The sequence below is a fragment of the Flavobacterium sp. 9AF genome (genome assembly GCF_902506265.1).
Lineage (GTDB): Bacteria > Bacteroidota > Bacteroidia > Flavobacteriales > Flavobacteriaceae > Flavobacterium.
Window position 1 is genome coordinate 2212515 of record NZ_LR733556.1, and the last position, 57671, is coordinate 2270185.

Consider the following 57671-nt stretch of genomic DNA (forward strand, 5'->3'; position numbering starts at 1 on the left):
CCCTTGGGGTTGTCAAGTAAATTGAGATTTTTAAAAAATAAATCTCAATTTACTTGACAACCCCTATTTCACAATCGTATATTTGCAACCGTTTTGATTTCAGAAAAAATCTGATTTCTACTATTTTAAATTATAAATGTAACTATGAAGTTATCCAATTTCAATTTTAATTTACCTGAAGAATTATTAGCTGAATTTCCAGCTGAAAATAGAGACGAATCTCGTTTAATGGTTGTGAATCGCAAAACAGGTACAATAGAGCATAAATTATTTAAAGATATTATTGATTATTTCGATGATGGAGATGTTATGGTATTAAATAACACTAAAGTATTTCCTGCTCGTTTGTATGGTAATAAAGAAAAAACAGGAGCTCGTATTGAAGTTTTCTTACTTAGAGAATTAAATGCAGAACAACGTTTATGGGATGTTTTGGTTGATCCTGCTCGTAAAATACGTATTGGAAATAAATTGTATTTTGGTGATGACGATTCATTAGTGGCTGAAGTTATTGACAACACTACTTCTAGAGGAAGAACCTTACGCTTTTTATATGATGGTTCTTATGAAGAATTCAGAGAAAAATTAGTTGAACTTGGAGAAACTCCAATTCCTAAATATATTAACAGAGAAGTTACTCCTGAAGATGCAGAGCGTTATCAAACCATTTATGCAAAAGAAGAAGGAGCAGTTGCAGCGCCAACAGCAGGTTTGCACTTTTCTAAACATTTATTAAAACGTTTAGAAATTAAAGGAATTAATTTTGCTGAAGTTACGCTACATGTTGGTCTTGGAACATTTAATCCCGTTGAAGTAGAAGATTTATCTAAACATAAAATGGATTCTGAAGAAATGGTGATTACTCAAGAAGCTTGTGATATTGTTAATAAAGCAAAATTATCAAAGAAAAAAGTTTGTTGTGTAGGAACTACTTCTATGCGCGCCATGGAAAGTTCTGTTTCTTCTGCTAAAACATTAAACCCTTATGTGGGTTGGACAAATAAATTCATTTATCCTCCTTATGATTTTAGCATTGCAGATTGTATGATTACTAATTTTCATACACCAAAATCAACTTTATTAATGATGATTTCAGCTTTCTGCGGCCATGACTTAATGAAAAAAGCCTACGCTGAAGCAATTGCAGAAAAATATAGATTCTATTCTTATGGTGATGCCATGCTAATATTATAATGTTAGAAATAACTATTTCATAATTTAATCTCATCAGCAATGGTGAGATTTTTTTTGGAACCAATCAAAAGGAATTTTTGTGAGCCATTTTCCTGCTGTACGTTATATTTTTTCTAAAAATGAATTTTAGAAAAAGATACCACTTCCATCAGAGTTAGTCGGGTTTTCTTAAACTGTTTGGAATTTTAATTTAATACATTCAGAATTTTTTTAAAATGAATATAAATAATTAGTATAAATCCTATTAAACAAACTTTCTAAATTAGAAACTTTCAAACCTTTAAACTTTTCAATACTTTTACGCTCATTAAAATAAAAACTAATGAATTTTCAAAATACGAGAGAATTTGCTCAAGAATTAGACCGTCAAGACGAATTAGCGAAATATAGAGAAGAATTTATTTTTCCTCAAGTAAATGGTAAAAATGTAATTTATTTTACTGGAAATTCTTTGGGTTTACAGTCTAAATCTGCAAAAAAATATGTAGAAGAGGTTATGCAAGATTGGGGAAGCCTAGCTGTAGAAGGTCATTTTTATGCAGACAAACCTTGGTGGGATTACCAAGAGCGTTTTTGCCAACCGTTAAGCGAAATTGTAGGTGCTAAACCTACAGAGGTAGGTGTAATGAATACATTAACTGTAAATCTTCATTTGTTGATGGTGTCTTTTTACCAACCTTCTTCAAAAAAATTTAAAATTATTTGTGAAGAAAAAGCTTTTCCATCCGATCAATATATGTTTCAATCGCAAGTAGCATTTCATGCGAAAAGTATTGGATTTGATCCAAAAGAAGCTATCGTTGAAATTAAAAGACGTGATGGAGAGCACAATATTCGACTCGAAGATGTGCTTTCTAAAATTGAGGAAGTTGGTCAGGAATTGGCTTTGGTCTTAATAGGTGGTGTAAATTATTATACCGGTCAAGTTTTTGATATGAAAACGATTACAGAAGCTGGACATAAAGTGGGCGCTTTTGTAGGTTGGGATTTAGCTCATGCTGCTGGAAATATCGTACTGAAATTACACGACTGGAATGTGGATTTTGCAGCTTGGTGTAGTTATAAATACATGAATTCTGGACCTGGAAATGCTTCGGGTTACTTTATTCATGAAAAACATCATAATGACACTACTTTATCTCGTTTTGCAGGTTGGTGGGGACATAATAAGGAACGTCGTTTTCTAATGGAACCTAATTTTGACCCTGCTCGTAGTGCTGATGGTTGGCAAATTAGTAATTTACCAGTATTAACATTGGCCCCATATTTAGCTTCTGTACATATGTTTGCTGAAATTGGTATGCCCAAATTAATTAAAAAAAGAGATTTAATAACGAGTTATTTAGAATTCATCCTTCACGAAATTGATGCTGAGATTGAAGGAACAGAATTTGAAATTATAACTCCTAGTAATCCCAATGAAAGAGCTTGTCAATTATCGGTTTATTTACACGGACAAGGAAGAGCTTTATTTGAGTATTTAATGAAAAATGGAGTGATTACAGATTGGAGGGAACCGAATGTAATTCGATTAGCACCTGTGCCTTTGTATTCTTCTTTCGAAGACATGTATGAATTTGGACAAATATTAAAAAAAGGGATAATTAGATAGTTCGATTAATAGATAATTAGAAGTTTCAAAAACTTACATAATTAAAATATGCACAGATTCAAAGAATTTTCTAGATTTCTTGAAATTGCCATCGGTTCATGTTATGAAATCGAAACGTAACTTTTAATTGCAATTGATTTAGATTTAATTAATAAAGAAACTTCAATTGCACTATTAAATGAATTGAATAAAATTATACCAATGACTTCAAAATTTAAATCAACATTAAAATAATAACATTCTTTAGAGTTCAAATTGATTTCCAAAAATCTAATAATCTAAAAATCTAATAATCTAAAAATCAAAAATGACAAAACAACAAATTATAGAGAACTTTGATCCGAGTCAACCAGGATTAGCGGATGCAACCATTTTTGGCTTGCCTTTTTCAGCTGAACAAAGTGAAATCATTGTAATTCCTGTGCCTTGGGAAGTTACCGTAAGTTATGGTGCTGGAGCATCAGAAGGTCCAGAAGCAATTTTAGATGCTTCTTTTCAAGTGGATTTATTACACCAAGATTTTCCAGATTTATGGAAATTAGGAATCTATATGGACGAAGTTCCTGAACATTGGGCAAAAAATTCAGAAAAATACAAAGGATTGGCACAACCTATTATTGAAGCCTTAGAAAATGGTGAAGATGTTGCTACTTTTCCAGCGTTGCAATCGGATTTAGATAAAATCAATAAAGTGTGTAGAGAGTTGCATACAGAAGTAAAAGAACGTGTGCAATATTGGATGGATAAAGGGAAAAAAGTAGTCCTTTTAGGGGGAGATCATTCTACACCTTTAGGTTATTATGAAGCTTTGGCATCCAAATACGAAAGCTTTGGTATTTTACATTTAGATGCACATATGGATTTGCGAATTGCCTATGAAGGATTTACCTATTCTCATGCATCTATAATGTATAATGCGTTGCAATTGCCTCAAATTAGTAAAATTGTACAAGTTGGTATTCGTGATTTCTGTGAACAAGAAGTCGATGTTGTTACTAAAGAAAATGGAAGAGTTTTAGTGCATACGGATTTAGATTTAAAAAAACAATTGTTTGAAGGCAACACTTGGCAACATTTGTGTGACACGATTATTAATTCATTACCAAGAAAAGTTTGTGTTTCTTTTGATATCGATGCTATGGATGCTTTATATTGTCCTAATACTGGAACACCCGTTCCAGGAGGATTAACCTATGAGCAAGCTGTTTATCTATTAAATCGATTAGTAGAATCAGGAAAAGAAATTATTGGTTTTGATTTAGTAGAAGTAGCACCAGGAGAAAATGATTGGGATGGAAATGTTGGTGCAAGAATGTTGTTCCAAATGTGTGGAGCTTTTGCCAAATCACAAAAAATGGAGGTTGGAGAGAAAATAGTGTTTAAAAAATAAGATTTTTCTGCAAATATTGTTTAAATATAAACTTTTAAAAAAATAATGTAAAATGAATCATGGCTTTTGCGTGTAATTTTGAATTGTTAATTTAAAGATCAGAATTATGAAAAAGTTAATGATAGTGATAGGATTAATTTCAATAGTTTCATGTAAGCATACTGATACTGAAATGGAACTAGCAAAACAAGAAGTTATAGATTCGATACAAGTAGCACAAGAAAAACAACGTGTTATCGATTCTATGAAATTAGTCACAGTAAAAGAGAAAGAAGTAATTTATGTAAATAATAATCCCCAAACTACTACTGTTACTGAAAGAAAAGGAATGAGCAATGCAGCTAAAGGGGCTTTAATTGGAGCTGGAGTAGGTGCTGCAACAGGTGCTATTGTAAGTGATAAAAAAGGTACTGGTGCCATCATTGGTGGATTAGCAGGTGCTGGTGTAGGTGCTGGTACTGGAGCAATAATTGACGAAAAGAAAAAGAAAGAATAGTTAAAGTTAGGTTAGGTAGGTTGATAAGGGTTGGGATAAAATTTGTCTCAACCCTTTTTTAATATTTGTTTAGATTAGTAATAATATCTTGTGCTTTTTCTTTAATTTTGGATAATTCTTCAGGTTTTATTTTTTCAAGAAGTGCTAGCATCATTGCCATTCTTGGATTATTTTTAAAATGATCTTTTTTATCATCTAAAAAATTCCAATACAAACTATTGAACGGACAAGCCTTGTTGCCTATTTTTTCTTTTACTTTATAATGACAATCTTTGCAATAATTACTCATTTTATGGATATAACTTCCTGAGGAAACATAAGGCTTTGTTGCTAAAATACCACCATCCGCATACTGACTCATGCCTCTTGTATTGGGTAATTCTACCCACTCTATAGCATCAATGTAAACTCCTAAATACCATGCGTCTACCACATCAGGATGTAACTGGGTGAGCAAAGAAAAATTACCAATTACCATTAACCTTTGAATGTGATGCGCATAAGCTTCGTTTAAACTTTGATGTAAACTATGTTGCATACATTTCATTTTGGTTTTGCCAGTCCAATAAAAATCGGGTAGTTTATTGTAATTTTCTAATGTATTTAACGTAGCATACTTTGGCATTTCTTTCCAATAAATACCTCTTACATATTCTCTCCAGCCTATAATTTGTCTTACAAAGCCCTCTATTTGAGCAATGTCAATTGTACTTTTATTTTTTTCATAATAAGAAACTACCGTTTCAATTACTTCTTTTGGAGATATCATTTTTGAATTCATCGCAAATGATAATCGAGAATGAAAAAGAAACGAATCGTTACTATACAAAGCATCTTGAAATGCACCAAAATGTTCTAAAAGATTTTTACAAAAATAGGTCAGTAAAGAAAGACTTTCTTTTCTATTGGTAGGCCAAGGGAAATTAGCTGTATCAATGGAGCCAAACGTTTTTACGCCCGCTTTTTCAATTTCTTCAACCAATTTGGTTACGTCTTTTTCATATAATAAGGGTTTTGGAATTGCAATTTCTTCATTGTATTTATTTCTATTTTTATGATCAAAATTCCATTTTCCACCTAGAGGTTGGTCATTAATCATTAAAATATGATGTTTCTTACGCATCATGCGATAAAAATTTTCCATCAGAAGATTTTTTTTTCCTTCAAAGAAGGTAGCTAATTCGGTTCTAGTAGTATAAAAATGTTCCGTATCAAAAGCTTCAGAATTAATTTTTAGATTGTTACAAATTGCTTTCAGTTGTTGGTCTAACCGAAATTCATCCGGTAATTGATATTCGAATTTTTCAATTTGTTTTTCTTCAATAACTTGTGCGATTATTTTTTCTAAACTTTGAAGGTTTTTTGGTTCTGAAATAGTGAAATAGACAATTTGATGCCCAGCTTTTTCAATAGCTTCAGCAAAATTGCGCATGGATAGAAAAAAAGCGACTACTTTTTGAATGTGATGTTTCACATAATCGGTTTCCTGACGCATTTCTGCCATTAGATAAATGGTATTTTTATTTTTTTCTTTAAACCAAGAATGTTTTGCATTGAGTTGGTCACCTAGTACAAGTCGCAGTTTTTTCATGCTTATTATTTGTTAGTTATGATTCTTTTCTATTTCATTGGTTTAACCAAAGTTTTTGATAGTCACCATTTGCATCGTATAGTTCTGCTTGTCTTTGAATATTGAATTTTCTATCTCTAGGGTCATTACCCACTCCAGCAGTGTACATCCAATTGCCATAATTTGAATGCACATCATAATCTATAAGCATGCTTTCAAAATAGGCAGCACCCATTCTCCAATCTTGTTGCCATTCTTTTGCCCAAAAACTCGCTACGTTTTGTCGGCCTCGATTGCTCATAAATCCCGTTTTTGCTAATTCTATCATATTGGCATTCACAAAAGGTTCGTTGGTTTGCCCTAGAATCCACTGGTTAAAAGCTTTTGAATTAGTCTTCCAATGGTATTCTTTGTCTAAAATGCCTTGTAGTTGAAATATTTTGGAGCCTTGTTGGAAGGAAATATATTTAAAATAATCACGCCAAAGAAGTTCAAAGAACAACCAATAGGTATCTTCATTAGCACCTATAGCACTTTCATAATCTTTAATTTTCCAATAAATAGTTTTGGCTGAAAGGCTACCGTTGGCTAACCAAGATGAAAATTTCGAACTATAATTGGTTCCAATTAATCCATTTCGGGTTTGTTTGTAGTGCGATAGATTTTGGGTTTCCCAAAAATAATTTTCTAAACGTAGTAAGGCTTGATTTTCCCCTCCTTTAAATGGAAATGCTGTATTTGGATGTTTTTCAAATGTTTGAAAACCTAAATCTTCTAAAGTTGGTAAGAGCGTGTTGTTTGGAATAAAATTTTCATGTGGTTGTTTTTGGATGGAAATAGTTGGTGAAATGCTACCTTCTTTTTCACATTTTTTTCTAAAATCGGTAAAGATTTTTGGAATAGTTTTTATTTCAAAGGGAATATTTTCAGGTAAAAATAGAAACTGATCATAACTTTCTACAAATGGAATATTTTTGAATTTTTCCTGAGATTGAAGTTGACTTTTGATATTTTGACTCACACAAACTTCTTCATTAGTCCATTCTTTTTGAGTGTAAATGCTGTCAATTTGATGTTCTTCAACTAATTTAGGAATTATATCTTCTGGTTTTTCTTGATAAACGAATAAAGAAATATTTTTCTTTTTTAAATTTTCTTTTAATTCAGCTACGGTTTCAATAAGAAATTGTGCTCGAAACTTTTCTGTTTTTTTAAAGCCATAGTTTGTAATTGCAAAATGTCTAGGATCAAAACAATACACACCAATACATGTTTTTGAGTTTTGAATAGCTTTAAGTAAGGAGAGATTATCCGCTACACGTAAATCATTTCTAAACCAGACTAAATTATTTTTCATTTCTATATTTTGAAGTTGATCTTTACAAATAACTATTTATGTATTCATTTTATTTCTCCTACATTTTTCACTGCAATACATTACTTCCTCCCAATTTTTCATCCATTTCTTTCTCCATGTAAAGAATAACCCACATTTTTTACATTTTTTTTCTGGTAAGTGTACTTTCTTGTGTGTCATTTTTTTGAAAAATAAAAGTTATTTTTGTTTAACAAAAATAATAAATTATTAAACAAAATATGTTTCTAAATAAAAAAAGTAACTTTTCTCTTAGCTTGCTTCTTTTTTATTACTTATTTTTGTGTGAAGAAATAGTTAATAATGCAGAATCCCAAAGAAATTGCTGTAGTAGGAGCTGGTTTAGTCGGTTCACTTTTAGCCATATATTTAAAAAGAGCAGGACATAAAGTAGATGTATATGATAGAAGTCCAGATATCAGAAAAATAAATTTTACAGGTCGTTCCATAAATTTAGTCTTATCCGATAGAGGTTTACGAGCATTAAAAGAAGTAAACTTAGATCAAGAAATCATAAAAATTGGTATTCCAGTTGATAAACGATGTATTCATACAGGTCAGGATACCTTAACCTATCAATCTTATGGAAAAGATGGAGAAGTGATTTATTCTTTGTCTCGTGGCTTGTTAAATAAAAAAATGGTTGATTTAGCGGTTGCAGAAGGAATTAATTTTCACTTTGAAAGTAAGATTTGGGATGTAACTTTGTCTACTGCAACCTTACATACAGGTCAGGAAGAAAGAGGAGAATGGACTGAAATAAAGCATGATTTGGTTTTTGGTGCTGACGGAGCTTTCTCAAGAATTAGACATCGCATGCAACGACAAAGTATGTTTAACTATTCTCAAGAATTCTTACAATTAGGGTATAAAGAATTACACATTCCTGCCAATCCAGACGGAACGCATAAATTAGACAAACATTCCTTACACATTTGGCCTAGAGGACAATTTATGTTGATGGCTTTGGCTAATTTAGATGGCACTTTTACTTGTACTTTGTTTATGCCTCATGATGGAGACAATTCTTTTGCTTCCTTGAAAGACGAACAAGACCTAGTGCGTTTCTTTGCCGAACATTTTCCAGATACCAAAGAGGTAATTCCTAATTTGGTTGAAGATTTTTTTAAAAATCCAACGTCTTATTTGGTAACCATGAAATGTTATCCTTGGACATATGCCGATAAAGTGGCTTTAATAGGTGACGCTTGTCATGCTATTGTGCCTTTTTATGGACATGGAATGAATGCAGGTTTTGAAGATATTACTGTTTTAAAAGAAATGATGACTAAATATGGTGATGATTGGGCCAACTTATTAAATGATTATGAAAATTCTCGTAAACCAGATACCGATGCCATAGCGGAATTATCCTATAGAAACTTTATTGAGATGAGTTCTAAAACGGCAAATCCGAAGTTTATCTTACAGAAAAAAATCGAAAGATGGTTTTCTGAAAAACATCCTGATAAATGGGTACCGTTATATAGTATGGTTACTTTTAGTCATCAACCTTATTCTGAAGCTTTAGCTATTGGTGACAAACAAGATGCTATTATGCAGGAAATATTAACCATAGATAATATTGAGCAAATTTGGGAAACCGAACCAATTGAACATAGGATATTAGCTATGCTAAAAGAAAATTAATTTTTTTGCTTCCAAAAATAAAGATTACATTTGATAGAATATAATCTTTATTTTATGGCTGAAGCTTTACTTTTAATTGTTTTAGTATTGTTGTTAATTATTTTGTCGAATTTAAATTCTAAGAATAAAGAAATACAAAATTCTATTTATAAGTTACATGAAAAATTCAATGATCTTAAAAAGGAATTAGATACTAAAACTTTTGAAAAAGAACAGGTAAAAGAAACAAGACATGAAGCAATTGTTAAAGAGCAAACTGTTGAACCTGTAATAGTTCAAAAACCTATAGAAGTAGTTCCTAAACAAAAGGAACCAGAAATTATAAAACCTGTTACAGAGAAGCCTATAGAAATAGTTGCGAAAATCGAAGCTAAACCTATTTCAGAAAAAACACATTCTCCTAAGCCAATATTAGTTCCTAGGAAATCTTGGTACGAAACCTTTAAAGAGAACAATCCCGATTTAGAAAAATTCATTGGTGAAAACCTGATTAACAAAATAGGAATTCTAATTCTTGTTTTAGGGATAAGTTTCTTTGTTAAATTTGCTATCGATAAAGATTGGATTAACGAACCCGCTCGCGTAGGAATTGGAATTTTGGCAGGTTCTCTAGTAATGTTTATTGCGAATAAACTGAGGAAAAGTTACGCTGCTTTTAGTTCTGTGTTAGTTGCTGGAGCAGTAAGTATCTTTTACTTTACCATTTCTATTGCTTTTCATGATTATCATTTGTTTAGTCAAACTGTAGCGTTTATCATAATGGTTGTGATTACGGCTTTTAGTAGTTTGGTCTCTGTTTCGTACAATCGTCAAGAATTAGCTGTTTTGTCTTTAATAGGAGGTTTTGCAGTTCCTTTTATGGTAAGTACAGGATCCGGAAATTATATAGTTTTGTTTACTTATATTGCTATTTTAAACTGTGGAATTTTAGCTATTGCCTATTTTAAAAAATGGAATGTCGTTACTGTTTTGTCTTTCGTATTTACAACTTTACTGTTTTTATCTTGGTACATTAGAGAATTATTTGATAATAAATTGCCTCATCAAGGTGCCCTTGGTTTTGCTACCTTATTCTACTTTACTTTTAGCGTTATTTTAGTGATTAATAATATTAGAAAAAAAGGGAGTTTCTCTTTAATTGAATATTTTATATTAATCCTAAATACTTTCTTCTTTTTTGGAATTGGTATGGGAATTATACATAATTGGGGAGTAAATTTTAAAGGTCTTTTCACCATATTATTAGCCGTTTATAACTTAGTTTATGCTGCTATTTTGTATAAGAAATTTGGTTTAGATAAAAATGCTGTTTATTTATTAATTGGGTTAGCACTTACTTTTGTTACCTTAACGATACCTATTCAATTTGAAGGCAATCAAATTACGATATTTTGGGCAGCTGAAGGTGTGTTGTTATTTTGGTTGTCTCAGAAATCGAAGATTGGGTATTTTAAAACAGGAGCTTTTATTGTTCAGATTTTGACAATTATCAGTTTGTTATTGGATTGGACGAAATACGATTATCCTGTTACTCCTTTAACAGTTATTTTAAATCCGTTGTTTGTTTCAGGATTTGTGGTGAGTTTGTCTTTCTTTATAACTTATTGGTTACTTAAAAAGGAAAAAGGCGAAGTGAAAGTCGCTTTATTTTCAATATCTTTTTACCAAAAAGCATTTTTTATAATTGCGGTTATTGCAACTTATTTTACTGGGTTTTTAGAAGTAAATTATCAATCAAGTCAGTACTTACTTAATCCAGTATCTTCTTTGTCATTTCCTGTAACTTATCATTTTGTATTTATAGCTATTGCACTTATTTTGGCTGATAAATTTAAGAATATCGTTCTTCAAAAAGCAGTATTAGGTATTAGTGTTTTTTCCATAATAGTATATATAGTTGATTTTTATAGTTTACCAAATAATGAACTGATTCAAAATTTTGCTTTAAATACGAATAGTAAATATGCTTTCTATTTTCATTATATTATATTAGGGTGTCTAATTTATTTCGGATACCAATTAGTACAGCTTGCTAAGTCTGAACCTAAAATTCAGTTTTTGCAAATGAAAATAATGCCTTGGTTGTTTGTATTTGCAACAGTTTATGTTTTGAGTAATGAAATATTGGTGCATGGATTACATTTTTCTGCAACTCATCAAGTAGATATAAAAGAGATCAATGCTGATTTAGTTAAAAGAGGAATTTCGGATACATATACGCTACAATATGAAAGAGAATACGCAACAAAAATGGAACTAGGAAAAATTAAACGACAAATTATAAAAATTGGCTATCCTATACTGTGGGGCTTGTTTTCTTTTGCGTTCTTAATTATTGGTATTAAAAAACAATTGAAAAACCTTCGTATTATTGCGCTTTCCTTATTGGGAATAACTATTTTAAAATTATTTGTGTATGATATTAAAAACGTTTCCGAAACGGGTAAAATTATAGCCTTTATTCTATTAGGTGTTTTAATTTTAATTATTTCTTTTGTATATCAAAAAATCAAAAAGTTAGTAGTGGATGAACAACCAAAATCAAATGCAGATGAAAAAATGGATTAGTTCAGTAGTTTTAGTAGTTTCAGTTTTTGGGTGGTCCCAAAATTATAAAGGAGAAATAAAAAATATACAAACCAATAGTTTATATCAAATAGAACTTACTCCTGAAATTAGGGCTGCTGCTCAAGAAGATTTACGTTATTTTAGAATTTTTGATACTAATAAAAGTGAAGTTCCTTATGTTATATCTAATTATAATGGAGAATCAGAAAGATATATTTCATTTAAGATTATTTCTAAAAAAAGTATAAGAGATTCTATTACATCTATTGTAATTCAAAATGAAACTGGAAAGAAAATTAACCACATCAATTTGAATATTAGCAATGCTGCATTAACAAAACAATATAATGTAAGTGGAAGTTATAATGATGAAGAATGGTTTGGATTAGTAGCGAATGAAACCTTAGGGAATTTGGTAGCAACCAAAGGAACGGCATTAGAAAAGATGATTTATTTTCCTGAAAATGATTATCCATTTCTAAAAATTGAATTTAATGATAAAAAATCTCTTCCTATTAATGTTCAAGCGATAGGAATTTATGAAAGTCAATTTTTAGCTGAAAAGCAAATTGAAATTACAGCCTTTGCTTATAAAATATCAGAAGATAAACAAAGAAAAGTAACTCAAGTTGTTTTTTCTGCGGAAAAGAGTTATCAAATAGACGCAATTTCCTTTGAAATCGCAACTGAATTATATGCACGTGAAGCTATTATTACGAGAAAAGAAAAAATAAAAAACAAAAAAACAACTACTATAAGAAATCAACTTTTAAGTTCATTCCTTTTAAACTCAAAAATGAATTCAAAAATTAAAGTTAGTAATTTGAACGAAAAAGAATTCACTATTGAAATTGAAAATAAGGACAATCAACCCTTAGAAATTACAAATATCCAATTATTTCAAAATCCGATTACTATTATTTCAAGATTAAAAACCAATGAAAGGTATGAAGTGGTTATTGATTCTACTTATTCAAAACCAACCTATGATTTGGTTAATTTTATGGAAAGTTTTACTGTTGGAATGCCTAAAGTTACTATTACTAATTTTCATAAAATAGAAAAAGAGAAACACATAAAAGGAAAGTCTTTTTGGCAAACGAATCTATTTATGTGGTTTTGTATTGTTATAGGAATAGGAATTGTAATTTATTTTGCTTTAGGTTTGTTGAAAGACATGAAAAAGGAATGATTCAATTTTAGCTTCAAAATTCAACTTTCCAATTTACAACATAAAACCAAAAACACACAACTTACTTATAACAGATAACTGAAATATGTGAACAGACACCTAATCCTCCTCTCGATGCACTTTCTGAAAATCAAATGCTGGTTTGCAAATCGCTAAATATTCACAAGGTAATTCAAATGGGTTTGAATATTGTACTCTAGTATTCGCTTCAATTTTTATGGATTGACCCGCTTCTAAGATTAGGGTTTCACCTTCAATAATGAATTGTTTTTTACCAGAGATAATGTAAGTATATTCTTCAAATTCTGGAGTTTGAAAAGGTTCACTCCAACCTGGAGGTGCCACCATATGTGCAATAGAAATAGCATGATTATTTGTGGCAACAATACCGTGATGTTCTTCTATTAATTTACCATCGGTAGTAGGAACTACAAAAGGTTCTTTTTGTAGGGTATATTTTTTCATTTTGATGTCATTGCGAGGCACGAAGCAATCTCCTCATTATAATTAAACAATCATTATATTTTCAATTTCGCTAAATAAATTATTCCATTTAGGATTCGTTTTTTCTATTAAGCCTATTTTTGTAGCTCTTGAACCAGCTTTAAGTTGTTTTTCTCTTGCAATAGCATCTCCAATCTGCTGAAATTGCTCAAAATAAACTAATTTATTCAAATTATATCTAGAAGAAAATGAATTTTCATATCGTTTTTCTATGTGTTCCAAAATCCTTTTTGGCAAATTACTTGTAACTCCGATGTATAAAGTAGTATTGTTTTTATTGGTAATTATATATACGAATCCAGGTTTCATTTGTATGAAGTTTAGTTTTAGATTGCTTCGTTCCTCGCAATGACTAATTATTACTTCTTTAGCATTTTCATTAAAACGCCCATGGCTCCTCTAATAAATGTGGCACTGGTTAATACTTTTACAACCCCTTTGGTAACTGTATTAGTTGTAGAAGAACTTCTACTAGACGAACTAGTTTTTTTTGCTTCTTTCTCTTTTTGTTTTTTTTCTTCTTCTTTTGCAGCAGCTTCTTGTGCTTCTTCTATTTTTTTACCTAAAATTTCATAAGCACTTTCTCTGTCAATTACTTCGTTGTATTTTTTTGTTAATTTAGATTTAGAAATGGCATCATTAATTTCTGTTTCTGTTAATACATCCATTCTACTCATTGGCGCACGAAGCATTGTTGCAGCTAAGGGTGTCGGAATTCCTTTTTCATTCAACGCTGTTACAAATGCTTCTCCAATTCCTAAAGAAGTAAGAATTTCATCGGTTTTGTAAAATTCTGAAATTGGATAATTTTGAGAAGTTTCTTTAATTGCTTTTCTATCATTAGCTGTAAAAGCACGTAATGCATGTTGGATTTTTAACCCCAATTGAGCCAATACACTACTGGGAACATCCATAGGATTTTGTGTAATGAAATATATACCAATGCCTTTGGAACGAATCAATTTTACAATGGTTTCTATTTGATCTAGTAACACTTTGCTTGCCTGATCAAAAATCAAATGCGCCTCGTCTATAAAAATAACCAACTCAGGTCTTCCAGCATCACCTTGTTCAGGCATTGTATTGTAAATTTCAGCCAATAAGCTCAACATAAAGGTAGAGAAAAGTTTCGGTCTGTCTTGAATATCTGTCAAACGAATAATGTTGATATACCCATTCCCATTTTGATCAATACGCATTAAATCGTCAACTTCAAATGATTTTTCTCCGAAAAAGAGTTCGGCTCCTTGTTGCTCTAGTTCAATAATTTTTCTTAAAATAGAACCCGTAGAGGAAGTAGAAATTCGTCCATATTCTTTTTCAAATTCTTCTTTACCTTCTTCAGTCGAATATTGAAGTGCTTTTTTAAAATCTTTTAAATCTAGAAGTGGAATTTGTCTGTCATCACAGTATTTAAAAATAACCGATACTACTCCAGATTGGGTATCATTTAAATCTAATATACGTGAAAATAAAACCGGACCAAATTCAGAAACAGTGGCACGCAATCGAACACCATTTTGTTCTGAAATAGTCATTAATTCTACAGGAAAACCTTTGGTTTCATAAGGTAAAGTTATTTTTGCATGCCTTTCTGTTATAAAAGCCTTTTCTTCTCCAGGAACTGCTACACCAGAAAAATCTCCTTTAATATCCATCATTAAGACAGGAATACCATTTTGCGATAATTGTTCTGATAAAACTTGAATAGTTTTTGTTTTACCGGTACCTGTTGCACCTGCAATGAGACCATGTCGGTTTAACGTTTTTAAGGGAATGTTTACATGGGTATTTGGGATAGGTTGTCCATCCAAAATGGCACCACCAAGCGTAATAAAATCCCCTTTACAAGTATATCCTTCAATTATATGTTTACTGAAATCTTCTGTTTTGCTCATCTTTAGTGAAATTTAAATTCAAATGTAATCATTATGAATAACAATTTCAAGAATCAATAACAATTTCAAGATTCCATCGTGTGCTATTTTTATGTAGCTCTAATTTTCTGACGTCTAACGTCTAACTTCTAACTTCAAATTGTATCTTTGCAAACTATTTTAATGAGAAATGTTACAAAAAGAAATACAGTTGGCAGTTGACAAAGGAGAAATGTTGCCTTTAATGGAAGAGTTTTATACGATTCAAGGTGAAGGATATCATACAGGAAGAGCGGCCTATTTTATACGAATTGGGGGTTGTGATGTAGGTTGTCATTGGTGTGATGTTAAAGAAAGTTGGAATGCCGATTTACATCCTCCAACTGCTACAAATGTTATTGTTGCAAATGCAAAAAAATATGCTGAAACAGTCGTGATTACTGGTGGCGAGCCACTTACGTGGGATATGAGTTATATAACATCTCAATTAAAAGCATCTGGTTTACAGGTGCATATTGAAACTTCAGGAGCTTATCCAGTAAGTGGAACTTGGGATTGGTTTTGTTTGTCACCCAAAAAAATGAAATTACCAGTACAAAGTGCTTATGATATTGCCAATGAATTAAAAGTAATTATCTACAATAAGCATGATTTTCAATTTGCTGAAGAACAAGCGGCTAAAGTGAATAAAAATGCTATTTTATTTTTACAACCTGAATGGAGTAAAAAAGAAGAAATGACCCCTTTGATTATAGATTATGTGATGAATAATCCAAAGTGGAGAATTTCACTGCAAACTCATAAATATTTGAATATTCCTTAAATAAATTTAATATACAAAATGAAAAAAATCTTAGTTACCTTAGTTGTTGTGTTAGCGGCACAATTTGCAATAGCACAAGATGCTTTTAAAGCTGATGTATTAAAAGTACTAAAGGCATCTGGTTCCGCTGCTCAGATGGAGATTGCAAAAGAACAGATAATGAATAACATTCCAGAATCTAAAAGAGCCGATTTTTCAAAAGATTTTGATGCATCATTACCTTCTTTGTATGATAAAATGGCAAAAGTATATATGGAAGTATATACACACGATGATATCAAAAAAATGTTGGAATTTTACAATTCACCAGTTGGTAAAAAAATAGCAGAAAAAGCAAGTGAATTGACTAAGAAAAATATGGATGCTTCTCAAGAATGGGGAATGGAATTACAGGGAATGATGATGAAATACATGCAGTAATTGTAATTTATATAATAAAGTAAAACCCAAATTTAAATTTGGGTTTTTTATTTGTTTTATACAGTAATTCGAGCTAAATAATCAAAATGTTTTCCTTCTAAAATTAATTCACACTGTAACCCATTAGCGTAACAGGCATTTTGTAAGGTGTTATAATCAAGATATAACCAAGGAAAAGAGTCCTCAGTTTCATTTTTATATTGAATGCTAAATGTTAATTCTCCATAATAACCTGTAGCAGGAACTTCATAAGCACCATCTTCATCTTGATCGAACATGTAAATAATATCAGAAGAATCAATTAAAATTTGTCCGTTTTGTTTTAATAAAGATTTTAACTGTTTTAAATGTTTCGCAATTTGTACAAGTGTACCAAAAATTCCGGTACCATTCATTAATAATAAAATAGTGTCGTATTTATTTTCTTCATTAAAAGTATCTAAATCCAATATGTTTTTGACATAAGCCTTTTGTAAGCCTCTCAATTTACAGGTTTTTATGGCATTTGGTGAAATGTCAATACCCGTTACATCATATCCTTTATTTTGAAGATATAAAGCATGACTTCCAGCTCCACAGCCCACATCTAATATTTTCCCTTTTGCTAATTGTAACGCTTTTTGCTCTATTTTTGGCATTGCCTTAAAATCTCGAAACAAATAACCCACATCCATTTCGTCTGTATCACTAATGGAAGTATCGGTTATAATAGGCTCAGGATTATTATTCGTTTGATAATCTAAAATAGCTTTGCCAAAAAGATCTTTCATAAAAAAAGTTTAGGAGTTTAAAAATATAAGAATGTAAAGGTTTAAATTTGTTTAACTTTTGGTAAAAGACAATTGTAAACTTTAGTAAACCATGTTAAACCAACTTGAACAGCTTCAAAAACAAGCCAAAGATAAGCATAACGAAAACAAAAAGTATTTCGATAAGCTAAAAAAGAAAACACCCAAAAATTTAGATTATGTAATGCAAGATTTACATGATGCTGAATTTAAAAAAACCGATTGTTTGGAGTGTGCCAATTGTTGCAAAACCACAGGGCCTTTATTTACTACTGCCGATATTGAACGAATTTCTAAATTCTTTAGACAAAAACCACAACAATTTATAAACCAGTATTTGCGTATTGATGAAGATAATGATTATGTGTTGCAAAGTGTACCTTGTACTTTCTTAGATCAGGATAACAAATGCTTTATTTATGATGTTCGACCAAAAGCCTGTAGAGAATTTCCGCATACAGATCGTAAAAAGTTTCAACAAATTTCCAATTTAACTTTGAAAAATGTAGCTATTTGTCCGGCTGCTTTTAATATAGTGGAGAAAATGAAAGAAAAGTTACCATTGTAAAAAATGACAGTTTTTTTTAGTTAACTAATTTTCCTCATAAAGTAAATATGGTTTTCTCATTTCTTTAAAATGATGTAATCCTTCTTTCCATGATGCTCTAATTGCTTGTTCTGACATTCCCTTTTCAATTTGTTCTTGTAATTTCTTTGTTCCTGCTAGCTTAGTGAAGAATGGATTAAAAAATTTTGATTTATCAGCAGTTTCATTATAAGCTTTAATCAACCATTTTAATTCCAGCTGTTTAACTTTAGTGACTTTAGTTAAATCTTCACCATAACATAATACACCATTATATAATGGATCTTTTGCTCCTTCATTGGGTTTTGGTGTAAAACTATAATCACTTTTTGGTATGTAAGGTGAACCATAAATTTGAAATTGAGTACTCGTTCCGCGCCCAACACTCACATTCGTGCCTTCAAAAAAACATAAACTTGCATACAAATTGATAGCTTGTGCATTTGGTAAATTGGGAGAAGGTTTAACTGGTAAAGCATACGATAAATTTTTAGTATAGTTCAAACAAGGAATAACTTTTAAAGAACATTGAATTCCTTCTTTTAACCATTTTTCACCGTTTATCATTTGTGCATATTCACCTATGGTCATGCCATGTAAAATAGGAATTGTGTGCATTCCTACAAAACTGTGGTTTTCTTTCTCTAAAATGGGGCCATCTACAATATTTCCGTTTGGATTTGGTCTGTCCAAAACGATTACAGAAATCTTGTTTTCTGCGCAAGCTTCCATAATATAATGTAGGGTTGAGATATAGGTATAAAAACGAGCGCCTACATCTTGTAGGTCAAAAACTAAAACATCAATATCGTTTAGTTGTTCTGCTTTGGGTTTCTTATTGGCACCGTACAAAGAAATAATAGGTAATCCTGTTGTAACGTCTTTGTCATTTTTTATAGTTTCACCAGCATCAGCAGTACCTCTAAAACCATGTTCTGGAGCAAATATTTTTTTTACATTCATTTTTTTAGACAATAAAAAGTCTACTAAATGGGTACCGTCACTTAAAATTCCGGATTGGTTGGTTACAATTCCTATTTTTTTATTCTCTAATAAAGGTAAATACGCCTCATAATTATCAGCTCCAGTCTTTATTTCTTGAGAGGATAGTTTTTTGTTTGGAATTATATTTTCATTTCTATTTTGACTGACTTCAGTTTTTTTTACAGAATTTCCACAAGAAAAAATAAATAAAACCAAGAATAAAAATGTATTTTTGAACACCAATTTACTAAGCATAAACAGATTGAATTTAGAATATTTTATAGCCAAAAGGCTTGTTACCACTAAAAAGGATAAAAGTAGTGTTTCTTCTCCAATTATTAAAATTGCAATCACGGCAATTGCAATTGGAGTAATAATGATGATTATTTCGGTTGCAACAGGTATAGGTTTGCAAAAAAAAATCAGGGATAAAGTTTCTGCTTTCAACGGTCATGTTATCATTTCAAATCATGATGATAATCAATCACAAGTAAGCACTGTTCCTATTTCAATCCAACAAGATTTTTATCCCACATTTTCTTCAGTTACTGGTGTAACACATATTCAAGCTGTAGCTACCAAAGCTGCAATGATACGTACCGAAGCAACGGTCGAAGGTATTATTTTTAAAGGCGTTGGTAATGATTATAAATGGGACAATATAGCTGAATATTTAGTGGAAGGTGAATTGCCTAATATGACTAATAAGTTAACCGATGATGTTGTTATTTCCCAGTATTTAGCCAAAAGATTAAATCTAAAACTTCATGACGTTTGTAGAACTTATTTTATCAAACAAGATAATCAAGGCTATAATCTAAGAAGTTTTAAAATAGTTGGGATATTTAATTCAGGGTTCCAAGAGTTTGATGCTAATTTTATGTTAGGTGATCTCAGACATGTTCAAAAAATAAACAAATGGGAAAAAGATGAGGTGGGTTCCTTTGAAGTTTTTCTAAACGATTTTTCTCAGATTGAGCAAAAAGGACAAGAAATCTATAAAGAAATACCGCCTACTTATAATAGTATTACTATTTTGGATAAGTATTACAGCATCTTTGAATGGTTGAAGCTTTTCGATTTTAATATTATTGTTATTTTAGTAGTAATGATTTTGGTTTCTACTATTAATATGATAGTCGCATTATTAGTACTTATTTTAGAACGAACACAAATGATAGGTATTCTTAAAGCAGTCGGAGCTAGTAATTGGAATGTTCGAAAAATATTTATGTACAATGCAGGGCATTTAATTGTGAGAGGTTTGCTGTGGGGTAATGCCATTGCTCTAGTATTACTTTTGCTACAGAAATATTTTGGGTTGATAAAACTTGATCCTGAAAATTATTATGTGAGTGAAGCCCCAGTAGATATTAATATACTCTATATTGTATTGATTAATTTAGGAACTATAATTATTTGTTTGTTAATATTAATCATCCCTTCCTATATAATAACAAAAATAACTCCAGTTAAAGCCATTCGATTCGATTAATTTTCAGGAGCACGGTTTTGGTAAGATAAAGATTTATGTTCCTGCTTTTCGTTGTATCTTTTTATTTTTAGGTAAAAAAATAAAAAGGATGCCACTACAATCGGGGCTAAGCGAGTGGTTTTGTTTTTCAAGAGTCTTTTTTTTATATCATATATATAGTACAGTCATGTTATTAGAAAATATCATTTGTAATTGCTAATTTTTTGAAATTTTTAATACTATCATAAACAGTTTTTAAAGCGGTATTTTTATCATTTCGAATTTCTTGTTTTTTACAAGTAAGAAATATTATTAAGATAATTAAAAGTGGAACTTTATATTTCATTTTGTTTACCTATACTTATCATTAAGACCGATATTTGCTAGGATCATGGGTTTGATTTTTTCAATTCGGGCTAGTTTTGTTTTTTCTTGCTTTGCAGTAGCAATATATTCAGTGAATTCGTTTTGTTTGTATTGGGTAAACAAAAGAAATGCTTTTTTTAATTCTGGATTGGCTTCCAATTCATTTTCTAATGCTTCCGAATAGAAGTTTAGCTTCTCTGGTTTTATACTTAATCCTTTGTCTTCAATTGCAATGGCTTCTTTTATATAACTTAAAATCGTTTTTTCATCTATGTCTTCTTTGGATTGAAAACGCATTTGTCTTTGCGATTTTGTTTTGCCTTCTTGGGCATTCACCAGTAATTTTTTGTCATCTTTTAAAAATACGCCATTAAAAAACCACAAACCAAAATAAGATTTAAAACCACCAATTCCTATAATGTTTTTGTTGTTATGAGTATAAACGGCTGTTCCCCATTTTGTTGTTTCGACTAAATCGGTTTTTTCGATAATGGACTTTAAAGTTTCTAGTTCTTCAGTCCATTGATTGGTCTTATCCCAAACTTTTTTTTCTGACATAGAATTGTGTATAAAAAAGAGGAAGCTTGCTTCCTCTTATAGTATTATTTTTGAGCCGTTAATTCTGCAATTTTAACGATAACTTCTGTTGCTTTTACCATGCTTTCTACAGGAACATATTCATATTTACCATGGAAATTGTGTCCTCCTGCAAATATATTTGGGCAAGGCAATCCTTTATAGGATAATTGTGAACCGTCTGTTCCTCCGCGAATGGGTTTAATAATTGGGGTAATCCCCACTTCTTTCATCGCTTTTTCTGCAATTTCAACAATATGAAAAACAGGTTCTACTTTTTCACGCATATTATAATATTGATCTTTTACTTCTGCGATACAAATGGCTTCTCCAAATTGTTTTGCATATTGATTGTTTATTTTGGTAGCTATGGTATGAATTAATTCTTTTCTAGCTTCAAAAAGATCTTTATCATGATCTCTTATAATCAGTTGTAAAACGGTTTCTTCTATACTTCCATTTAAATGATGCACGTGAAAAAAGCCTTCATAATCACTAGTTCTTTCAGGAACTTCATTTTCAGGAAGCGCTGAGATAAATTCGTTAGCTAAAAGCATAGAATTAATCATCTTCCCTTTTGCATAACCAGGATGTACGCTTTTTCCTTTAAAAGTAATTTTGGCTCCAGCGGCATTAAAATTTTCATATTCTAATTCGCCTATTTGACTTCCATCCATAGTGTACGCCCAATCGCAACCGAATTTTTCTACATCAAATTTATGAGCACCACGACCAATTTCTTCGTCTGGTGTAAAACCAACACGAATTTTACCATGTTTAATTTCTGGATGTTGGATTAAATATTCCATAGCACTTACAATTTCGGTAATTCCTGCTTTATCATCTGCACCTAAAAGCGTTGTGCCATCTGTAGTAATAAGTGTTTGTCCTTTATAAAGTAACAAATCTTCAAAGTAAGCTGGGGATAAAACAATATTTTGCACTGCATTTAACACAATATCTTTACCGTCGTAATTTTCTATAATTTGCGGTTTAACATTGGCACCTGTAAAATCTGGAGTGGTGTCAAAATGTGAAACAAAACCAATTGTTGGTACTTCATGATCTACATTACTTGGTAAAGTAGCCATTATGTAAGCATTTTCGTCAATGGTAACTTCTTGTAGACCAATTTGTTTTAATTCTTCCACTAATTGATTGGCTAAATCCCATTGTTTTGCTGTACTTGGAGTGGTGTTTGAATTTGGATCTGATTCGGTATCAACCGTTACATAACTGATAAAACGATCTATAATATGTTGCATTTCTTTTTTTAATTTTGATGTAAATATACTTTTTTACTCCCTTTTATTCAATAAGACCAGCTCTTTTTAACAAAGCGTCTGGTTTGGGTTCCTGACCTCTAAATCTTTTATACAACGTCATAGGATGTTCTGTTCCTCCTTTAGACAAAACATTTTCTTTAAATTTTGTTGCTACTTCCTTATCGAAAATTCCCTTTTCTTGAAAATAAGCAAAGGCATCCGCATCTAACACTTCGGCCCATTTGTAACTATAATATCCAGAAGAATAACCTCCTTGGAATATATGTGAAAATGAAGTACTCATACAGTTTTCTGCAACATCAGGGTATAATTTCGTACTTTCAAAAGCTTTTTCTTCAAAACTTTTTACATCATTTATTGGAGTAGCTTTACCATGATATGCCATGTCTAATAAACCAAAGCTTAATTGTCTCATAGTAGCCATTCCTTCCAAGAAGCTCGCACTTTCTTTAATTTTTTCAACATATTCTTGTGGAATAATTGTTCCAGTTTCATAATGTTTTGCAAATAAAGCTAATGCTTCAGGTTCGTAACACCAATTTTCCATAATCTGACTTGGTAATTCCACAAAATCCCAATATACTGATGTTCCTGATAAACTAGGATACGTCGTATTCGCTAACATACCATGTAACCCATGACCAAATTCATGAAACAGAGTCGTTACTTCGTTAAAAGTTAATAGCGATGGTTTGGTTGGAGTAGGAGGCGTAAAATTACAAACATTTGAAATGTGTGGTCGTTCGTTTACTCCATCTTTAATATATTGCGATTTAAAAGAGGTCATCCAAGCACCATTTCTTTTTCCTTTTCTTGGAAAGAAATCGGTATAAAATAAAGCAACTAAATTATTTTCAAAGTCCAATACTTCAAATGTTTGTACATCTGGATGGTATTTATCGATATCGAAAACCTCTTTAAAAGTAATACCATATAATTTTTCGGCAATCGTAAAAGCACCTTGTAATACGTTTTCTAACTTAAAATAAGGTTTTAGTTTTTCGTCGTCGAGATTGAATAATTTTTGTTTTAACTTTTCTGAATAATAAGCACCATCCCATTTTTCTAAGTGATCAATTCCGTCTAAATCTTTAGCAAATTGCGTAAGTTCTTCAAATTCTTTCCTTGCGGCTGGTTTTGCTTTTTCTAACATGTCATTCAAAAAAGAAATTACTTTTTCTGGATTTTGAGCCATTCTTTCTTCCAAAACAAAATGAGCATGAGTGGCATATCCTAAAAGATTGGCTCTTTCATGCCTTAAACGTACTATATCTTTTATGTTGTTTTGATTGTTGTATGAATTGTCTTGAAATGCTTTTTTACCGGCTGCAATACTGATTTCTTTTCGTAACTCACGATTTTCGACATAGGTTACAAACGGTAAATAACTTGGAAAATCTAACGTGAAAACCCAACCGGCTACTGATTTTGATTGTGCTAATGCAGCTGCTGCTTCTTTGGCTCCTTCAGGTAAGCCTTTTAAATCAGCTTCGTTGGTAATATGTAATTGGTAATTGTTAGTTTCAGCTAATACATTTTCACCAAAAGTCAATTTGAGTTTGGCTAATTGAGTATCAATTTCTCTTAATTTGGTCTTTTGTTGTTCATCAAGTAAGGCACCATTTCTTACAAAGCCTTTGTATTTTTTATCCAACAACGTTTTTTGTTCTAATGTTAAATTAGCTTGGTCTTGAGCATCATAAACTAACTTTATTTTTTTAAATAAATCTTCATTTAGTGTAACGTCGTTACTAAATTCTGTTAATAAAGGGGAAACTTCTTGTGCTATTTTTTGCATTTCTTCAGAAGTTTCTGCCGAATTTAAATTGAAAAAAATACTCGAAACACGATCCAATTGACTTCCAGAAAAATCTAAAGCGGCAACGGTGTTTTCAAATGTAGGCTGTTCAGGATTATTTATAACTGCATTAATTTCTTCTTTAGCATCCTTAATAAGTTGGATAAAAGCGAGTTTATAATCTTTATTTTCAATTTTTGTAAAAGGAGCAGTTTGATATTTGGTAGAAAATTTTTGTGTTAAGATATTCATTTCTATAATGTGTTTCTGTGTTTTAAAATTATTAAAATCGATAAAAAGTTTGTTTTTACCGATAAAAAGGTTAAATTTGTTTTTGTAAAGTTTTTTTAACAAGAACTTTTACCCTTTTCAATTGATTTTTTATAGTTGTCACTTAAATGTGAAAAAATTTCCCGATGTTCCTGCATCGGGTTTTTTTTCAAAAATACTAATTTATCTTCAATCTTATTTTAGTTGATTGCTACTTTTCCTCATCAAATTCTATGTGATTTTTCGTACTATTTATAGGTAATAAATGTGAAAAATGTAAGAATTTTATTTAAAAAATATGGCTTTTAGGTTTTTTTTGAAAAAACATAAAAAATACCCGACAAAATGTTTGTTTTATACGATTAACTGATTATATTTGTGGTAACAAAAAAGTTGTTACAACAAGCCTTTTTGTTCCCAAAATAGAATTTTTTTTATAGTTGTCACTTAATTGTGAATAGATTTTTATCCCGATGTTATTGTTTGCGTCGGGATTTTTTTATTTCAAACTTTCAGAAGCCTTTATAACAGCTTGTTTTAATCCTTCTTTATAATCAACAATTGTTTGTAACACTTCATTGTTACTACTTCCCATGATTTGCGCTGCTAAAATTCCAGCATTTTTAGCTCCATTTAAAGCTACAGTCGCTACGGGTACGCCACCAGGCATTTGTAAAATAGAAAGTACTGAATCCCAACCATCAATTGAATTACTTGATTTTACTGGAACACCAATTACTGGCAATGGAGACATGGAAGCCACCATTCCTGGTAAGTGTGCGGCACCACCAGCACCAGCTATAATAACAGCTATACCTCTTTTGTGTGCATTTTGACTAAAATCGAAAAGTTTTTCAGGAGTTCTATGTGCAGATACTATATCCACTTCGGTTTCGATATTAAATACTTTTAAAATATCAATTGCATCTTGCATCACTGGCATATCGGAAATACTTCCCATGATTATGGCTACTTTATTCATTGTTTATTTTAGTTTTATGTTGTTTAAAATGGTTTAAGCGTTTAAGTTTGTTTTTGAGTTGGAAATATAAGAAAGATAATATCCAAAAAATTATAGAGTCATATATAAAATAATCTAAATTGGAGACATGTTGTAAATCTCTTTCATCTAGCAATAATGTATAATAAAATTTAAAAGGGAAACCTATAGTTATATTCGGTATCTCTTTATATAATGAAAATAGTAAAATTTGAAATAGAAGGATAATAAAATTAATTACACAAAAAGTAACAAACGCATAAAAGCTTATTTTGAAAAATTGTTTGATTATCCTAATTTGTTGTAAACCATGACTAAAATTCCGAAAACTATCTAATCAACTGCAATCACTCGAATACTATTCTTTACTTCCTCTGCAATTTTTCGGGCTTCTACCATGTTTTCATTAACTATTGTAACGTGTCCCATTTTTCTAAAAGGTCTGGTTTCTCTTTTACCATAAATATGAGGAGTTACACCATCAATAGCCATAATTTTATCAATATTTTCATAGTACACTTGACCCGTGTGTCCTTCTTCTCCAACTAAATTGACCATAATACCAGCAACTTTGCTTTCGGTGTTTCCTAAAGGTAAGTCTAAAATGGCACGGATATGATTTTCAAATTGAGAAGTATAACTGGCTTCAATACTATAATGCCCAGAATTATGAGGTCTTGGCGCTACTTCGTTTACCAATATTTCATCTGTTTCAGTTTGAAACATTTCTACTGCTAATAAACCCACATGATTAAAGGTTTCCGAAACTTTTAAAGCCACTTCTCTAGCTTTTTTAGCAACTGCTTCATGTATTCTTGCAGGACAAATCACATATTCCACCTGATTCGCTTCTGGATGAAATTCCATTTCAACCACAGGATATGTTTTTATTTCACCTGAAAAACTTCGGGCAACAATAACAGCCAATTCATTTTTGAAGGGTACTAAATCTTCAGCCAAACATTCAACATCGGGTAATTTCATCAAATCTAAAGCAGAACGACAAATTTTCACCCCATTGCCATCATAACCAAATTGGGCACTCTTCCAAACAAAAGGAAAATCCAATTCATCTTTGGCAATGCTTTCTCGTAAATCATCTAATCCTACAAAACGTAAATGTTTAGAGGTTGGGATTTGGTTCTTTACATATAAGTCTTTTTGCTTTCCTTTATTTTGAATTAAGCGGAGCGTTTTTGGAGAAGGAAAAATAGGTAGTCCTTCTTCTTCTAATTTGTCTAAAGCATCTAAATTAACATTTTCAATTTCGATAGTTAATAAATCTACTAGTTTTCCAAATTGATATACGGTATCAAAATCCATTAAGCTGCCGCGGTAGAAGTTATTACAACCGAAACGTGAAGGTGCTTCTTCGCTGGAATCTAAAACAAAAGTTTGAATGTCAAATTTTCGGGTGTCATATAGCATCATTTTTCCTAATTGACCACCGCCTAAAATACCTAGTTTAAAGTCTGATGAGAAATAATTCATTGTTGTGTGTGAACCCTTTTTTAGGTTTCTTTTTTTGTTGTTTGTAGTTAGTTGTGCAAAGATACTTAGACAATTACTATTACACAATTGCTTACTTATTAATTTTTTTTAAAACCTCTTTAGCAACGGCTTTGTAAGCAGCAGAGTGCAAACTGTAATCTTGCTCTAAAATAGTGCGCAATTCTTCTTTTATCCATGGTTGGTTTTTACTAAAATTATACAAAGCTCTTATAGCATAAGCTTTTGTAGCTACTTTTTCTTCTTGAATCAACCAATCTAAACAGGCTTCAACAAGCACTTGTTCTTGATTTTTTGTTACTACTATTGTGCTTTTTGAGATAAATAAGCAAATTTTTGAAATCGAACGTAAAGCAGAATCGTGTTGGTATAATTTAACTTTTTCAATAAAAGTAGCTAAATGCGGAACCAATAATGAGATGTTTTTTTCGAGAACAAGCTCTAAAGACCAACAGGCTTTAAAATGATTTTTGTTTTCAATATCAAATGCAAATAAAAAAAGTTCTTTAAGCGCTTCTGTACTAGATAAAGCTGCTTCGCAAAGTTCGTCTCTAGAATGTCTATGAGCAGTACTGTTTTCTATTTGTAAATAAAAGGAGGATTTCATTTGATAAAAATAGTAAAAAATATAAAAAAACATTTCAATTGGTAATGGTAAATACTGATTACTTTCTTAAATTTGTTCCTTCATTTTTAAAACTAAATCCTGTGATTCAACTACATGATAAACATTTTGAACCGTTCATTTCTTCAGATGAAATTGACTTTGCGATTCAAAATATGGCCAAACAAATGGATGACGATTTTTTTGACGAAATCCCTGTTTTTATTGGTGTTTTAAACGGTTCTTTCAAAGTTATTTCTGATTTAATGAAATACTATAGAGGTATGTGCGAAGTAAGTTTTGTAAAATTAGCTTCTTATGAAGGAACACAGTCTACCAATCAAGTAAAACAATTAATTGGGCTCAATGAAGATATAGAAGGAAAAACAGTTGTAATCGTTGAGGATATTGTTGATACAGGCAATACAGTTGAAGAATTGAAAGCCATTTTTAAAGAGAAAAAAGTAAAACATTTAAAGATTGCAACCTTATTTTTTAAACCAGAAGCTTACAAAAAAGACATCAAATTAGATTATGTAGGAATTCGTATTCCAGATCGCTTTATTGTTGGTTTTGGATTGGATTATGATGGTTTAGGAAGGAATTTACCCGATGTGTATCAATTAGCAAAAGAAAATATAAACACACAAATGATTAATATAGTTTTATTCGGAAAACCGGGGTCTGGAAAAGGAACCCAAGCTGATTTTTTAAAAGAAAAATACAATTTAGTACACCTTTCAACTGGAGATATTTTTAGATATAATATAAAAAATGATACCGATTTAGGCAGATTGGCTAAAACCTACATGGATAAAGGCGATTTAGTTCCTGATGCAGTAACCATTCAAATGTTACAAAGTGAAGTAGATAAAAATCCTCAAGCTAAAGGCTTTTTGTTTGATGGTTTTCCAAGAACTATCGCTCAAGCAGAAGCGTTAGATGCGTTTTTAAGTTTAAAGGGACAAGCAGTTACTGCTACAGTCGCTCTAGAAGCAGACGACGAAATTTTAGTGCAACGCTTATTAGAAAGAGGAAAAACTTCTGGTAGACCAGACGATCAAGATGAAGAAAAAATTAGAAATCGTTATGAGGAGTATAATCAAAAAACAGCTCCTTTAATGGACTATTATAAAGGACAAAATAAATTTATACCTGTTAATGGCATTGGGGAAATTGCTGAAGTTACAGAAAGGTTAAATGTTGTTTTAGATACATTAGTATAAATAAATTTAAAATTTAATAATTTAAAAGCTATGTTTTTTACATAATTAAAACATAGCTTTTTTTATAGATAGATATATGGAAATATTAATTGTTTTATTTTTGATACTTTTAAATGGCGTTTTTTCTATGTCTGAAATAGCTTTAATTTCTTCGAGAAAAAACCGCTTGGAAACTGCAGCTAAGAAAGGAAATAAGAATGCTAAAGTAGCACTAGATTTAGCTAATTCGCCTAATACATTCCTTTCAGCTGTACAAATAGGTATTACTCTTATAGGTATTTTAACAGGTATTTTTTCAGGGGATAAAATTACGGCTGATGTAGAAAATTTTGTAGCCTCTTTTTTATTTTTAAAACCTTATGCAGATACTATCGCTGTAGCAATAGTGGTGGTAATTTTAACTTTTTTCTCTTTAGTGCTAGGGGAGTTGTTACCTAAGCGTATCGGGTTGAATCATCCTGAAAGTATAGCGAAGATCGTAGCCGTTCCTATGCGATTCATGTCTTTGGTTACAAAACCATTTATTTGGCTATTAACTATTTCAACTGAATTTTTATTGAAAATATTACAAATTAAGCCTACTGCTGACGGAAAAGTAACGGAAGAAGAAATTAAAGCAATTATTAAAGAGGGTACCGAAGTTGGTGAAGTGCAAGAAATTGAGCAAGATATTGTTGAGAGAGTATTTCATATTGGTGATAGAAAAGTTAATTCTTTAATGACTCATAGAAATTATATCGTTTATTTGTCTTTAGACGATTCAAAAGAGCAAATCAAAGCTAAAATTATTGAAAACTTGCATTCTGTTTATCCAGTTTGTGAATCTAATCTAGATAATATCATAGGATTAGTAACTTTGAAGGATTTGTTTGCTACTATTGATAATTTTGATTTTGAATTAAAGAAGATTGTAAAAGAACCTTTGTATTTTATAGAATATACATCCGTTTATAAAGCTTTAGATAATTTTAAAAAATCAAAAAATCATGCTGCTTTTATTACTGATGAATATGCAGTTTTTCAAGGTGTTCTTTCTTTGAATGATATTTTAGAATCATTGGTTGGCGCTCCTTCAGATTTTGATGAAGATGAATTTAAATTACTTCCTTATGAAAATGGAAAATGGATTGTAGATGGAGGTTATTCTTTTCATGATTGTTTGAATTTCTTAGAAATGGAAGAATATTGGTTAGATTATGATGTAGCAACTGTAAGTGGATTTATTATAAAAGAATTAGGAACAATACCAAAAGTAGGACAAGCCTTTTTTTGGAACAAATTAAAGTTTGAAGTTGTTGAAATGAATGGACTTACAGTTGATAAAGTAGTTATCTCTTATCTAAAAGAAGAATAAATTTTCTACAGATACTAATATTTCAGGCTTTAAAAGAAGAACTAATCGTTTTTCAGATTTTTAATTTTAACTTTGCACAAAATTAAACTTAAATGCTTATACGAATAAAGTATTTAGAGTTAACAAATGTTTAAAATATTATGACAGAAGGGAATTTTGTAGATTACGTAAAAATATATTTGGCTTCGGGTAAAGGAGGAAAAGGATCTACACATTTGCATAGAGAAAAATTCATAGAAAAAGGAGGTCCAGATGGTGGTGATGGTGGGCGTGGTGGTCATGTGATTTTAGTAGGTAATAAAGGGCTTTGGACATTATTTCATCTGAAATTTTTACGACATGTGAAAGCTGGTCATGGAGGTGATGGAGGTAGTTCTAGAAGTACCGGTGCAGATGGTGAAGATAAAATAATTGAAGTGCCACTAGGAACCGTAATTAAAGATAAAGAAACTGGGGAAATTCTTTTTGAGATTACTGAACACGGTGAATCAAAAATAATTGCAAAAGGAGGTAAAGGTGGTTTAGGAAACTGGCATTTTAGAAGTGCTACCAATCAGACACCTCGTTATTCTCAACCAGGACTTCCAGGGGAAGAACTTGATGTAATTTTAGAATTAAAAGTTTTAGCCGATGTAGGTTTAGTGGGATTTCCAAATGCAGGTAAATCTACATTGTTATCTGTTTTAACTGCAGCAAAACCTAAAATTGCAGATTATCCTTTTACAACTTTGAAGCCTAATTTAGGAATTGTAGCTTATAGAGATTTTCAATCATTTGTCATTGCAGATATTCCTGGAATTATTGAAGGAGCAGCAGAAGGGAAAGGTCTAGGACATTATTTTTTAAGACATATTGAACGTAATTCAACGTTGCTTTTTCTAATTCCAGCTGATGCAACAGATATTAAAAAGGAATACGAAATCTTACTGGATGAATTGAGACGTTACAATCCCGAAATGTTAGATAAAGACAGATTGGTAGTTGTTTCTAAGTCAGATATGTTAGATGAAGAATTAAAATTAGAAATGAAAAAGCAATTAGATAACGAATTGAAAGAAATAAATTATATGTTTATATCTTCTGTCGCTCAACAAGGACTACAGGAGTTGAAAGATAAGTTGTGGAAAATGTTGAATAATAATCAAAATATTAATAGTTAAAAAATGAAATTAAAAATTTACTTTTTATTATGTGTTTCTATTTGCCAATTTGCAAATGCTCAAGTCAAAAGATGTGGTTCAGTAGAACAAATGCAGAAAATGATGTTTAATCCATTGATGAAACAAAAATATTTAAATCAAATAGAGAAATCTAATCAAGAATTATTGAGATTAGAAAATCATTCTCTAGCAAAAAACCCTCAAATAACATTACTTATACCTGTAGCTGTTCATTTTCCTTCAGAAAGCAATTCTAATAGAGCTTGTTTGGTTGCATTAGCTCAGAATCAAATCGATATTTTAAATAATGATTTCAATGGAACAAATTCCGATATTTCTGTTTGGAATAATACTACTGGTTCTTATTTTCCAGGTGTCAATAATGGTAGTATTGATGTTCAGTTCGTTTTAGCTACTCAAAATCATCCAACAGGTACAGATCCTAATTTAGTTAATGGTCAACCAGCTGTAACTATAGGTTATGATTTTGCTGCAAATAGTGATTGGAATGCTACATGGACAGGTTACTTAAATATAGTTGTAGATAACTTGTCAGGAGGAACGCTTGGTTATGCATATCTTGCTTCTGATCCTAATGATGGAGCTGCAATATTTATTAATTATTCAGCTTTTGCTTCTGGTTCAGGATGTGGTAATGTTGTTCCTAGTGCGCCTTATAATTTAGGGAGAACTTTAACTCATGAATTAGGACATTATTTAAACTTAATGCATATTTGGGGTGATGCTTTTTGTGGTGATGATTTTGTAGCCGATACACCTCTTCATAATGAAGACAATTATGGTTGTCCTTCTATTAATCATTTGTCTACTTGCAGCGGAACACCAAGGGAATTAACTATGAATTACATGGATTATACTAATGATAGCTGTATGTACATGTTTACTCAAGGTCAAGCAACTAGAATGCAAGCCCATTTGAATACTATAGCTTCAAATTTTAATCAAAATACATTAGGTTTAAATTCATTAGTGGCTACTGCTTTTTCTGTTTTTCCTAATCCTAATAATGGAAATTTTTCTATATCATTTGAAAATGGTATTACTAATTCTACAATAGTAGTATTTGATGTTACTGGAAGAAAAGTTTTTGAAAAAGAATTAACGGTTAACAGTGGGGAAATAATAGATGTAAAAATCGATAATGTAAATACTGGAATTTATTCAGTCGTAGTTAAAAATGACTCGCATTCATCTACTCAAAAAATAATTATTAAATAATCATTTAGTGGTATACATAATAAGAAAGGGAATGATTTTAAAATCATTCCCTTTCTTATTTATGAAGATGGATTTATTAGATTTTACCAATAATATCTTTTTTGTACTTATTTAAAAGCGCTTTAGTCATACCTAAGTTAGCTTTACTAGAATCTACAGCTAAGTAAATAAAATAATCCCCAGCTTCAGAAACATCAATAATGTGAATTTGCGATGTTAAATTTATCATTATATCTTCTATAGTTTGATTTAATCCTAAGGCTTTGATTGCGTTTAATTTAGCTTTAACAACTTCTAGGTTGTAAGCAGATGCTAATTCGGGATCAAAAGATGAGTCAGCAGATAAAGAAAAGTAAGACATACCACTTTTTACTTCCGTAATGCTTACTGCGATAAAACCTGAAACATTATTTTTTAAATCCTCTCCGAATTTGGTTAAGAAATCTGACATATGTAATTAAATTAATTGATTTTGAAATTTTCTAGAATTTTTAGTAAAAGACCTAATTTTGTTATGTCACTAGTAACGACCATTAAATATTGATTGCCATCTAATTTATTAGCTATTATTAAAAGTGATTGTGTTTTTATAATTACTTGTGTTAATGTCTTTTCATTTAGTTCTTCAACTAATCCTTGACACATATCCATAATAATATTAGACATGGCAGATAATGTTTGAGGCTTGTCAAGATTTGAACTGTCAATTAAAACGCCATTGGAATTAAATAGTAAAGCAGAGTCAATATTGTAATCTGTAAGTAGTTTTTCTAACATATTAGATTTTAAATGTTTAATTCCTACAAAGATAAGGTCTTTTTTTTATTAAATGTTAAAATGATTACAATTTTAATGTAATTAATGTTAATAATTTTGTAACTTTGTTTAAAATATAAGTCATGGAAAATCAAAAAGATATAGAAGTTTTGAGAGAATCTTTAAATTTAAAAATGGAAAAATTCAATAGAATTCGTTTTGGATATGAAGATATGGCCAAAGTTAGTGAGATAGTGGAAATAGAGGAAGAAATAGTTCTTACTCAACCTGATGTTTTTTCATTTGATAGTATAGCTAATGATATAGAGGAAGAAAAAGAATTAGTTGAAGTTGGAGGAGATTTTTATTCGCAGGATACCAATGAAAAGAAATCAGAATTTAAACCTGCAATGAACTTAACAAATTTAGGTACCAGTTATTTTGGTAGAAGAAGAAGATAGTAATTATAAAAAGAAACGAACTTAATTTAAGTTCGTTTCTTTTTATGATTTAATCTATTTTAGGTATTCTAAGTACTTGACCAGGATAAATTTTATCTGGATGATCTAACATAGGTTTGTTGGCTTCAAAAATAACATTGTATTTATTTGCATCACCATAATATTTTGCAGCAATCTTTGATAACCATTCTCCTTTTTCTACAGTATGAAATTGGGCTTCTGGTTTAGGTTCTGGAGCAATCACTTTCATTTGATTATCTACGGTATCCACTCCTTCAACATTTCCTATAGCAAGAACAATTCTTTCTGCATCTTCTTGTTCATCTACATCTCCTTCTACTATAACATCATCTCCTTTAAGGCTTATTTTAATAGTTTTGTATTTTAAACCTAATGCTTTTACATGTTCTAAAAGAGCACTTGCTTTTAAAACTGCTTTTTCTTCAACTGGAGCTTCTTCTTCTTTTTTTCCAAAGAGTTTAGCACCAGCATTTTTTACAAATGAAAATAATCCCATAATTTTTGTTTTTTTTTGTTATTACTCAAATATAATAAAAACAAAGGAATTTTTTTAATTGTTAAAATTATTATTTTACTATTTTTATTTGAGCAGTTTTTGAATGTGCGGAAAATTCAGGTGCATACATGCTCTGAACTGTAGCTACTCCATCATTAAAAAAACCAGAATTATTTACCCGTACATCGTATTCTAGGATATAAACCCCTTTGTTAATTTTGTCAAAGAAAAAATGGCTCGCTACATCTTTTGTGCTTTTATAGTAATACAAATCATTCAATCTTTCCTGTTTTGAAATTACATCTAGAGGTTCGAAACACGAAGCGCGTAAATCTTTTAAGTGAACAAATTCTAAGTCTTCAGTTGTAGTTATCTTTAATTTGATGGTTACTATATCTCCTATTTTTAAATTTTCTTTATCTAATGAATGCAGTACATTTCCGTCTGGTGTTTTGTCTTTTTTTAATAAAGATTTAGTAATTGATACGCTTTTTGAGTTACTTTCTACTATATTTTCAAGATTTTCAAAATACTGCCAATAAATACCGCCATATCCTGGGGTTTCAGATTTGTTTTCAATTTCAATTGAAGCCATTTCCGAAGTAATTTCATTTTCTTTCCAATTTAATTTTAAGTATCCAGTTTCTAACTCTTTTTCTTGTTCAGCTAATTTATTTTGTGCTATTTTTTTATTTCCAATTGTAAATGTAGTTTTATCTTTTACTGATGTCCAATCGTTCCCCTTTAATAATAAAGCATAAATGGCTTCGGAAGTAGCTTTAGTAGTATGCCAGTTTTTATTTTGTTTGTTTTTTAATAACCAAACTTTCATTAAATCGATTGATTTTTGATCGTTTGCTACTTCATGAAAAGCTTCAATAAGTAGCGCTTGAGTTTCTATCTGGGATTGATGCCAATACATACTTTTGGTATTGGAAATCCAATACATTCCTATTTCGTTGTTAAATGATGCAGATTCTTTTAAATGAACAATTATTTTTTTAGCCATTTCTAAATCGCTAAAACGACTAAAAATTAAGGAAAGTTGTGCTTTTTGGTATAATGAATAGGCAAGCCAATTCTTTTTTATCTGATCTAATTGTAATGTTATTGCAGTTTGTAATTTTGGAGAAAGTGGATAGTCTTTTACATAAAAACTTCTAGTGTATAAATAATGAATGTCTAGAAAAGAATTTGGATTACATGTTTTTTTTGAATTATCATATTGATTAATAAAGTTTTCATCTAAAAAGGGTAAAGATTTTGAAACAATTTCTTTAAATTTTGATTTTTCTGATGGTATTAAAGTATTTAAATGACCCATTCCGGATAAAATATGCTGTGTAATAAAAAAATTGACTTCACCACCATCAAACCATGAAAAGCCACCAGATGGCAGTAATTTTTCGTGTATTTTTTTAAGTATTTGTTCCTGATTACTTTGCAACATAACAGTGTCAAATAGATGAGCTAATTGTTTTCTTTTTTCATCCTCATTATCACCCTCAAAAAACCATGGTGTTTCACTTAATAAGATAGATTTCAATTCATCATTGATTTTTAGTTTATTATTTGTGTTTTTATTATTTCTATAATATTCAAATAAGGTTACTATTTTTGGATTTTTAAAAACGATTTCAGCAGCTAAAGCATTGGCATAATATCGAGCAAAAGTTTGCTCAGCACATTCATGTTCAAATTCCATTAGATAAGGGAGTGATTGTAAGGCAAACCATACTGGATTAGAAGTATATTCTAATGTAAGACAATGATTCTTAAGTGTTGGAGACGTGTTGTTTTTTAAGTTTTCTAAGAAGTATTCATTTTTACTTTTTTCTCTTATCCATAAAGGTATTGTTTCAGTGAGTAAAATTTTATTACTTAAAACAGGTAAGATATTTTCTTCTCCATCAGAAAAATTACCAGATTTTGCCATAATTTTATATTGCAAGCCTTTTAAGTTTTCTGGAATTGTAATAGTCCATGATACCGAAACACTTTCTTTAGGTTTACAAATGAAATTTCTGTTGTTTGGAAAATTATAGGATATACTATCTATTGGTTTACCGTTAACAGCATCAAACAATAAGAGCATTGCTATTCCTGTTTTAGTTTCATTCGTCATGTTGACAATTTTGGAAACTAATCTTATTGTATCTTTTTCTCTCACAAAACGTGGGAGATTAGGCATTACCATGAGATCTTTCTGAGAAACAATATCACTTTGAAAATAACCTGTTTCAAAATTTTTATTATGGCCTAATAAACGCAATTTCCATCGTGTTAATGATTCTGGTGTGGTAAAATCGAAGGTAATTTTTCCTTCTTTATCTGTTTTAAGTTGTGGGTAAAAGAAGGCAGTTTCATTAAAATTAGTTCGTGTTTTAACTTGAGTAACTTCTTTGAGCGCTTTTTTAGTAGTTATTACAATTGCACCACCACTAGCACGGTTACCATATAAAGCCGTTGCAGAAACATCTTTCAAAACAGTAAAATTGCCAATATCTCCAACTGTTAATTTTGAGAATTCTTCAAATGTTACTGGAGTACCATCTATTATATATAAAGGTTGTGAGCTCTCACCAATAGAATTATATCCTCTAATTATTACAGAAGTGTTCCCTTTTAAAGATTCTTGAACTTGTACACCTTGTACCATTCCACTTAAAATGCTAATAAATTTTGCGTCTTGAGGAATTGAATCTTGGATAACAGTTGTGGAAGTACTTGTTAAAGAAACAGATTTAGTTGTCCCATATCCTACTACGACTACACTTTCTAAAGATGATACATCATTTTCTAATGTTATGGAAATAATTTCATTTTTGCTTTTTACAGTGTAATAGGAATCAATCATGCTCACATAAGAGATGCTTATAATTTCATTTTCTTCAGCTTGAATACTAAAATTACCATCAAAATCACTTGTTGTGCCTCTATTAGTTCCTTGTACGATTATGTTGGCACCAGCTAATGGACCTAATGCATCATACACCGTTCCAGTAATTGTTTTAGCATTTTTAGGAACAGTAGCTAATGGCTGGATTGATTTTAAATATTTTTCTTTAATGTATTTGTCATCAGAATCGTTAAAATTAAAACCAAATGTCTTTAAATCAGGATTTTTGATATAATAGTTATAATATTTAAAGTATTGTTGAAACTTATTAAAATAGATATTTATTTTATTATAATTTTGAAACGATGGGTAGTCAGGAGAATTGTAATTAGAATAAAAATGCAAGTTAGTGTCCCAATCTCTTTGTAAGAACTGATCCAAAGAACTATCGTACATGCTTGCTAGAATTTCGGTTTCTAATTGCTGGTTTGCAATTTTAAAGGACCAACTTTCTTTACTGCCTGGTTCTATTTTATTACGAAGGCTTACAATTTCAAAATCTAATTTTTTAGCCATTTGCTCTTTAGAAACGGAATAAATTTTTGTAAAGATTTCATTATCATAATGAGTTGAAAAATGAAAATTAAAGTCTTCATTATTGAGATTTTGTTCTTTTTTTATTTTTAAAATGGCTTTATTATTTTTTAATTGTATACTTTGTTCGGTATTCAAATTTTTGCCTATGTATAATCGGGAGAAAATGTATAGATTTGGAATGACAGAATTAAATTCAAATTCAAAATAGTCATTTTGCGGATTTGTGATGTCTTTAAAGGTAAAAAGAACGCTTTCATCAAAAATATTTTTTCTTGATTTTAGTTCAAAATGATTTATTGTGGTAATCTCATTTCCATTATGATCAAATGCTTTAGCAATAACTTTATAACTTCCATCTTCTAATTCTTTAAGGAAATCAAGAGGTACGATTTTTTCGTTTTTAGTATCAAAAGGAATAGTTTTTATTGTTTTTTCATTTGTATTTAGTTGGTCATTATCGTAAGGTTCATAAGGGAATAATTCTCTAAATTCTTGCTCGCTAATTGTTTGCGTTTCAGGAAAGTTAAATTGCCTGTCTTTTAAAAACTTCTTTTTATCGATAAATGATAGATATAAATTTCCCTTAGCATCAATAGGGTAATTATTTAATGTTGTAGCTTCTATTTTTAGAGTGTTCATATCTTCTTTGTGAAGAATAAGATTGTTAAGGTTTAGTTGTAAATTCAACATTTTTTTTCCCACTTCAATGGTTTTTGAAGCAATTCGAGTTTCTCCATTTGTATCAATTACTTCGGCATTGATGGTGTACATTATTTTTTCTATTTGCTTTTGATTAATTATAGAATCGTTGGCAATAATTTTAACAATAAATTTTCCTTGAGCATCAGTCTCTAATGTTGCGATAGTATTTTTTCTTTTAGAATCAGGAGTGTATTCTTCTTTATATACATTTTTTTCTATAGTATAATTTACCTTAGCTTGAGTAAGATTGCTTCCTGCTAAAGTTTTTGCATGACCAATAATTTTTAATGTGTCTCCAATAGTATAATTTTCTTTGATGGTTTCAAAAACAACTTCAAATGTAGGACGTTTATATTCTTCTACTTGAAAATGAAAATTACTATCATAATCAAAATCTACTATATCCCAAAAAGAATGCTCCTCTTCTTTTTTATTGTAGTATTTTTTATCATTTTCATAATTATCTGGTTCATCCACAGTAAGAGTAAATTGTCCAGTTAGTATGTTTTTAGGAAGATCAAATTCACCTGTAAAGGAACCAAATTCATTTGTTTGTACTTCATATTCTTTTAAAGTATTATATTCAGAGTCTTCAATAGTGACTAATACTGTTACAAAAGGGACTACGCTTTTTTGCTTTTTCTTGTTTTGAATAAGTATGCCTTTATAATATACTTTTTGACCAGGACGATAAATGGCTCTATCAAAATAAACTTTTGCTTTTGCTTCAAATTCCTCATCCTCTTCTTCGTCTTCTTTTGAATTGGTTTCAGGATAAAACCAGCCTTTATTATAGGAACTTTGTAAGGTGTCTTTATGAGTAATAAAATAGATTGGTGAAGAAGGATTTTTGGAATTGTTTTTATCAAATTTCTTCTTTTTAAAACTGACTTTTCCTAAAACATCTGTTTTTTTAGTTTCTTCATTATTTTTAATAATTACGTTGTGAAGTGGTTGCCCTGTTTTTCTATCCGAGACATAAAAATAATCGTTTTTACTATCGCTATCGCTTATAAAAGCAATATTGGAAACGGTGAGAAAAGTATATTCATAATTTTTATTTTCAAGTTTTGAATTATTAGGTAGAATGACTAATAAATAATCACCAATAGGCATTGATTCTAATAAAATTTCTGTAGTATACTGAAAATACTTTTTTGGACTGGGTAATATTCTTTTAAAAGTACTTACAGGTTTATTTTTTGATATAAAATTGAAAACAATTGAGTCTTTAGTGTTTAAATCTTTTAGATTGTTAAAAGCTTTAGGAATTTTGAAATAATGTAAAGAAATAGTGTCTATATTTTTGTAATCTATAAATGCTCTTGAGGGTTCATTATTATAAAGAATACGTTTTGTTTCAATCTTTAATTCTTTTTCTAAAATATTATTTTTTAATCTTTCTGCTTCAGCTAAAGCATTGATGTTATTTTTTAAATGAAGAACAGAATCACAAATTTGAAGAATTTCCTCATAGTAGTTTTTTTCTGAATTTTTTCTGTTGATATTATATAAATAATTGGCTTTGTTTGTTTTAATCTCTTGTAACAAAAAGGAATCTTGAGTTGTTTTTTCTAATTTTTTTAAATTTTGAATATAAAATTCTTCATTGTGTAACAAGGAATGAATATAGTTTAATCGGTCAATATAAATTTCGGTTTTATTTTTGGACGAATTTTTCTCATATTCTTGAAGTAATATAAAAACTTTTTTAAAAGCTGAATTTGTTATTCTTTCCGTTGGTAAATCAATAAAAATTGGTGAAGGGGCATAAAGACTGGATAAGGTCTTATCGTCTAGAGATGTATTTTTAATAGTCCAATAATTAACATCTTTCTTAAAATAATCAAAGTTTTTATTCCATAAAAAATCATAAAGACTGTAGTTTTTTCCATCTATATCGGGAGAGATGATAAAAATATCTTTGTAATCTAAGATGTTTTTTTGTATTAAAATAGGAATATTTGTCAAGCTATAATCGTAATGATTTTGAATTTCTCTTTCTAATTTGTAAACACTCCAAAGTAAAAAATTGGCTTCATTATCATTTGTAACATCTGTTGTTTTATTAGTATTGTATCTGTTTTTGCTGAGGTATTCGTTTAAAAATGAAGCAAAGATATAATGATAAATTGCTTTTGAAGTTTCGTCTGCCGTTTCTAATTCTTTAGTTAAGTTTTCAATTATTTTTAATTGAGAATCTTCTTCTAATTGTTGAGTAAACTTAGAAATATAAAAAAATGTTTTAATTGTCTGGGTTGCATTTTCTTTTCTTTTCGCTTTTTTATAAATGTTTTGAACTTGTTCATAAGCACTCTTAATCTTTCCATCTAATTCATATTTATACACGGCTTGCCATTCCTTTTCAAATTCGATTTGGGCAGATAAATAGGAATTTAGAAAGAGCAACGTTAGAATAAAATATTTTTTCATAAAAGAGGTTTTTATGTTAGAGGATAAAAAAAGAATAAAGGTTGGGAATGTTTTTTAAAAATCACATTTCTTTCTTTATTTTTACATCAAAATCAAAAGAGTTTTCCTGCAATTTAATTAAAATTGTTTTTAAAAAAGGCCAATTATGAAAAGAATCTTTTTGCTATTTCTAATACTTATGAGTTTAGGATGCCAAAAAAAAGGAAGTATTCCAGAAGCTTCGTTTTATTATTGGAAAACTATTTTTAAATTGGATGATTTAGAAAAATCTATTTTAGAAAGCAATCATGTTAAGAGATTATATGTTCGATATTTTGATGTAAAGATGACTTATGGTAAACCGATGCCTGTTTCACCCATTGTTTTTAAGGATGCTGTTGTGTCTCAAGAAATAGTTCCTGTTGTTTTTATAAAAAATGAGGTATTCTTGTCTCCAATTGATACAGATGATTTGGTAACAAAAATGGTAGCATTAATCAATCAAATTAATAAGAAATATTCTTTAAAAAATAGTGAAATTCAAATTGATTGTGATTGGTCTTTACAAAGTAAAAGACAATATATGGATTTTATGGTTAAGTTAAAGAAAAAGTATGCAGGTATTCTTTCCGCAACCATAAGATTACATCAAATAAAATATTCATCCTTAACCGAAATTCCTCAAGTAGATTATGGTGTTTTAATGTTTTATAATATGGGTAAATTAGATGAAAATGAGGAAAATTCTATTTATAGTAAAAAAGTTGCAGCACAATATTTACCTTCGTTAAAAAAATATCCATTACCCTTAAAAGTAGCGTTGCCTATTTTTTCTTGGGTTATCCAATATAGAAATGGTAAAGTAGTTAATTTGATTTCAAAGAAAGATGTGAGCGAGCTAAAAGCTAAAAGTGTAAACACATCTAATCAAATAATAATTAAAGAAGATTTACTTTGGCAAGGCTATTTTTTTAAAAAGGCTGATGTGTTAAAAATAGAAGAAATAAATTTTACTAAACTAATGGAAATGACAAAATTATTGCATGATAATTTAGAAAAAAAGCCTAGTGAAATAATATATTACGATTTAGATAGTTATAATACAAACAAATTTACAAACGATGTTTTCTACAAAATTTTCAACGCTAATTTTTAGTACAGTTATTCTACTCGGGACTAGTATTTATTCGATATGTGGATGGGGAGAATGGGATTGGTATGAATCCAGTTCCAATTTTGCTCCTGAAGCCTATGTTACGGATGCATCCTATAAAAAACTATTCTATAGCATCAATATGTTTTATGGAGAAGAATCTTATGATGATGGTCATACTGAAAGATTTAATTCTTCTGTCGTTGAAGACTGGAGTATATTTTTAAAAAATAAAATGTCTGAAGAAGATATCACCTATTTTATACTAAATGAGGAATCATTGGGTCAGTTACTAGAGATAGAGAAAGACATTTTAAAAGGGAACAATTTATCTAAATGGAAATATGCTTTGAATGACGCTAAAGTAAAAGGCTTTTTCTTGTTTATGGCAAAAGCAAGAGCCTTAGAAGAATATTCCGCTCAAAAACCATCTTGGGATTACGAGGCTTCATTGGATAAAAAAATGCCTACAAGTTTTGCTAAAAATATTGAAACAATTTACGAAAAAGAAAAAGATCCCTTTTTAAAAAATAGGTATTGGTTTCTTGCTATGAAATCCTATTTTTACTCAGAAGATCCAAGTATGTGTATTTTGTTTTTTGATACTTCCGAAACAAAACAACCTAAAAACGAATTGTATTACAGAGCAATTGCATACACAGCAGGTGCAGAATACAAAATGAAAAATTATTCAAAATCAAATTATTTATATAGTAAAGTATTTAATAATTGTCCTTCGTTACGCACAGTGGCTACTTATTGTTTTCATCCTCAAAGCAATGAAGATTTTCAAAAAGCTTTATCCTTTACAAAAGATAATAAAGAAAAAGCCGCTTTATGGGCATTGTATGGTTATTATGCCGATTTAAATACAGCTATCAGTAAGATTTACGAAGTAGACCCAATGAGCCCGCATTTGGATTTCTTAGTAACTAGAGCAGTTAATATACAAGAGAATGATATTAATAGTTATCAATGGAATAATGTGGAAAGCAATGCAACTGCATTAATCTATTCAGATAAATTGGATGAAGATTTATATCGTTTAGTGGATAAAATTGCAAAAAAAGGGAATGTACAAACACCGCATTTATGGAATATAGTGTTAGCATATTTTGAAATATTAAAAGGAGAAAACGCAAAAGCAGAAAGTTATTTACAAAAAGCTTCTAAAACGATTCCCAATACAGAATTGGCTAAAAATCAATTGCGACTTTTTCAGGTTTTTAATAAAGTGAGTGCCACAAAAAAAATAGATAATAAAGCGGAACAAAATATTTTGCCAGATGTTGAATGGTTATTTTCTTTTAATGGTTCCAATGAATACCCAGCTGTTTTTAGAATTGAATTTTTAAAAAATTGGACAAAAGGATATTTGTCTAATTTATATAAAAAACAAGGAAATGCAGTTATGGCAGAATTGTTTTTAAGACAAGATGATTTTTATGATTCGAAAGATAAATTAGATAAGATGTTAGCATTTCAACTGAAACAATCATTTACTGCTTGGGAATCTTTTGCTAAAAAATTATATCCAATAACTTTAGAAAATATTTACGAATATCAAGCAATAAAGTATGCCTATCAAGAAAATATAACTAAGGCTATTTTAGAATTCGAAAAAACAAAAGAGGCAAAAAGCACCATACTATTAGGTAATCCATTCAACGGTAAAATTAAAGATTGTAATGATTGTGATCATGCTTCTTATCAAAAAACTAAGTATGATAAGATAACATTTGTAAAAAAGATGGAAGAAATGATAAATTATGTTAATAATGGGAAGGATGTTTATAATAATGCAATATTGTTAGGTAATGCTTTTTATAATATGTCTTATTATGGGAATGCCAGACTCTTTTATGATAATCCAATTTTAAATGAATATGGTAATTATATTAGAGATAAAAATGTAGAAATGCTTCTCAATAATAATTCTTCAAAAAAATACTATACTATAGCTTTGAAGAGTGCTGAAAATGATGAACAAAAAGCAAAAGCGACCTATTTGTTAACCAAAATAGAAAGAAATACATTTTATAAGAGTAGTGCATTTTTGCCTGATGAGGTGGATTTTATTAATTTTAATGGATTTAAAAATCTGAAGCAAAATTTCTCGCACACAAAATATTATAAGGAAGTTATCAATGAATGTGGTTATTTTAGAAAGGTTGTTGAAAATTAACGATACAAAATTGAAAAATAAATTATTCAAAAATCATTAATTTTGATAAAAAGATAGTATGTACAAGATTTTGTTTTTTTTCTTCCCTATTGTAATTCTTTCTCAAAATAATTTTGAAAAAGGACAAATATTGTTTAACCAGAAAAAATATAGTGAAGCAAATACATATTTTGAAAATCATTTAAAAACGAATCCAGAAGATTATAAAGCTATAGAATATTTAGGGGATATTGCGGGTTATTATAAAAAATGGGATGAAGCTATTGAGAAGTATAAACTCCTAAAAGAGAAGTTTTCAACCAATGCTAATTATCATTATAAATATGGAGGAGCTATGGGTATGAAAGCCAAAGAGAGTAGTAAGTTTAAAGCATTAGGAATGATTGATGAAATTGAGGAATCTTTTAAAACGGCCGCAAAATTAGATCCAAAACATACCGATACACGCTGGGCATTACTTATACTTTATTTAGAATTACCTGGTATATTAGGCGGAAGTGAAAAGAAATCTCAAAAATATGCAGATGAATTAATGACTATTTCTACTATTGATGGAATAATGGCTAAAGGTCATATAGAAGAATATTTTAAAAGATATACAACTGCAGAAAAGTTTTATATAAAAGGCGTAAATTTAACACATTCTAAGACCGCTTATCAACGGTTAATCAATCTTTATCAGAAAATGAAATTGCCACAAAAAGTTAAAGCTACACAATTAGAATCAGAAAAATATAATAAATAATTTAGATAGATGTTTGTAAGATTTATTCTTCTAACTTCTAACTTCTAACTTCTAAATTTAATGAACATACACTTTATAGCAATTGGCGGTGCAGCCATGCATAATTTAGCATTAGCTTTGCATGCTAAAGGTTATCAAATAACAGGAAGCGATGATGCTATTTTTGAACCTTCCAAATCGAGATTAAGCCGAAAAGGATTACTACCAAATGAATTGGGGTGGTTTCCAGAAAAAATCAAATCCGATATTGATGCGGTTATTTTAGGAATGCACGCAAAAGCAGACAATCCTGAATTGGTAAAGGCAAAAGAATTAGGTTTGAAAATTTATTCTTACCCTGAGTTTTTATATGAGCAATCTAAAAATAAAACTCGTGTAGTGATTGGAGGTTCTCATGGAAAAACAACCATTACCTCAATGATTTTACACGTTATGCATTTTCATGGTATAAAAGTGGATTATATGGTAGGGGCACAATTAGAAGGTTTTGACACCATGGTACACTTAACCGAGGAAAACGATTTTATAGTTTTAGAAGGAGACGAATATTTGTCTTCACCGTTGGATTTAAGACCTAAATTTCATTTGTATCAACCAAATATAGCTTTGTTATCTGGTATTGCATGGGATCATATTAATGTATTTCCAACATTTGAATACTATGTGGACCAATTTAAAATTTTTACTAGTCAGATTACCAATGGAGGAATTTTGGTGTATAATGAAGAAGATGAAACAGTAAGACAAGTTGCTGAAGAAGCACAAAATCCTATTCGTAAAATTCCATATCAAACGCCAAATTATTCAGTTGAAAATGGTATAACATTATTAGAAACTCCAGAAGGATTAATGCCTATAGAAGTTTTTGGAGCGCATAATTTAAGTAATTTAGCTGGAGCAAAATGGATTTGCCAATGTATGGGAGTAGATGAAGCCGATTTCTATGAAGCTATTGCTACCTTTAAAGGAGCGAGTAAACGATTAGAAAAAATTGCTGAAAGTAGTAATAAGGTAGCTTATAAAGATTTTGCGCATTCGCCTAGTAAAGTAGCTGCAACTACTAAAGCTGTTAAAAGCCAATATTCTGATAGAAAGCTAATTGCTTGTTTAGAATTACACACATACAGCAGTTTAAATGCTACTTTCTTAAAAGAATATGAAGGAGCATTAGACAGTGCAGATGTGGCAGTTGTTTTTTATTCACCAGATGCAGTTAAAATTAAAAAATTGGAAGAAGTTACTTACGATCAAATTGCGAATTCATTTAATAGAAAAGATTTAATAATTTATACCAATCCTACTGAGTTTAAAGATTTTCTTTTTTCTCAAAACTTAACAAATACTGCTTTACTATTAATGAGTTCTGGAAATTATGGTGGACTGAATTTTGATGAGGTGAAAGAATTGATTCATTAGTCTATTTGCCAATTTTAGATGTGTTGATTCAAATTGGTAATTAACACATTTTTAATTAGTATATTATTTTTCATATGTAAAATGTCCTACAATTGTATAGCTAAACAAACAATCTTGTAGCACTTGACCACCACCTACATTATGAACTATCATAGGACGTTTCCCATCTGTCGATTTTAAATGGGTTACAATACCTATATGAGGTAATTTATCTCCTATCATCCATGTTACTAGATCACCTGTTTTATAGTCTTTTGGGTTTTGGCTAATAGCCAATTTTTTACCTTTTCTTTCAAAAAAAACTTCTAAATTAGGTACGCGTCGATGATCAATATTCTTATCGGTTGTTTTTAATCCCCAAATTTTAGGGTATTTAGAAAAGTTAACTTTCATGTCTTCATGAACTTCTTTTTGTAAATCGATATTTAATTTTCTGTAAGCACGAATTATAACATCAGTACAAACACCAGTTTTAGGTGAAACATCTCCGTTTGGATATTTTAAAGTGACATAAGAAGGAGTATAAACTACCTCTGGATCAATGATAGAAATAGCGGCTTGAGATAGTTTTTCAGCAAAAGAAAGTGAAGTCTGTTGAAAATTTTCATTTAATGTTACAATTTTAGACTTAGTGGTAAGCAAAGGTTGAGATTGTTGTTTTTTTTGACAAGAAAAGCAACAAAAAAGTAGGAATAAAAATAGGTTTTTCATATACAATTATTTTTATACAAACGAAATTTTCTATTTAAAAGTATAAAAAAAGACCAATCATCGATTGGTCTTTTCAATTACTAATTAGATTATCCTTCTATAAATTCACTAAAAGTCTTTAATTTATAATTTGGATTTAAACTTTTGTTTTTTTCTAAAATTTTCGGAAAAACATTCTTTTCTAATTTTTTAAATTCTATTTCCGCTTTATTAAATAAATCGAGTACCGATTCAATGTTGGCTTTTTGAGAAGGTGAAGGAGCATCATATTGGGATGCAATAGATGCATATATAGTACCTAATTTTTCTCTTAACTGTTTTTCAGCAGAACCCACATAGTTGTCTCCTGTAGTAATTACTAAAGTGTTTTTTAGGCTATTTAATTGAGAATCATATTTTGTAGCCACTTTTTTATATCCTTTATCTTTTTCAGCTAGCGAACTATTGAGTTGTAGTATTTCATCAATTTGGTAGACCATATATGCTAAATCTTGAACTTTATCGAAAAGCAATTGAGTCGTTTTTCTTTGCTCTTGTCTTGAAGCCAAAGAAATTGGACTTTTTGGGTCGTTTTGTACTTCAAATTCATGAACGTATTTTTCTTTGCCTTTTGTTAAAACAGCTTTATAGGTGCCTTCTGGTACTAATGGAGTGGTAAAACCGCTATAGTCTAATGTTTTTCCTGCTGCTACTTTAGGTCCTTTTTCATTAAAATTCCAAGTTACAATATTGATTCCTTTTTGGTTACTCACTGGAAGTGATACTATTTTATTTCCTTCTTTATCTTGAATTTCCATTTCTAATTTCCCAAATGTATTTCTCTTTTTAAGGTAATATACAATTTGTGCAGCTGTGCTAGGGTTGGGGCCAACAAATTCTAGTTCTGTAGCAGTACCCCCAAAAGAAGATTTTTCTATTTTTACAAATGGTCTGCTTTTAAAGAAATGAACATCAGTTGTAATGACTTCATTCGTAATTTGCCTTAAAATATCAATGTTATCTAAAATAATGATACCTCTTCCATGTGTTGCCATCACTAAGTCATTTGTTTTTTTATGTAAATCCAAATGCATTACTGAAACTGAAGGTATATTGTTTTCAAATTTTGACCAATTTTTACCACCATCAATTGTTATATATAAGCCTTTTTCGGTTCCTAAAAACAATAGGTTTTCATTGATGTAATCTTCTTGAATACAACGAGCAAATCCGTCAATTTCATTGGTAACAATAGATGTCCAAGTGGTGCCAAAGTCGGTTGTTTTGTAAACATATGTTGCACCATCATTATTGGTATGACCATCAAAAACAGCATATGCACTGCCTTCTTTGAAATTACTTGTTTCTATATGATAGCACCATGTGTTTTTTGGTAAACCAATAAAATTAGAAGTTACATTTTTCCAAGTTTTACCGCCATCTTGCGTTACTTGAACATTGCCATCGTCTGCACCTACCCAAATAATATTTTTATTCAACGGTGATTCAGCAATTGTAAATAAAGTGCAATGATTTTCGGCTCCTGAATTGTCTTTAGATAAACCTCCTGAATTTTCTTGGTTGAGCTTACTTTTATCATTTGTAGTTAAGTCTGGTGAAATGATTTTCCAACTCGCTCCCATATCATCAGAAACATGTAAAAACTGACTTCCTGCATAAATACGGTCTTCATTATGTAAACTCGTTAGGATAGGGGCGTTCCAATTGAATCGTAATTTTTCAACTCCTTTTTCTTGTAAAGGCTGAATGGTTTTTAATTCTTTAGTTTGGGTATTGTAACGCCAAATGTTTTCAGCCCCTTGCATCTCACTGTAAATGATGTCTTTAGTAGGATGTTTTAATACACGGAAACCATCACCAAATCCTACTCTTTCCCAGTCTTTTGCTTCAATACCACCCTCACTTTGACTTGGGCCATACCAAGAACCATTGTCTTGAAGACCACCATAAATGTTATAAGGTTCTTTGTTGTCTAAAGTAATATGATAATATTGTGAAATGGGTAAATTACTAACAATTTCTAAAGTACTACCGTTATTCCAACTTCTATATAGACCTCCATCTGTACCAACATAAATTCTGCTAGGATCATAAGGGTCAATTACAATGTCATGAATATCAGAATGCATGCTTCCTAAATCTTTGAAAGTCTTTCCTCCATCTCTAGATATGGAACCACTTAATCCTGCTTTGTATACAATATCTGGATTTTTTGGGTCAACAGTAATTCTTGAAAAATAAAAAGGGCGCACAACTAATCCAAAGTCATTATTTAAGTGTTTCCAAGTTTGACCAGCATCCTCTGATTTATATAATCCTTTTTCCGTATCTTTTTCACATTCGATAACTGCATACAAGATAGAAGTACTAGAAGGAGCTACAGCAATTGCAATTCTTCCTAATTGACCTGATGGGAAGCCGTTATGGATTTTATTCCAAGTTTTACCTCCATCTATAGTTTTGAATAATGCAGAAGCCATTCCGCCTGAATTAAAAGACCAAGCTGTTCTTCTAAACTCCCAAAAACTAGCATACATGATATCGGGATTTGCTGGGTCAAGTACTAAATCTGAGCAACCAGTTTTTGCGTTGATATAAAATTGTTTGTTCCAAGTTTTACCACCATCTGTAGAATTGTAAATACCTCTTTCTTCACTATCACCCCATAGCGCACCCAGTACGCCAACCCAAATGTTGTTTGAATTTCTTGGGTCAACAATTATAGATGATATGCGTTCCGATTTAGGTAATCCCATATTAGTCCAATTCAAACCACCATCGGTAGATTTGTAAATACCATCCCCAACAGAAACACTATTTCTAGTCCATGTTTCTCCTGTTCCAACCCATAAAACGTTGTCTGGATTATTTGGGTCAAATGTGACAGCACCAATAGATTGAATGTGTTTGTCAAAAAGAGAAACAAAAGAAGCGCCTCCATCTGAACTTTTCCAAACGCCACCTCCAGCTGCACCTAGTAATAAAACCTGATTGTTTTTTGGATGGAGCGCAAGATCAGATACTCTTCCGCTCATGATTGCCGGTCCAATTTGTCGTGCTTTTAAATCTCCAAATAACTCTTTTCCTTTAAGTGAAATTTCTTGCGCTTGAATTGAAAAGCAAGAAAGAGTAATGGCTGTTAAAATAAAATAATATTTTTTCATGCTTATTCAGTTGGCATTTCAAAAACTTTAGTATCCACTGTTGGGTTAATTTCTATTTTTTTAACTACCATAGCTTGTCCACCTTGGTTAATACTAAATGGGAAGTACATCCCATCAACTTCTTGATAATCTCCCATGGTACTTTTCGACATTTGCCCTTTCATTGGTCCTTGTTGAATTTCAGTTTCTGTCAGGATAGGAACGTAGTTTTCAGTTTCAAAATAGTAGAAGGTAACATTATCAACCATTTTACCGTCTACTTTTACTGGTTTTTTTGTCAATTTTATTTTGAAGCATTCTGTTCCTTCTTTGGTTTCCTTTCCTAGCATTTCAACAGTATATCCTTTTGCTTTATAATTTAAAAATGGATCTGGAAAATCAGCGATTTGTGACAACATATTTTCTGAAGTTTCTGAATCCATTTCTTCTGCTTTCATAGTCATGAAGTTTGTTGACCAGCCTTTTTTGCCATCAAATGCTAACTGTGTGATGTCTTTACCTTGAAAATTAATTTTCACATACATTTTTCCGGCTTTATTGTTGAATACTTCAACTGGTATTTCTATACCATTATAATTGGTAACCATATTCATTTTAAATCCATCAATTTTTCCAAATTTATCTTTTCCACCAATGTTCTTAAAATAGTTATCAATTACTTCATCTGCTGTTTGTGCATTTGATAATAGGGTAGACACAAATAAGAAGCTTACAAATAGTACTTTTTGAATAGTTTTCATATTTTATTGTTTTTATATTATTAATTAGTTTGTATTCGTACTTTCTTGTTACATTTTTTATTGTTTTTTTTGACTTTATAAAAAAAATAAATTTAATTTGTTGTTATAAACGCCAAATAAAATATGTACACACCAATTAATCAATGGGCTGAAGACGATCGCCCAAGGGAGAAATTTTTGCTTAAAGGTAGAAGTGCCTTATCTGATTCGGAGCTCCTAGCTATCTTAATAGGTTCGGGCTCCAAAAATGAAAGTGCTGTTCAATTATGTCAGCGCATTCTCAACTCAACACAAAATAATCTTACTCTTTTAGGAAAACTTTCCATTTCTCAATTAACTCAGTTTAAAGGAATAGGGGAAGCAAAAGCTATTGCTATTGCAGCTGCTTTAGAATTAGGTAGAAGGAGAAGAGTGGAAGAAACAGTTTTAGTGTCAAAAATAACCTCTAGTAAAGCTGTGTTTGAATTGATGCAACCCATAATTGGTGAGCTAGCACATGAAGAATTTTGGGTTATCTATTTAAATAATGCAAACAAAATAATACAGAAAGCACAGATTAGTAAAGGAGGTTTGACAGGAACTGTGGTAGATTTTAGGATTGTTTTTAAATTAGCATTTGAATATAATGCCACTGCAATAATATTATCTCATAACCATCCTTCAGGTAAGTTACAAGCAAGTCAAGCAGATATACAGTTGACAAAAAATATGCAGCAAGCAGGAAAAAGTCTGGATATTCAAATTTTAGATCATATCATTGTTACTGAAAAAAGTTATTTTAGTTTTGCAGATGAAGGAATTTTGTAATGATTTTTTGTACGTACAATTTTTTAGAGTTATTGTATTAATTTAAAATTTATTGAAGAACATTATGAAGTTCCGTAGTTTATTATTTTTTCTTTTCGTTTTTAAAAGCTTTGCTCAAGCTGATGCATTAAAAGCAATTGGTTTTGAAAAAATGGAGTTAAGATTAAAGTCTGATACAATTGTTTTTATAAAATCAATAAATAAAGAAAACAAACCGAAACCTGTCATTTTGTTTTTACAAGGTTCTTTGCCTTTGCCAATTGTTTTTAAAGATGAAGAAGGTATTTTTGTTTCTTTGCCTTTCAAAACAACTGATTATTTATCCAAGTATAATTTAATATTCATTTCTCGAAAAGGTATTCCATTTATTGGTGACTTTCAAGAACATTCAAGAGGTTATAAAGATAATAATGGGCATATCCCTATAGAATATATAAAAAATAATAATTTAACCTATAGGAGTAATCAGGCAAATGAAGTTATTAATTTTTTATACAAACAAAAATGGGTTGATAAAAAATCAATCTACCTTGTTGGGCATTCAGAAGGTTATCGTGTAGCGGCAAATGTAGCTAATAAAAATAAAAAAATAGCTAAATTAGTGTGTTTGTCAGCGGATCCTTTTAATAGAACGGCTGAGGAAATTTTGAAAATGAGAATAGAAAGTTTTGAAATAAATAACGATTCATTAAGTCAACATACTATTGAAAATCTTATAACTGATTATTTAAATATTAACAATATTGCTGAATATAAAAAAGATTTTGAATTGTACATTTGGGCTAGTTACGATGAGAAATTAGTTTATGAAATTTTTAAAGAAATTAAAATACCTATTCTTGTTGCATATGGAACTAATGATTTAGTAGCTGTTCATAATGATTTGCTTCCTTTTATATTTAAGGGGAAAAAGGATTTTTTTGTAAGAGCATACCCAGATTATGATCATAATTTTTTTAAAAATGAATATGATAAAGAGGGCGTTTTTTTAGAAAAAAGTTATAATTGGGATCTTGTTTTCTCTGATGTAGTAAAATGGTTAGAAAAAATCGAAAGAAAATAAATAACACTAAAATTTGTTTTTTAAGACATTTGTCGTAATTTTACAGACAAATGACGTAAGTATGACAAAGTTAGTTGCAAATTCAGATGTAAAAATAGATAAGGCAGTTAGGATGTATGTTTCAAAAGTGGAAAAAGAATCGGATTTAACAGTAGTAGATAAAAATATTACCTATAAAAAATTCTTGTCTAATCGCATGTTGATTGTGCATTCTATCAGAAGAGGGTTGCCTTATGAGATTTATGATTTAATTAAAGAGCGCACACCATTTAATGAAGAAGATTGGGCTAAATTTTTAGGTGTATCATTACGAACGTTACAACGCAATAAGACTAAAAAGGATTTTGTGTTTGATCCTATTCCTACCGAAAAAATATTGGAATTAGCTGAAGTTACTGCTTTGGGAAAAGAAGTTTTTGATAGTAAAGAACAGTTTTATCTTTGGTTGAATACTCCAAACTTTGCCTTAGGTAATCTACAGCCTTTTGAGTTATTGAAAGATTCCTATGGAAAGGAGATGGTAATGAATGAATTGAATAAAATTCAATATGGAATATTTATCTGATGGAAGTCTTTCGTTTAGCTAATAAAAAATATCCAATTGAGCTTTCTGGAGTAGGAGCTTCTATTACAGGTGCTAGATGGAATTCAAAAGGAATAGAGGTTGTTTACACTGCACAGAGTAGGGCTTTAGCTATGGCAGAGGTAGTGGTTCATGTTACTTTGGCCACTTTGCCATCTGGTTTTGTAATGCTTACAGTTTTTATTCCCGATGATATTGCTATTGAAACGATAGATGTGAAAAAATTACCTGTAGGTTGGAATAGTTTCCCAGAATTAATTGATACACAAAAAATTGGTAATGATTTTTTAAGGAGTAAGAAAAATGCTGTTTTAAAAGTACCTTCAGCAGTGGTCCAAGGAGATTATAATTATTTACTAAACCCTTTTCATGACGATTTTAAGAGGATAAAAATTATTCAACAAGAAGATTTCCCTTTTGATAAGCGAATTTTTAAATAAATCTATTCGTTACATTTGTCACAGATGCCAGATATTAGAATTTGAATATCAGTAGTCTCAAAATTTTTTGGAAGCTTTATTTCTGGTGTAACATTTTCTAAACAAGTGGTTTTATTGCATTTTAAACACGAGAAATGAACATGATTATGAGAATGTGTTTCTTTTTCATGTGTGCAAGTTTGACAAAGAGCATATTGAATTCCTCCTTCAAGATTAACAACTTTGTGTAGCTTGCCTTCTTCTACTAAAAAATCTAAGGCTCTGTAAATTGTCACTCGATCGACTTCATTATTAAAAAAATCTTGAAATTCCTTGTGCGTTAGAGCTGTTTTTTTTTCTTTTAGTAAGTTTATAATTTTTTCTCTTGTTAGAGATTTTCTACTTTTTCTTGTTTTTTTGTCCAAAATAGTAACTTTTATTATATATTTGCAACATTGTTGCGTTTAAATAAAATTTTTATATGAAAAACTATGTAAAATTGTTAGACTGGATTGGTATATCAAGTGCTACTCTATGTTTAATACATTGCTTACTATTTCCTTTATTGACATTCATTCCTATAGGTTTAACTCATAATCACTTTGTTGATTTTGTATTTGCGTCTATTGGATTATTTGTTGTCATAAAAATAGTTAGAACGAATACACAAAATTACGTGAAACTTATTTTAATTGCATCAATTACGCTTATTTTTTTTAGTATCATATATTCATTACTTACAGATTTTCATACTAATATATTGTATTTTGGAGGAGTAGGTATGGTTTTGGGGCATATTTTGAATTTCAAATTTCATAAGCATAATTAGAAAACTATTTGGCTTCTTGTGGTATAATTTATTAATGTTAAGGTTATTAATTAAATTTTATAAACTGCAGAAGCCTTTTTTTAAAAATATTAAGAAATTCTTCTTTTCAAATTACTATCTTGCAACACATTAAAATTAGCATATCAAATTATGATAAGCACAAAAGATATTACATTTTCATATTCTAAAGAGCAAACTTTTATATTGCCTGATTTACATTGTGATGCTGGAAGCACAATATTAATTACTGGTGATTCTGGTAAAGGAAAAACAACTTATTTACATCTTTTAGGAGGATTGTTAAGACCTGCAACGGGCTCAATCGTAATAAATGATGTCGATATAGTTTCTTTATCAGAAAGTAAAAATGATTCATTCAGAGGTAAAAATATTGGTATTGTTTTTCAGAAATCTTATTTCGTATCGGCTTTGACCGTTTTAGAAAATTTAGAAATGGCCAGTTGGTTAGTTACAGGTAAAAAAAATTCATCAAGAGCGAAGAGACTTTTAGAACAATTAGGGATAATTAGTCATGAAAATAAATTGCCAAATCAATTGAGTATTGGTCAACAACAAAGAGTTTCTATAGCACGAGCTTTGATGAATGAGCCTAGAGTTTTATTAGCGGATGAACCTACTTCAAGTTTAGATGATAAAAATGCTGAAAAAGTAATCGAGTTATTAACGACTTTGTCAAAAGAATACAAAGCCGCATTAATAATTGTTACTCATGATAGTCGTGTTAAAGAAAAATTTATTAACCGAATAACTCTAGTGTAATATGATAGTAAAATTAGCTTGGAAAAATATTTGGTACAAACCTTTAAATACTATTTTAAGTATTATTTTATTAACTGCCAGTGTTGCTATAATTACAGTTTTGGTGTTGTTAGAAAAACAGTTCGAAGAAAAATTTAATTCAAATATTGATGGTGTAGATTTAGTTCTTGGAGCTCAAGGTAGTCCATTACAATTAATTTTATCTTCAGTTTATCAAATTGATGCTCCTACAGGAAATATTAATTATGATTCTGCTAAAGTTTGGATGCAACATCCATTTGTTAAAAAAGCAATTCCGTTAGCTTTTGGAGATAATTATAAAGGATATAAAATTGTGGGTACTACACCAGATTATTTAGAGAAATATGGTGCCAAAGTTGTTCAAGGAAATATTTTTAAAAAGAATTTCGAAGTGGTTTTGGGCGGTGAGTTGGCTAAAAAAATGAATCTTAAGATAGGAGATGATTTTTATGGTTCTCATGGTGATGCAGCAGAAGGAGAAGTTCATGAAGATTATGCTTACAAAGTGGTTGGTATAACAGCTATAACTGGAAAAGTAGTTGATAATCTTATTCTGTGTACAATTCCGAGTGTTTGGCAAATGCATGATAACCATGAAGAGGAGCATCATGAACAAGAAAGCCATAATCCAGAACACGGTGAAGAAGGACATGTTCACGAAGAAGGAGATGAACATTATCAACATGAACACGATCATGATGAGCATAATCATGATGAAAAAGAACATGATGAGGAAGAAATGACTTTGGATACTAAAAATATGGAAATTACAGCAGTTTTGTTGCAGTTTAGAAATAAAATGGGAATAGTTACTTGGCCAAGAATTATTGCGCAAAATACAAAAATGCAAGTGGTTTCTCCAGCAATAGAAGTAAATAGATTAGTATCAATGTTTGGTATAGGTATTGATGCTTTGCGTTATTTAGCTTATGGAATTATGTTGATTTCTGGAATTTCAATATTTATAGCTTTGTTTAATACATTGAAAGAACGAAAAAATGAATTTGCTTTATTGAGAGTAAATGGAGCTAAAAGATTACAATTATTAAGTTTGGTAATACTAGAAAGTCTTTTACTTTGTATTGTAGGTTTTATTTTTGGTACGGTTTTGGGTAGAGTAGGACTATGGTATATTTCAACATCTGCCGAAAAAGATTTTAAATTTAGTTTTAATCCATATGAATTTATTTGGGATAAAGAAGGGGTGTTATTTTTGTTAACTATTTTTGTTGGGATTATAGCTGCGTTATTGCCCGCTTTAAAAGCATATCAATTAAATATTTCAAAAACATTAGCCAATGCATAATTATATTAAGTTTTCAATAGCTGGATTCGTTTTAATAGCTTTATTTAGTTTTAATACAAAGAAAAATGAAGCGTCATTTTATAAAAAAGAAAAAGTAGTTTTTACAGATACTTTAACTTGGAGTTTATTAGGGAAAATAGATTATCTCAAAAAAGCAGATAAAGTTTACGGAGAGATAATGTTTCCTGTTGTTAATCCAAAATTAAAATCTTTACAAGGTAAAGAAGTTACTATAAGCGGCTTTATTATTCCTATAGACAATAAAAATTATGCTATAAGTAAAAATGTTTTTGCCGCCTGTTTCTTTTGTGGAAAATCTGGTCCAGAAACATTAATGGGAATCCAATTCAAAGGAGATTTGCCAAAATTAAAAACAGATCAGTTTGTAACTTTAAAGGGAAAATTTAGATATAATGATAGTGATGTAGAAGATTGGATCTATCATATTGAAAATGCAGTAATTACTGCTGGAAATTAATGAAGCCCATAAGGGCTTTTTTTAATTTTAATGTAATAAGGATAGTAATTTGTGATGTATTAAATTTAAAATAAGAATGGTTTATAAAAACAAAAA

51 protein-coding genes (1 of these 51 only partly in view) are annotated in these 57671 nt (G+C 30.1%); 29 read left to right on the forward strand and 22 right to left on the reverse strand.

What is annotated here, in order from left to right; translation table 11 throughout:
• Window positions 1-144: 144 nt before the first annotated feature.
• The 4 genes from queA to HALO113_RS09970 all read left to right on the forward strand — a co-directional run bounded on the left by queA (window position 145) and on the right by HALO113_RS09970 (window position 4692).
• Window positions 145-1194, forward strand: a complete 1050-nt coding sequence (queA, locus tag HALO113_RS09955) for a tRNA preQ1(34) S-adenosylmethionine ribosyltransferase-isomerase QueA (protein WP_159778879.1) — start codon at window positions 145-147, stop codon at window positions 1192-1194.
• Between the two features lie 322 nt (window positions 1195-1516).
• Window positions 1517-2806 carry a kynureninase gene (gene kynU / locus HALO113_RS09960; RefSeq protein WP_159778880.1) on the forward strand — a complete coding sequence of 430 codons (1290 nt, stop codon included), beginning with the start codon at window positions 1517-1519 and terminating at the stop codon, window positions 2804-2806.
• 307 nt (window positions 2807-3113) lie between these two features.
• Window positions 3114-4196: an agmatinase family protein gene (locus HALO113_RS09965; protein ID WP_159778881.1), complete on the forward strand. Its 1083-nt coding sequence runs from the start codon at window positions 3114-3116 to the stop codon at window positions 4194-4196.
• 106 nt (window positions 4197-4302) lie between these two features.
• Window positions 4303-4692 (forward strand): YMGG-like glycine zipper-containing protein, encoded by a 390-nt coding sequence (locus tag HALO113_RS09970; RefSeq protein WP_159778882.1) that lies wholly within the window; start codon window positions 4303-4305, stop codon window positions 4690-4692.
• A 58-nt stretch (window positions 4693-4750) separates the two neighbouring features.
• On the opposite strand, the gene HALO113_RS09975 is transcribed toward HALO113_RS09970, so the two are convergent.
• The 3 genes from HALO113_RS09975 to HALO113_RS09985 are packed head-to-tail and all read right to left on the reverse strand — an operon-like array spanning window position 4751 to window position 7799.
• On the reverse strand, window positions 4751-6283 hold the full coding sequence (locus tag HALO113_RS09975; protein ID WP_159778883.1) for a cryptochrome/photolyase family protein: 1533 nt from the start codon (window positions 6281-6283) through the stop codon (window positions 4751-4753).
• A 34-nt stretch (window positions 6284-6317) separates the two neighbouring features.
• Window positions 6318-7619 carry a DASH family cryptochrome gene (locus tag HALO113_RS09980; protein ID WP_159778884.1) on the reverse strand — a complete coding sequence of 434 codons (1302 nt, stop codon included), beginning with the start codon at window positions 7617-7619 and terminating at the stop codon, window positions 6318-6320.
• A 36-nt stretch (window positions 7620-7655) separates the two neighbouring features.
• Window positions 7656-7799 (reverse strand): DUF2256 domain-containing protein, encoded by a 144-nt coding sequence (locus tag HALO113_RS09985; RefSeq protein ID WP_159778885.1) that lies wholly within the window; start codon window positions 7797-7799, stop codon window positions 7656-7658.
• 141 nt (window positions 7800-7940) lie between these two features.
• On the opposite strand from HALO113_RS09985, the gene HALO113_RS09990 reads away from it, so the two are divergent.
• Genes HALO113_RS09990 through HALO113_RS10000 form a run of 3 tightly spaced genes read left to right on the forward strand, consistent with a single transcriptional unit; the run spans window position 7941 to window position 13047 of the window.
• Window positions 7941-9287: an NAD(P)/FAD-dependent oxidoreductase gene (locus HALO113_RS09990; protein ID WP_159778886.1), complete on the forward strand. Its 1347-nt coding sequence runs from the start codon at window positions 7941-7943 to the stop codon at window positions 9285-9287.
• 54 nt (window positions 9288-9341) lie between these two features.
• Entirely contained in the window at window positions 9342-11855 is a 2514-nt protein-coding gene (locus HALO113_RS09995; RefSeq protein WP_159778887.1) for a DUF2339 domain-containing protein, read from the forward strand.
• Window positions 11839-13047: a hypothetical protein gene (locus HALO113_RS10000; RefSeq protein WP_159778888.1), complete on the forward strand. Its 1209-nt coding sequence runs from the start codon at window positions 11839-11841 to the stop codon at window positions 13045-13047. Before HALO113_RS09995 ends, HALO113_RS10000 begins: the two co-directional genes overlap by 17 nt.
• Window positions 13048-13146: 99 nt before the next feature.
• Here the strand turns inward: HALO113_RS10000 and HALO113_RS10005 are convergent, their stop codons facing one another.
• The 3 genes from HALO113_RS10005 to HALO113_RS10015 are packed head-to-tail and all read right to left on the reverse strand — an operon-like array spanning window position 13147 to window position 15449.
• Window positions 13147-13512 (reverse strand): cupin domain-containing protein, encoded by a 366-nt coding sequence (locus HALO113_RS10005; RefSeq protein ID WP_159778889.1) that lies wholly within the window; start codon window positions 13510-13512, stop codon window positions 13147-13149.
• 42 nt (window positions 13513-13554) lie between these two features.
• The gene (locus tag HALO113_RS10010; RefSeq protein ID WP_159778890.1) at window positions 13555-13860 is read right to left on the reverse strand and encodes a GIY-YIG nuclease family protein; all 306 of its coding nucleotides are present in this window, start codon (window positions 13858-13860) and stop codon (window positions 13555-13557) included.
• A 50-nt stretch (window positions 13861-13910) separates the two neighbouring features.
• Window positions 13911-15449 carry a helicase HerA-like domain-containing protein gene (locus HALO113_RS10015; protein ID WP_159778891.1) on the reverse strand — a complete coding sequence of 513 codons (1539 nt, stop codon included), beginning with the start codon at window positions 15447-15449 and terminating at the stop codon, window positions 13911-13913.
• A 169-nt stretch (window positions 15450-15618) separates the two neighbouring features.
• Here HALO113_RS10015 and HALO113_RS10020 point away from each other — a divergent pair, with 169 nt between their 5' ends.
• Together HALO113_RS10020 and HALO113_RS10025 are read left to right on the forward strand one after the other, a co-directional pair.
• A complete protein-coding gene (locus tag HALO113_RS10020; RefSeq protein WP_159778892.1) occupies window positions 15619-16251 on the forward strand; it encodes a 7-carboxy-7-deazaguanine synthase QueE in 633 nt (210 codons plus the stop codon).
• Window positions 16252-16269: 18 nt separating this feature from the next.
• Complete coding sequence (locus HALO113_RS10025) at window positions 16270-16671, forward strand: DUF2059 domain-containing protein (protein ID WP_159778893.1); 402 nt, start codon at window positions 16270-16272, stop codon at window positions 16669-16671.
• 56 nt (window positions 16672-16727) lie between these two features.
• Here HALO113_RS10025 and HALO113_RS10030 read toward each other — a convergent pair whose 3' ends face one another.
• A complete protein-coding gene (locus tag HALO113_RS10030; protein WP_159778894.1) occupies window positions 16728-17441 on the reverse strand; it encodes a bifunctional 2-polyprenyl-6-hydroxyphenol methylase/3-demethylubiquinol 3-O-methyltransferase UbiG in 714 nt (237 codons plus the stop codon).
• 91 nt (window positions 17442-17532) lie between these two features.
• On the opposite strand from HALO113_RS10030, the gene HALO113_RS10035 reads away from it, so the two are divergent.
• Window positions 17533-18027: a YkgJ family cysteine cluster protein gene (locus HALO113_RS10035; protein WP_159778895.1), complete on the forward strand. Its 495-nt coding sequence runs from the start codon at window positions 17533-17535 to the stop codon at window positions 18025-18027.
• Window positions 18028-18051: 24 nt separating this feature from the next.
• Here the strand turns inward: HALO113_RS10035 and HALO113_RS10040 are convergent, their stop codons facing one another.
• Window positions 18052-19284, reverse strand: a complete 1233-nt coding sequence (locus HALO113_RS10040; RefSeq protein ID WP_159778896.1) for an exo-beta-N-acetylmuramidase NamZ domain-containing protein — start codon at window positions 19282-19284, stop codon at window positions 18052-18054.
• A gap of 7 nt (window positions 19285-19291) precedes the next feature.
• Between HALO113_RS10040 and HALO113_RS10045 the strand changes: the two genes are divergently transcribed.
• Window positions 19292-20524, forward strand: coding sequence for an ABC transporter permease (locus tag HALO113_RS10045; RefSeq protein ID WP_159779596.1), 1233 nt, complete (start codon window positions 19292-19294; stop codon window positions 20522-20524).
• A 330-nt stretch (window positions 20525-20854) separates the two neighbouring features.
• Here HALO113_RS10045 and HALO113_RS10050 read toward each other — a convergent pair whose 3' ends face one another.
• From HALO113_RS10050 to HALO113_RS10075, 6 genes are all read right to left on the reverse strand, one after another.
• A complete protein-coding gene (locus HALO113_RS10050; RefSeq protein ID WP_159778897.1) occupies window positions 20855-21427 on the reverse strand; it encodes a YdeI family protein in 573 nt (190 codons plus the stop codon).
• A 44-nt stretch (window positions 21428-21471) separates the two neighbouring features.
• Window positions 21472-22710 carry a peptidase T gene (pepT, locus tag HALO113_RS10055; RefSeq protein WP_159778898.1) on the reverse strand — a complete coding sequence of 413 codons (1239 nt, stop codon included), beginning with the start codon at window positions 22708-22710 and terminating at the stop codon, window positions 21472-21474.
• A 43-nt stretch (window positions 22711-22753) separates the two neighbouring features.
• Entirely contained in the window at window positions 22754-24781 is a 2028-nt protein-coding gene (locus HALO113_RS10060; protein WP_159778899.1) for a M3 family metallopeptidase, read from the reverse strand.
• 517 nt (window positions 24782-25298) lie between these two features.
• Window positions 25299-25781 carry a 5-(carboxyamino)imidazole ribonucleotide mutase gene (gene purE / locus HALO113_RS10065; RefSeq protein WP_159778900.1) on the reverse strand — a complete coding sequence of 161 codons (483 nt, stop codon included), beginning with the start codon at window positions 25779-25781 and terminating at the stop codon, window positions 25299-25301.
• 351 nt (window positions 25782-26132) lie between these two features.
• The gene (locus tag HALO113_RS10070; protein WP_159778901.1) at window positions 26133-27290 is read right to left on the reverse strand and encodes a 5-(carboxyamino)imidazole ribonucleotide synthase; all 1158 of its coding nucleotides are present in this window, start codon (window positions 27288-27290) and stop codon (window positions 26133-26135) included.
• 91 nt (window positions 27291-27381) lie between these two features.
• Window positions 27382-27915, reverse strand: a complete 534-nt coding sequence (locus tag HALO113_RS10075) for a hypothetical protein (protein WP_159778902.1) — start codon at window positions 27913-27915, stop codon at window positions 27382-27384.
• A gap of 44 nt (window positions 27916-27959) precedes the next feature.
• Between HALO113_RS10075 and HALO113_RS10080 the strand changes: the two genes are divergently transcribed.
• From HALO113_RS10080 to HALO113_RS10095, 4 genes are all read left to right on the forward strand, one after another.
• On the forward strand, window positions 27960-29138 hold the full coding sequence (locus HALO113_RS10080) for an adenylate kinase (protein WP_159778903.1): 1179 nt from the start codon (window positions 27960-27962) through the stop codon (window positions 29136-29138).
• Window positions 29139-29214: 76 nt separating this feature from the next.
• Complete coding sequence (locus tag HALO113_RS10085) at window positions 29215-30492, forward strand: hemolysin family protein (RefSeq protein ID WP_159778904.1); 1278 nt, start codon at window positions 29215-29217, stop codon at window positions 30490-30492.
• 140 nt (window positions 30493-30632) lie between these two features.
• Window positions 30633-31652, forward strand: coding sequence for a GTPase ObgE (obgE, locus tag HALO113_RS10090; RefSeq protein ID WP_159778905.1), 1020 nt, complete (start codon window positions 30633-30635; stop codon window positions 31650-31652).
• Between the two features lie 3 nt (window positions 31653-31655).
• On the forward strand, window positions 31656-32891 hold the full coding sequence (locus HALO113_RS10095; RefSeq protein ID WP_159778906.1) for a M43 family zinc metalloprotease: 1236 nt from the start codon (window positions 31656-31658) through the stop codon (window positions 32889-32891).
• A 76-nt stretch (window positions 32892-32967) separates the two neighbouring features.
• On the opposite strand, the gene HALO113_RS10100 is transcribed toward HALO113_RS10095, so the two are convergent.
• A complete protein-coding gene (locus HALO113_RS10100) occupies window positions 32968-33342 on the reverse strand; it encodes a hypothetical protein (RefSeq protein WP_159778907.1) in 375 nt (124 codons plus the stop codon).
• A gap of 11 nt (window positions 33343-33353) precedes the next feature.
• Window positions 33354-33668 carry a roadblock/LC7 domain-containing protein gene (locus HALO113_RS10105; RefSeq protein ID WP_159778908.1) on the reverse strand — a complete coding sequence of 105 codons (315 nt, stop codon included), beginning with the start codon at window positions 33666-33668 and terminating at the stop codon, window positions 33354-33356.
• 122 nt (window positions 33669-33790) lie between these two features.
• On the opposite strand from HALO113_RS10105, the gene HALO113_RS10110 reads away from it, so the two are divergent.
• Window positions 33791-34108 (forward strand): hypothetical protein, encoded by a 318-nt coding sequence (locus tag HALO113_RS10110; RefSeq protein WP_159778909.1) that lies wholly within the window; start codon window positions 33791-33793, stop codon window positions 34106-34108.
• A 49-nt stretch (window positions 34109-34157) separates the two neighbouring features.
• Here HALO113_RS10110 and lysM read toward each other — a convergent pair whose 3' ends face one another.
• Both lysM and HALO113_RS10120 read right to left on the reverse strand, forming a co-directional pair.
• Window positions 34158-34625 (reverse strand): peptidoglycan-binding protein LysM, encoded by a 468-nt coding sequence (gene lysM / locus HALO113_RS10115; protein WP_159778910.1) that lies wholly within the window; start codon window positions 34623-34625, stop codon window positions 34158-34160.
• Window positions 34626-34695: 70 nt separating this feature from the next.
• Entirely contained in the window at window positions 34696-41196 is a 6501-nt protein-coding gene (locus tag HALO113_RS10120) for an MG2 domain-containing protein (RefSeq protein WP_159778911.1), read from the reverse strand.
• Between the two features lie 145 nt (window positions 41197-41341).
• Here HALO113_RS10120 and HALO113_RS10125 point away from each other — a divergent pair, with 145 nt between their 5' ends.
• From HALO113_RS10125 to murC, 4 genes are read left to right on the forward strand one after another with little or no spacing between them, the layout of a single operon-like run.
• Complete coding sequence (locus HALO113_RS10125) at window positions 41342-42331, forward strand: hypothetical protein (protein WP_159778912.1); 990 nt, start codon at window positions 41342-41344, stop codon at window positions 42329-42331.
• Window positions 42297-44513, forward strand: coding sequence for a hypothetical protein (locus HALO113_RS10130; protein WP_159778913.1), 2217 nt, complete (start codon window positions 42297-42299; stop codon window positions 44511-44513). The genes HALO113_RS10125 and HALO113_RS10130 overlap by 35 nt, the downstream gene beginning before the upstream one ends.
• Before the next feature lie 58 nt (window positions 44514-44571).
• Window positions 44572-45258 (forward strand): lipopolysaccharide assembly protein LapB, encoded by a 687-nt coding sequence (locus HALO113_RS10135; RefSeq protein ID WP_159778914.1) that lies wholly within the window; start codon window positions 44572-44574, stop codon window positions 45256-45258.
• A gap of 60 nt (window positions 45259-45318) precedes the next feature.
• Window positions 45319-46674: a UDP-N-acetylmuramate--L-alanine ligase gene (murC, locus tag HALO113_RS10140; RefSeq protein WP_159778915.1), complete on the forward strand. Its 1356-nt coding sequence runs from the start codon at window positions 45319-45321 to the stop codon at window positions 46672-46674.
• Between the two features lie 63 nt (window positions 46675-46737).
• Here murC and HALO113_RS10145 read toward each other — a convergent pair whose 3' ends face one another.
• The 3 genes from HALO113_RS10145 to HALO113_RS10155 form a co-directional block, all read right to left on the reverse strand.
• Entirely contained in the window at window positions 46738-47385 is a 648-nt protein-coding gene (locus tag HALO113_RS10145) for a DUF1287 domain-containing protein (RefSeq protein ID WP_159778916.1), read from the reverse strand.
• Between the two features lie 89 nt (window positions 47386-47474).
• Complete coding sequence (locus HALO113_RS10150) at window positions 47475-50549, reverse strand: hypothetical protein (protein WP_159778917.1); 3075 nt, start codon at window positions 50547-50549, stop codon at window positions 47475-47477.
• Window positions 50550-50551: 2 nt separating this feature from the next.
• Window positions 50552-51289: an outer membrane lipoprotein-sorting protein gene (locus HALO113_RS10155; RefSeq protein ID WP_159778918.1), complete on the reverse strand. Its 738-nt coding sequence runs from the start codon at window positions 51287-51289 to the stop codon at window positions 50552-50554.
• A 123-nt stretch (window positions 51290-51412) separates the two neighbouring features.
• On the opposite strand from HALO113_RS10155, the gene radC reads away from it, so the two are divergent.
• The 4 genes from radC (at window position 51413) to HALO113_RS10175 (ending at window position 54182) form a co-directional block, all read left to right on the forward strand.
• A complete protein-coding gene (gene radC / locus HALO113_RS10160; RefSeq protein ID WP_159778919.1) occupies window positions 51413-52096 on the forward strand; it encodes a DNA repair protein RadC in 684 nt (227 codons plus the stop codon).
• A gap of 64 nt (window positions 52097-52160) precedes the next feature.
• Window positions 52161-53159 (forward strand): acyl-CoA thioester hydrolase/BAAT C-terminal domain-containing protein, encoded by a 999-nt coding sequence (locus HALO113_RS10165; RefSeq protein ID WP_159778920.1) that lies wholly within the window; start codon window positions 52161-52163, stop codon window positions 53157-53159.
• Between the two features lie 61 nt (window positions 53160-53220).
• Window positions 53221-53724: an antitoxin Xre/MbcA/ParS toxin-binding domain-containing protein gene (locus HALO113_RS10170; protein ID WP_159778921.1), complete on the forward strand. Its 504-nt coding sequence runs from the start codon at window positions 53221-53223 to the stop codon at window positions 53722-53724.
• Window positions 53724-54182 (forward strand): RES family NAD+ phosphorylase, encoded by a 459-nt coding sequence (locus HALO113_RS10175; RefSeq protein ID WP_159778922.1) that lies wholly within the window; start codon window positions 53724-53726, stop codon window positions 54180-54182. Before HALO113_RS10170 ends, HALO113_RS10175 begins: the two co-directional genes overlap by 1 nt.
• Before the next feature lie 2 nt (window positions 54183-54184).
• On the opposite strand, the gene HALO113_RS10180 is transcribed toward HALO113_RS10175, so the two are convergent.
• The gene (locus HALO113_RS10180; protein WP_159778923.1) at window positions 54185-54586 is read right to left on the reverse strand and encodes a Fur family transcriptional regulator; all 402 of its coding nucleotides are present in this window, start codon (window positions 54584-54586) and stop codon (window positions 54185-54187) included.
• A 56-nt stretch (window positions 54587-54642) separates the two neighbouring features.
• On the opposite strand from HALO113_RS10180, the gene HALO113_RS10185 reads away from it, so the two are divergent.
• The 5 genes from HALO113_RS10185 to HALO113_RS10205 form a co-directional block, all read left to right on the forward strand.
• Complete coding sequence (locus tag HALO113_RS10185; RefSeq protein ID WP_159778924.1) at window positions 54643-54990, forward strand: MerC domain-containing protein; 348 nt, start codon at window positions 54643-54645, stop codon at window positions 54988-54990.
• A 150-nt stretch (window positions 54991-55140) separates the two neighbouring features.
• On the forward strand, window positions 55141-55770 hold the full coding sequence (locus tag HALO113_RS10190) for an ABC transporter ATP-binding protein (protein WP_159778925.1): 630 nt from the start codon (window positions 55141-55143) through the stop codon (window positions 55768-55770).
• Between the two features lies 1 nt (window position 55771).
• Entirely contained in the window at window positions 55772-57097 is a 1326-nt protein-coding gene (locus HALO113_RS10195; RefSeq protein WP_159778926.1) for an FtsX-like permease family protein, read from the forward strand.
• On the forward strand, window positions 57090-57575 hold the full coding sequence (locus HALO113_RS10200) for a hypothetical protein (protein WP_159778927.1): 486 nt from the start codon (window positions 57090-57092) through the stop codon (window positions 57573-57575). The genes HALO113_RS10195 and HALO113_RS10200 overlap by 8 nt, the downstream gene beginning before the upstream one ends.
• A 76-nt stretch (window positions 57576-57651) precedes the next feature.
• Window positions 57652-57671: the start of a YjjG family noncanonical pyrimidine nucleotidase gene (locus tag HALO113_RS10205; RefSeq protein WP_159778928.1), read on the forward strand. Its footprint extends 670 nt past the window's final position; the window shows 20 of its 690 coding nt (coding positions 1-20); it begins with the start codon at window positions 57652-57654; its stop codon lies off the right edge, out of view.

Coding starts and splice junctions, on each gene's coding strand:
- queA (WP_159778879.1), top strand. CDS start 145: ATGAAGTTATCCAATTTCAATTTTAATTTACCTGAAGAATTATTAGCT.
- kynU (WP_159778880.1), top strand. CDS start 1,517: ATGAATTTTCAAAATACGAGAGAATTTGCTCAAGAATTAGACCGTCAA.
- HALO113_RS09965 (WP_159778881.1), top strand. CDS start 3,114: ATGACAAAACAACAAATTATAGAGAACTTTGATCCGAGTCAACCAGGA.
- HALO113_RS09970 (WP_159778882.1), top strand. CDS start 4,303: ATGAAAAAGTTAATGATAGTGATAGGATTAATTTCAATAGTTTCATGT.
- HALO113_RS09975 (WP_159778883.1), bottom strand. CDS start 6,283: ATGAAAAAACTGCGACTTGTACTAGGTGACCAACTCAATGCAAAACAT.
- HALO113_RS09980 (WP_159778884.1), bottom strand. CDS start 7,619: ATGAAAAATAATTTAGTCTGGTTTAGAAATGATTTACGTGTAGCGGAT.
- HALO113_RS09985 (WP_159778885.1), bottom strand. CDS start 7,799: ATGACACACAAGAAAGTACACTTACCAGAAAAAAAATGTAAAAAATGT.
- HALO113_RS09990 (WP_159778886.1), top strand. CDS start 7,941: ATGCAGAATCCCAAAGAAATTGCTGTAGTAGGAGCTGGTTTAGTCGGT.
- HALO113_RS09995 (WP_159778887.1), top strand. CDS start 9,342: ATGGCTGAAGCTTTACTTTTAATTGTTTTAGTATTGTTGTTAATTATT.
- HALO113_RS10000 (WP_159778888.1), top strand. CDS start 11,839: ATGAAAAAATGGATTAGTTCAGTAGTTTTAGTAGTTTCAGTTTTTGGG.
- HALO113_RS10005 (WP_159778889.1), bottom strand. CDS start 13,512: ATGAAAAAATATACCCTACAAAAAGAACCTTTTGTAGTTCCTACTACC.
- HALO113_RS10010 (WP_159778890.1), bottom strand. CDS start 13,860: ATGAAACCTGGATTCGTATATATAATTACCAATAAAAACAATACTACT.
- HALO113_RS10015 (WP_159778891.1), bottom strand. CDS start 15,449: ATGAGCAAAACAGAAGATTTCAGTAAACATATAATTGAAGGATATACT.
- HALO113_RS10020 (WP_159778892.1), top strand. CDS start 15,619: ATGTTACAAAAAGAAATACAGTTGGCAGTTGACAAAGGAGAAATGTTG.
- HALO113_RS10025 (WP_159778893.1), top strand. CDS start 16,270: ATGAAAAAAATCTTAGTTACCTTAGTTGTTGTGTTAGCGGCACAATTT.
- HALO113_RS10030 (WP_159778894.1), bottom strand. CDS start 17,441: ATGAAAGATCTTTTTGGCAAAGCTATTTTAGATTATCAAACGAATAAT.
- HALO113_RS10035 (WP_159778895.1), top strand. CDS start 17,533: ATGTTAAACCAACTTGAACAGCTTCAAAAACAAGCCAAAGATAAGCAT.
- HALO113_RS10040 (WP_159778896.1), bottom strand. CDS start 19,284: ATGCTTAGTAAATTGGTGTTCAAAAATACATTTTTATTCTTGGTTTTA.
- HALO113_RS10050 (WP_159778897.1), bottom strand. CDS start 21,427: ATGTCAGAAAAAAAAGTTTGGGATAAGACCAATCAATGGACTGAAGAA.
- pepT (WP_159778898.1), bottom strand. CDS start 22,710: ATGCAACATATTATAGATCGTTTTATCAGTTATGTAACGGTTGATACC.
- HALO113_RS10060 (WP_159778899.1), bottom strand. CDS start 24,781: ATGAATATCTTAACACAAAAATTTTCTACCAAATATCAAACTGCTCCT.
- purE (WP_159778900.1), bottom strand. CDS start 25,781: ATGAATAAAGTAGCCATAATCATGGGAAGTATTTCCGATATGCCAGTG.
- HALO113_RS10070 (WP_159778901.1), bottom strand. CDS start 27,290: ATGAATTATTTCTCATCAGACTTTAAACTAGGTATTTTAGGCGGTGGT.
- HALO113_RS10075 (WP_159778902.1), bottom strand. CDS start 27,915: ATGAAATCCTCCTTTTATTTACAAATAGAAAACAGTACTGCTCATAGA.
- HALO113_RS10080 (WP_159778903.1), top strand. CDS start 27,960: ATGGTAAATACTGATTACTTTCTTAAATTTGTTCCTTCATTTTTAAAA.
- HALO113_RS10085 (WP_159778904.1), top strand. CDS start 29,215: ATGGAAATATTAATTGTTTTATTTTTGATACTTTTAAATGGCGTTTTT.
- obgE (WP_159778905.1), top strand. CDS start 30,633: ATGACAGAAGGGAATTTTGTAGATTACGTAAAAATATATTTGGCTTCG.
- HALO113_RS10095 (WP_159778906.1), top strand. CDS start 31,656: ATGAAATTAAAAATTTACTTTTTATTATGTGTTTCTATTTGCCAATTT.
- HALO113_RS10100 (WP_159778907.1), bottom strand. CDS start 33,342: ATGTCAGATTTCTTAACCAAATTCGGAGAGGATTTAAAAAATAATGTT.
- HALO113_RS10105 (WP_159778908.1), bottom strand. CDS start 33,668: ATGTTAGAAAAACTACTTACAGATTACAATATTGACTCTGCTTTACTA.
- HALO113_RS10110 (WP_159778909.1), top strand. CDS start 33,791: ATGGAAAATCAAAAAGATATAGAAGTTTTGAGAGAATCTTTAAATTTA.
- lysM (WP_159778910.1), bottom strand. CDS start 34,625: ATGGGATTATTTTCATTTGTAAAAAATGCTGGTGCTAAACTCTTTGGA.
- HALO113_RS10120 (WP_159778911.1), bottom strand. CDS start 41,196: ATGAAAAAATATTTTATTCTAACGTTGCTCTTTCTAAATTCCTATTTA.
- HALO113_RS10125 (WP_159778912.1), top strand. CDS start 41,342: ATGAAAAGAATCTTTTTGCTATTTCTAATACTTATGAGTTTAGGATGC.
- HALO113_RS10130 (WP_159778913.1), top strand. CDS start 42,297: ATGTTTTCTACAAAATTTTCAACGCTAATTTTTAGTACAGTTATTCTA.
- HALO113_RS10135 (WP_159778914.1), top strand. CDS start 44,572: ATGTACAAGATTTTGTTTTTTTTCTTCCCTATTGTAATTCTTTCTCAA.
- murC (WP_159778915.1), top strand. CDS start 45,319: ATGAACATACACTTTATAGCAATTGGCGGTGCAGCCATGCATAATTTA.
- HALO113_RS10145 (WP_159778916.1), bottom strand. CDS start 47,385: ATGAAAAACCTATTTTTATTCCTACTTTTTTGTTGCTTTTCTTGTCAA.
- HALO113_RS10150 (WP_159778917.1), bottom strand. CDS start 50,549: ATGAAAAAATATTATTTTATTTTAACAGCCATTACTCTTTCTTGCTTT.
- HALO113_RS10155 (WP_159778918.1), bottom strand. CDS start 51,289: ATGAAAACTATTCAAAAAGTACTATTTGTAAGCTTCTTATTTGTGTCT.
- radC (WP_159778919.1), top strand. CDS start 51,413: ATGTACACACCAATTAATCAATGGGCTGAAGACGATCGCCCAAGGGAG.
- HALO113_RS10165 (WP_159778920.1), top strand. CDS start 52,161: ATGAAGTTCCGTAGTTTATTATTTTTTCTTTTCGTTTTTAAAAGCTTT.
- HALO113_RS10170 (WP_159778921.1), top strand. CDS start 53,221: ATGACAAAGTTAGTTGCAAATTCAGATGTAAAAATAGATAAGGCAGTT.
- HALO113_RS10175 (WP_159778922.1), top strand. CDS start 53,724: ATGGAAGTCTTTCGTTTAGCTAATAAAAAATATCCAATTGAGCTTTCT.
- HALO113_RS10185 (WP_159778924.1), top strand. CDS start 54,643: ATGAAAAACTATGTAAAATTGTTAGACTGGATTGGTATATCAAGTGCT.
- HALO113_RS10190 (WP_159778925.1), top strand. CDS start 55,141: ATGATAAGCACAAAAGATATTACATTTTCATATTCTAAAGAGCAAACT.
- HALO113_RS10195 (WP_159778926.1), top strand. CDS start 55,772: ATGATAGTAAAATTAGCTTGGAAAAATATTTGGTACAAACCTTTAAAT.
- HALO113_RS10200 (WP_159778927.1), top strand. CDS start 57,090: ATGCATAATTATATTAAGTTTTCAATAGCTGGATTCGTTTTAATAGCT.